The organism is Sinomicrobium endophyticum, from assembly GCF_052983315.1.
The window spans coordinates 172,460-230,130 of sequence record NZ_JBRKIS010000043.1 but is presented as its reverse complement, the minus strand read 5'-3'; the positions used below and the strand labels follow the sequence as shown (position 1 = coordinate 230,130).

53 protein-coding genes and 1 pseudogene (1 of these 54 cut by a window edge) are annotated in these 57,671 nt (G+C 42.1%); 26 read left to right on the top strand and 28 right to left on the bottom strand.

Annotated features, from left to right (window positions below; translation table 11 throughout):
- From ACVBDU_RS17680 to ACVBDU_RS17665, 4 genes are all read left to right on the top strand, one after another.
- Window positions 1-550, top strand: the 3' portion of a protein-coding gene (locus ACVBDU_RS17680) for a TlpA family protein disulfide reductase (RefSeq protein ID WP_447181053.1). The gene continues 398 nt to the left of window position 1, outside the view; only the last 550 of its 948 coding nucleotides appear in the window; its start codon lies off the left edge, out of view; its stop codon occupies window positions 548-550.
- An 89-nt stretch (window positions 551-639) separates the two neighbouring features.
- The gene (locus ACVBDU_RS17675) at window positions 640-2,028 is read left to right on the top strand and encodes a TlpA family protein disulfide reductase (RefSeq protein WP_447181052.1); all 1,389 of its coding nucleotides are present in this window, start codon (window positions 640-642) and stop codon (window positions 2,026-2,028) included.
- Between the two features lie 17 nt (window positions 2,029-2,045).
- Complete coding sequence (locus tag ACVBDU_RS17670; RefSeq protein ID WP_447181051.1) at window positions 2,046-2,555, top strand: nucleotidyltransferase family protein; 510 nt, start codon at window positions 2,046-2,048, stop codon at window positions 2,553-2,555.
- A 34-nt stretch (window positions 2,556-2,589) separates the two neighbouring features.
- Window positions 2,590-2,904 carry a hypothetical protein gene (locus tag ACVBDU_RS17665; protein ID WP_447181050.1) on the top strand — a complete coding sequence of 105 codons (315 nt, stop codon included), beginning with the start codon at window positions 2,590-2,592 and terminating at the stop codon, window positions 2,902-2,904.
- Between the two features lie 246 nt (window positions 2,905-3,150).
- On the opposite strand, the gene ACVBDU_RS17660 is transcribed toward ACVBDU_RS17665, so the two are convergent.
- Together ACVBDU_RS17660 and ACVBDU_RS17655 are read right to left on the bottom strand one after the other, a co-directional pair.
- On the bottom strand, window positions 3,151-4,008 hold the full coding sequence (locus ACVBDU_RS17660) for a hypothetical protein (RefSeq protein ID WP_447181049.1): 858 nt from the start codon (window positions 4,006-4,008) through the stop codon (window positions 3,151-3,153).
- Window positions 4,009-4,087: 79 nt separating this feature from the next.
- Window positions 4,088-4,915: a helix-turn-helix domain-containing protein gene (locus ACVBDU_RS17655; protein ID WP_447181048.1), complete on the bottom strand. Its 828-nt coding sequence runs from the start codon at window positions 4,913-4,915 to the stop codon at window positions 4,088-4,090.
- 597 nt (window positions 4,916-5,512) lie between these two features.
- On the opposite strand from ACVBDU_RS17655, the gene tssD reads away from it, so the two are divergent.
- From tssD to ACVBDU_RS17600, 11 genes are all read left to right on the top strand, one after another.
- Window positions 5,513-5,920 (top strand): type VI secretion system tube protein TssD, encoded by a 408-nt coding sequence (gene tssD, locus ACVBDU_RS17650; protein ID WP_447181047.1) that lies wholly within the window; start codon window positions 5,513-5,515, stop codon window positions 5,918-5,920.
- A 4-nt stretch (window positions 5,921-5,924) separates the two neighbouring features.
- Window positions 5,925-6,923, top strand: a complete 999-nt coding sequence (locus ACVBDU_RS17645; protein WP_447181046.1) for a hypothetical protein — start codon at window positions 5,925-5,927, stop codon at window positions 6,921-6,923.
- Window positions 6,924-6,933: 10 nt separating this feature from the next.
- Window positions 6,934-7,731 (top strand): hypothetical protein, encoded by a 798-nt coding sequence (locus tag ACVBDU_RS17640; RefSeq protein WP_447181045.1) that lies wholly within the window; start codon window positions 6,934-6,936, stop codon window positions 7,729-7,731.
- Complete coding sequence (locus ACVBDU_RS17635) at window positions 7,712-7,951, top strand: hypothetical protein (protein ID WP_447181044.1); 240 nt, start codon at window positions 7,712-7,714, stop codon at window positions 7,949-7,951. Before ACVBDU_RS17640 ends, ACVBDU_RS17635 begins: the two co-directional genes overlap by 20 nt.
- Entirely contained in the window at window positions 7,948-8,706 is a 759-nt protein-coding gene (locus tag ACVBDU_RS17630; RefSeq protein WP_447181043.1) for a hypothetical protein, read from the top strand. The genes ACVBDU_RS17635 and ACVBDU_RS17630 overlap by 4 nt, the downstream gene beginning before the upstream one ends.
- A 296-nt stretch (window positions 8,707-9,002) precedes the next feature.
- Window positions 9,003-9,272 carry a hypothetical protein gene (locus ACVBDU_RS17625; protein ID WP_447181042.1) on the top strand — a complete coding sequence of 90 codons (270 nt, stop codon included), beginning with the start codon at window positions 9,003-9,005 and terminating at the stop codon, window positions 9,270-9,272.
- Window positions 9,273-9,608: 336 nt separating this feature from the next.
- Entirely contained in the window at window positions 9,609-10,055 is a 447-nt protein-coding gene (locus tag ACVBDU_RS17620) for a hypothetical protein (RefSeq protein WP_447181041.1), read from the top strand.
- The gene (locus ACVBDU_RS17615; RefSeq protein ID WP_447181040.1) at window positions 10,039-10,818 is read left to right on the top strand and encodes a tetratricopeptide repeat protein; all 780 of its coding nucleotides are present in this window, start codon (window positions 10,039-10,041) and stop codon (window positions 10,816-10,818) included. Before ACVBDU_RS17620 ends, ACVBDU_RS17615 begins: the two co-directional genes overlap by 17 nt.
- Before the next feature lie 113 nt (window positions 10,819-10,931).
- Window positions 10,932-11,498, top strand: coding sequence for a GNAT family N-acetyltransferase (locus ACVBDU_RS17610; protein ID WP_447181039.1), 567 nt, complete (start codon window positions 10,932-10,934; stop codon window positions 11,496-11,498).
- Between the two features lie 257 nt (window positions 11,499-11,755).
- Entirely contained in the window at window positions 11,756-12,295 is a 540-nt protein-coding gene (locus ACVBDU_RS17605; RefSeq protein WP_447181038.1) for a DUF2867 domain-containing protein, read from the top strand.
- A 142-nt stretch (window positions 12,296-12,437) separates the two neighbouring features.
- Window positions 12,438-12,638 (top strand): hypothetical protein, encoded by a 201-nt coding sequence (locus tag ACVBDU_RS17600; RefSeq protein WP_447181037.1) that lies wholly within the window; start codon window positions 12,438-12,440, stop codon window positions 12,636-12,638.
- Between the two features lie 180 nt (window positions 12,639-12,818).
- On the opposite strand, the gene ACVBDU_RS17595 is transcribed toward ACVBDU_RS17600, so the two are convergent.
- Window positions 12,819-12,971, bottom strand: a complete 153-nt coding sequence (locus ACVBDU_RS17595; RefSeq protein WP_447181036.1) for a hypothetical protein — start codon at window positions 12,969-12,971, stop codon at window positions 12,819-12,821.
- A pseudogene (locus tag ACVBDU_RS17590) lies at window positions 12,964-13,541 on the bottom strand (ATPase). Before ACVBDU_RS17590 ends, ACVBDU_RS17595 begins: the two are co-directional and overlap by 8 nt.
- Window positions 13,542-14,077: 536 nt before the next feature.
- Here ACVBDU_RS17590 and ACVBDU_RS17585 point away from each other — a divergent pair.
- Window positions 14,078-14,812 carry a hypothetical protein gene (locus tag ACVBDU_RS17585; RefSeq protein WP_447181035.1) on the top strand — a complete coding sequence of 245 codons (735 nt, stop codon included), beginning with the start codon at window positions 14,078-14,080 and terminating at the stop codon, window positions 14,810-14,812.
- Between the two features lie 144 nt (window positions 14,813-14,956).
- Here the strand turns inward: ACVBDU_RS17585 and ACVBDU_RS17580 are convergent, their stop codons facing one another.
- The 4 genes from ACVBDU_RS17580 to ACVBDU_RS17565 all read right to left on the bottom strand — a co-directional run bounded on the left by ACVBDU_RS17580 (window position 14,957) and on the right by ACVBDU_RS17565 (window position 19,017).
- A complete protein-coding gene (locus tag ACVBDU_RS17580) occupies window positions 14,957-15,211 on the bottom strand; it encodes a hypothetical protein (RefSeq protein ID WP_447181034.1) in 255 nt (84 codons plus the stop codon).
- A 102-nt stretch (window positions 15,212-15,313) separates the two neighbouring features.
- Window positions 15,314-15,739: a GNAT family N-acetyltransferase gene (locus ACVBDU_RS17575; protein ID WP_447181033.1), complete on the bottom strand. Its 426-nt coding sequence runs from the start codon at window positions 15,737-15,739 to the stop codon at window positions 15,314-15,316.
- Window positions 15,740-15,902: 163 nt separating this feature from the next.
- Window positions 15,903-16,949, bottom strand: a complete 1,047-nt coding sequence (locus tag ACVBDU_RS17570; RefSeq protein ID WP_447181032.1) for a DUF3078 domain-containing protein — start codon at window positions 16,947-16,949, stop codon at window positions 15,903-15,905.
- Window positions 16,950-17,235: 286 nt separating this feature from the next.
- On the bottom strand, window positions 17,236-19,017 hold the full coding sequence (locus ACVBDU_RS17565; RefSeq protein WP_447181031.1) for a 1-deoxy-D-xylulose-5-phosphate synthase: 1,782 nt from the start codon (window positions 19,015-19,017) through the stop codon (window positions 17,236-17,238).
- Between the two features lie 41 nt (window positions 19,018-19,058).
- On the opposite strand from ACVBDU_RS17565, the gene ACVBDU_RS17560 reads away from it, so the two are divergent.
- Complete coding sequence (locus tag ACVBDU_RS17560; protein ID WP_447181030.1) at window positions 19,059-19,502, top strand: nucleoside deaminase; 444 nt, start codon at window positions 19,059-19,061, stop codon at window positions 19,500-19,502.
- A gap of 303 nt (window positions 19,503-19,805) precedes the next feature.
- Here ACVBDU_RS17560 and ACVBDU_RS17555 read toward each other — a convergent pair whose 3' ends face one another.
- From ACVBDU_RS17555 to aspS, 4 genes are all read right to left on the bottom strand, one after another.
- Window positions 19,806-20,000, bottom strand: a complete 195-nt coding sequence (locus tag ACVBDU_RS17555) for a cold-shock protein (protein ID WP_447181029.1) — start codon at window positions 19,998-20,000, stop codon at window positions 19,806-19,808.
- Window positions 20,001-20,086: 86 nt separating this feature from the next.
- Window positions 20,087-20,323: a hypothetical protein gene (locus ACVBDU_RS17550; RefSeq protein ID WP_447181028.1), complete on the bottom strand. Its 237-nt coding sequence runs from the start codon at window positions 20,321-20,323 to the stop codon at window positions 20,087-20,089.
- 180 nt (window positions 20,324-20,503) lie between these two features.
- Window positions 20,504-22,300 carry a chloride channel protein gene (locus ACVBDU_RS17545; RefSeq protein ID WP_447181027.1) on the bottom strand — a complete coding sequence of 599 codons (1,797 nt, stop codon included), beginning with the start codon at window positions 22,298-22,300 and terminating at the stop codon, window positions 20,504-20,506.
- Window positions 22,301-22,885: 585 nt separating this feature from the next.
- A complete protein-coding gene (gene aspS, locus ACVBDU_RS17540; protein ID WP_447181026.1) occupies window positions 22,886-24,640 on the bottom strand; it encodes an aspartate--tRNA ligase in 1,755 nt (584 codons plus the stop codon).
- Between the two features lie 282 nt (window positions 24,641-24,922).
- On the opposite strand from aspS, the gene ACVBDU_RS17535 reads away from it, so the two are divergent.
- From ACVBDU_RS17535 to ACVBDU_RS17525, 3 genes are all read left to right on the top strand, one after another.
- A complete protein-coding gene (locus ACVBDU_RS17535) occupies window positions 24,923-27,844 on the top strand; it encodes a SusC/RagA family TonB-linked outer membrane protein (RefSeq protein WP_447181025.1) in 2,922 nt (973 codons plus the stop codon).
- Window positions 27,845-27,855: 11 nt separating this feature from the next.
- Window positions 27,856-29,178 (top strand): RagB/SusD family nutrient uptake outer membrane protein, encoded by a 1,323-nt coding sequence (locus ACVBDU_RS17530; RefSeq protein ID WP_447181024.1) that lies wholly within the window; start codon window positions 27,856-27,858, stop codon window positions 29,176-29,178.
- Window positions 29,179-29,315: 137 nt separating this feature from the next.
- The gene (locus tag ACVBDU_RS17525; RefSeq protein WP_447181023.1) at window positions 29,316-29,672 is read left to right on the top strand and encodes a toxin-antitoxin system YwqK family antitoxin; all 357 of its coding nucleotides are present in this window, start codon (window positions 29,316-29,318) and stop codon (window positions 29,670-29,672) included.
- A 460-nt stretch (window positions 29,673-30,132) separates the two neighbouring features.
- On the opposite strand, the gene ACVBDU_RS17520 is transcribed toward ACVBDU_RS17525, so the two are convergent.
- From ACVBDU_RS17520 to ACVBDU_RS17505, 4 genes are all read right to left on the bottom strand, one after another.
- Window positions 30,133-33,651: an efflux RND transporter permease subunit gene (locus tag ACVBDU_RS17520; protein WP_447181022.1), complete on the bottom strand. Its 3,519-nt coding sequence runs from the start codon at window positions 33,649-33,651 to the stop codon at window positions 30,133-30,135.
- A gap of 129 nt (window positions 33,652-33,780) precedes the next feature.
- Window positions 33,781-34,953, bottom strand: coding sequence for an efflux RND transporter periplasmic adaptor subunit (locus ACVBDU_RS17515; protein ID WP_447181021.1), 1,173 nt, complete (start codon window positions 34,951-34,953; stop codon window positions 33,781-33,783).
- A 120-nt stretch (window positions 34,954-35,073) separates the two neighbouring features.
- A complete protein-coding gene (locus tag ACVBDU_RS17510) occupies window positions 35,074-36,411 on the bottom strand; it encodes a TolC family protein (RefSeq protein ID WP_447181020.1) in 1,338 nt (445 codons plus the stop codon).
- A 36-nt stretch (window positions 36,412-36,447) separates the two neighbouring features.
- Window positions 36,448-37,104, bottom strand: a complete 657-nt coding sequence (locus ACVBDU_RS17505; protein ID WP_447181019.1) for a TetR/AcrR family transcriptional regulator — start codon at window positions 37,102-37,104, stop codon at window positions 36,448-36,450.
- A 307-nt stretch (window positions 37,105-37,411) separates the two neighbouring features.
- Between ACVBDU_RS17505 and ACVBDU_RS17500 the strand changes: the two genes are divergently transcribed.
- The gene (locus ACVBDU_RS17500) at window positions 37,412-38,386 is read left to right on the top strand and encodes a polyprenyl synthetase family protein (RefSeq protein ID WP_447181018.1); all 975 of its coding nucleotides are present in this window, start codon (window positions 37,412-37,414) and stop codon (window positions 38,384-38,386) included.
- A 60-nt stretch (window positions 38,387-38,446) separates the two neighbouring features.
- Here ACVBDU_RS17500 and ACVBDU_RS17495 read toward each other — a convergent pair whose 3' ends face one another.
- From ACVBDU_RS17495 to ACVBDU_RS17485, 3 genes are all read right to left on the bottom strand, one after another.
- Window positions 38,447-39,517, bottom strand: coding sequence for a winged helix DNA-binding domain-containing protein (locus ACVBDU_RS17495; protein ID WP_447181017.1), 1,071 nt, complete (start codon window positions 39,515-39,517; stop codon window positions 38,447-38,449).
- A 47-nt stretch (window positions 39,518-39,564) separates the two neighbouring features.
- On the bottom strand, window positions 39,565-39,759 hold the full coding sequence (locus ACVBDU_RS17490; RefSeq protein ID WP_447181016.1) for a DUF805 domain-containing protein: 195 nt from the start codon (window positions 39,757-39,759) through the stop codon (window positions 39,565-39,567).
- Window positions 39,760-40,437: 678 nt separating this feature from the next.
- Window positions 40,438-42,774 (bottom strand): TonB-dependent receptor, encoded by a 2,337-nt coding sequence (locus ACVBDU_RS17485; RefSeq protein WP_447181015.1) that lies wholly within the window; start codon window positions 42,772-42,774, stop codon window positions 40,438-40,440.
- A gap of 174 nt (window positions 42,775-42,948) precedes the next feature.
- Here ACVBDU_RS17485 and ACVBDU_RS17480 point away from each other — a divergent pair, with 174 nt between their 5' ends.
- The gene (locus ACVBDU_RS17480; RefSeq protein WP_447181014.1) at window positions 42,949-43,602 is read left to right on the top strand and encodes a metal-dependent transcriptional regulator; all 654 of its coding nucleotides are present in this window, start codon (window positions 42,949-42,951) and stop codon (window positions 43,600-43,602) included.
- Between the two features lie 3 nt (window positions 43,603-43,605).
- Window positions 43,606-44,430 (top strand): ZIP family metal transporter, encoded by an 825-nt coding sequence (locus ACVBDU_RS17475; RefSeq protein WP_447181013.1) that lies wholly within the window; start codon window positions 43,606-43,608, stop codon window positions 44,428-44,430.
- A gap of 17 nt (window positions 44,431-44,447) precedes the next feature.
- Here ACVBDU_RS17475 and ACVBDU_RS24040 read toward each other — a convergent pair whose 3' ends face one another.
- The 4 genes from ACVBDU_RS24040 to ACVBDU_RS17460 form a co-directional block, all read right to left on the bottom strand.
- Window positions 44,448-44,579: a FeoB-associated Cys-rich membrane protein gene (locus ACVBDU_RS24040; RefSeq protein WP_514372386.1), complete on the bottom strand. Its 132-nt coding sequence runs from the start codon at window positions 44,577-44,579 to the stop codon at window positions 44,448-44,450.
- 26 nt (window positions 44,580-44,605) lie between these two features.
- On the bottom strand, window positions 44,606-46,714 hold the full coding sequence (gene feoB, locus ACVBDU_RS17470) for a ferrous iron transport protein B (RefSeq protein WP_447181012.1): 2,109 nt from the start codon (window positions 46,712-46,714) through the stop codon (window positions 44,606-44,608).
- Complete coding sequence (locus ACVBDU_RS17465) at window positions 46,711-46,956, bottom strand: FeoA family protein (protein WP_447181011.1); 246 nt, start codon at window positions 46,954-46,956, stop codon at window positions 46,711-46,713. The genes feoB and ACVBDU_RS17465 overlap by 4 nt, the downstream gene beginning before the upstream one ends.
- 302 nt (window positions 46,957-47,258) lie before the next feature.
- A complete protein-coding gene (locus ACVBDU_RS17460; protein ID WP_447181010.1) occupies window positions 47,259-47,609 on the bottom strand; it encodes a winged helix-turn-helix transcriptional regulator in 351 nt (116 codons plus the stop codon).
- Window positions 47,610-47,741: 132 nt separating this feature from the next.
- Between ACVBDU_RS17460 and ACVBDU_RS17455 the strand changes: the two genes are divergently transcribed.
- The gene (locus tag ACVBDU_RS17455) at window positions 47,742-48,734 is read left to right on the top strand and encodes an MBL fold metallo-hydrolase (protein WP_447181009.1); all 993 of its coding nucleotides are present in this window, start codon (window positions 47,742-47,744) and stop codon (window positions 48,732-48,734) included.
- A 15-nt stretch (window positions 48,735-48,749) separates the two neighbouring features.
- On the opposite strand, the gene ACVBDU_RS17450 is transcribed toward ACVBDU_RS17455, so the two are convergent.
- From ACVBDU_RS17450 to ACVBDU_RS17430, 5 genes are all read right to left on the bottom strand, one after another.
- Window positions 48,750-49,415 carry an SCO family protein gene (locus ACVBDU_RS17450; protein WP_447181008.1) on the bottom strand — a complete coding sequence of 222 codons (666 nt, stop codon included), beginning with the start codon at window positions 49,413-49,415 and terminating at the stop codon, window positions 48,750-48,752.
- 139 nt (window positions 49,416-49,554) lie between these two features.
- Window positions 49,555-50,910 (bottom strand): NupC/NupG family nucleoside CNT transporter, encoded by a 1,356-nt coding sequence (locus ACVBDU_RS17445; RefSeq protein ID WP_447181007.1) that lies wholly within the window; start codon window positions 50,908-50,910, stop codon window positions 49,555-49,557.
- A 9-nt stretch (window positions 50,911-50,919) separates the two neighbouring features.
- Window positions 50,920-51,540, bottom strand: a complete 621-nt coding sequence (locus tag ACVBDU_RS17440) for a bifunctional nuclease family protein (RefSeq protein WP_447181006.1) — start codon at window positions 51,538-51,540, stop codon at window positions 50,920-50,922.
- Between the two features lie 255 nt (window positions 51,541-51,795).
- On the bottom strand, window positions 51,796-52,764 hold the full coding sequence (locus tag ACVBDU_RS17435) for an electron transfer flavoprotein subunit alpha/FixB family protein (protein WP_447181005.1): 969 nt from the start codon (window positions 52,762-52,764) through the stop codon (window positions 51,796-51,798).
- Between the two features lie 53 nt (window positions 52,765-52,817).
- Window positions 52,818-53,564 carry an electron transfer flavoprotein subunit beta/FixA family protein gene (locus tag ACVBDU_RS17430; protein ID WP_447181004.1) on the bottom strand — a complete coding sequence of 249 codons (747 nt, stop codon included), beginning with the start codon at window positions 53,562-53,564 and terminating at the stop codon, window positions 52,818-52,820.
- A gap of 379 nt (window positions 53,565-53,943) precedes the next feature.
- Here ACVBDU_RS17430 and ACVBDU_RS17425 point away from each other — a divergent pair, with 379 nt between their 5' ends.
- On the top strand, window positions 53,944-54,921 hold the full coding sequence (locus ACVBDU_RS17425) for a pyruvate dehydrogenase complex E1 component subunit beta (protein WP_447181003.1): 978 nt from the start codon (window positions 53,944-53,946) through the stop codon (window positions 54,919-54,921).
- Window positions 54,922-55,078: 157 nt separating this feature from the next.
- The gene (locus ACVBDU_RS17420) at window positions 55,079-57,571 is read left to right on the top strand and encodes a DUF5686 and carboxypeptidase-like regulatory domain-containing protein (RefSeq protein WP_447181002.1); all 2,493 of its coding nucleotides are present in this window, start codon (window positions 55,079-55,081) and stop codon (window positions 57,569-57,571) included.
- The last annotated feature ends 100 nt before the right edge of the window (window positions 57,572-57,671 follow it).

Below are 57,671 nucleotides of genomic sequence, written 5' to 3'. Positions count from 1 at the left end.
ATTACACCAAAACCATCAAAAGTTTACCCATGAGGTTCGTAATGGGGTATTTAAATCGTTCATTGACCATGAAATTGCCCGTGTAGAATATTTGGACCAAAAACAAAAAAGAAAAGAACAAGGAGAAATTTCAGAAGGTAAAAGGGCACCGGACTTTACATTAAAAAACATAGAAGGCAACCAGTTTAATCTCTACCGATCCAATGCGGAATACGTAGTATTAGACTTTTGGGGCAGTTGGTGCCTACCCTGTATACAAGGTTTTCCCCGGATGAAAGAATATTATAAAAAGTATAAAAGCCGCGTAGAATTCGTAGGGATTGCATGTAAGGATAAAGAAGATAGATGGATACGGGCAGTTCAACAACATGGTGTTCATATATGGACACAACTATTAAATGGAGCTGCCCCGGCTTCAGATGCCTCATTAAAATATGCAGTTCTGAACTATCCTACTAAAGTTATTATAGACAAAGAGAAAAAAATTATTGGAGTTTTCGAAGGAGAATCAGACGATTTCTATACTACATTAGATAAATTGATGAAATAAACAGGAATGACCGATCTTGATCCTCCCCGGGCTCGTTTGCTATGAGTGCCCGCCGTTCCCCACTTGTACAATGTAAAAAAACCGACAAAATGAGAAGATTTACTATATTTTTTATCTCTATTATTTTTCTTTCCGGTTGTAAAAAAGCAGAAAAATCAGAATGTATAGAATTGGATTTCATAAAAGAATATCCTCAACAAGTGGTAATTACAAGATTTTCCGAGAATTTTGTGGATGATTACGACACTATTCTTATAAACAAACCAGATGAACGAAAAATAAATTTATCCATTAAAAGGCCCCAATATCTATATCTTCAATTACAAGGTAAAGTACTTCAACTATATGTCCAACCCTCGGAACATTTAAAAATATCAAAAGAAAATAACAATTACGTTTTTGAAGGAACATCAAAACAAGAAAACGGATTTATGGAGGAGGTCCTATCCAGTGCAGACCTGAAAAGTAAAGCATGGAACTACAATAATCCCTTTGACGATTTCAAAAATCAGGTAGACGATTATTTTAAGACCAAAGATAAATTGTTGGCCGACTACATCACAGAAAAAGAAAACAAGCACTTTTATAACCTGCAATTAACAGAGAACAGAGCCTTTAAGAATATAGTATATCTGGATTATATAAACCGGAAAGACAGTTCCCAAAAAGACAGTCTGTTTTTTCAGTATTTTAATAAAGATTTAATCGATTTTCAAGCAATGAAACCGTATTTAGAGTCCTCCTTTTTAAAATCATTTTACGGAAAAATGGGTGTTGAGTACTTCCTGAAGAAAAAATATCGTGAAAAATTGAATGCGGTAAGAGAAGAGCAGGAACTTTATATTTTGCGAGCAAATATTATTTCGGAGTATTTTCCACAGCCCATAAAATCTATGTTAATTTATAACGACCTGAAATATTACCCATTAGAGTTTGAATATTTTCCCGATTCATTGAATTTAACGCCGCCGAGGGAGATGTTCAATAAATACAAAGCAGCATTAAATGAAGAAGCATACAATACATTAATGTTGCAGTATGATTTATCCCAAAACAAAAAGAAAGCCTATGCACAAGGAGCGGTTGTACCCGAGTTCACATTTAAAGATCAATCATGGAATGATTTCAAATTTGACGTAAACAATTTTAACAAAATGATTCTTTTAGACATCTGGGCAAGCTGGTGTAAACCCTGTATTGTCAAATTTCCGGAAGTTAAGGCCCTGGAGAATAAATATAAAGACCAATTAACTGTTATTTCGGTTTCAGTGGATGAAGATACCACAGGTTTTAAAGAAAACATTAAAAAACTAGATGTTCCCGGAAGCTTAAAATTATATGTTACCAATGGATTTCAAAGCTCCTTTGCAGAGCATTTTCAAATTAAAGCCATACCCAGGTACATATGGATAGACCGAAACGGAAAAATATTGAACGCCAATGCAAACCTTTCAGATGTAAGTAAATATTTAGAATAGATCCGTAAATAAACACGGTGCACAATAAGTTAAACCAGGTAGAACCCCCTGGCGCTCGTTTGCAACGAGTACCCATTGTCTCCCCCGCATGTGCAATGCCCATAGCTCCCTACTACGCCAAGCCCTTAACTGTGGGTAGTAAGCTGATGACGAAACAATTCAAAAAAAAAATAAGTTATATTAGCAATATGAATTTGAGAGAGTCTATAAAATATAAAATGGCGGATTTCTTATCACTATGTAAGTCTCATAATGTGAAAAACTTATATGCTTTCGGTTCTTCAATAACTGACCAATTTAATGAAGATTCAAGCGATATAGACTTATTGATCGAAATTGATAATGATGACCCGATTGAACGGGGAGAAGACTTGATGAACATCTGGGATAAGTTTGAACAGTTCTTTCAGCGGAAAGTCGATTTATTAACAAACACTTCAATTAAAAACCCTATTCTTAGAGAAAGCATCGATTCAACAAAAATTTTAATCTATGACGGAAAAGAACAAAAAATATCTAGCACTTGATAGACAAATTAAAAGAAAACAAAAGAAAAATTAAATGATATCAGTAATAGTCACATACAAAATCAAAAAGGAATTTGTTGAGCGAAATAAAGCAAATATTGAGAAGTTCACAAAGGATTTTGAAAAACTGGACACATCCCAATTCCAATACAACGTGTTTACTAAACAAGATGGATTGACATTTGTCCACCACTCTTTATATAAAAATGAACAGATTCAAAAAGACTTGTTAAACGTCCCTTCTTTTCTGGAATTTCAAAAACAAAGAGACGAAATTGGACTGGACGGAAAACCCGGAATCGAATTTCTTGATCTAATTGCATCTTCAGACAAAAAATGGGAAAAATAAAAACGACACCATAACACGAGCTATAAGTAACTTCTTGATCACTTTGAAAATTCCGAAAGAATTTTCAAAGTGATGTGTATTTGCAGAAATTCTTAATCCGGATAAGTTATCAGATAATTTTACGATTTTCCATATGTAGCTAAAAAAGTATTATTTCCCTTCAGTTTTTTGGGTAAACGTATGGACCTTTCCGCATGTATGGCCTGATTTTAAGTACAATAAGGAACGAAAAAGATTAAGCGGGTTCTATTTTAATTTTAAACGCCATGTGGCCTGAACCTTTCCCGATTTTCCGAGTTTATCCAATTGTTCGGGAGATGCTACCTGTAATAATTTTTCAGAGGAGCTTAATTTGGAATAGTCCGGAATGTATTCCTTATCCAGTACAAAACCATTATTGAAGAAAAATTCCTCCGCCTCTTCAAAACTTTCGAACATCTGGTTGGTTACATTTTGTTTACTAAAAAACCGGTCCCATTTTTTACCCTTATCAGAACCAATCTGGCCAGGGTTATGATTAAGATAAATGTCTGCCGTTATCCAATATCCCTGTTGTTTTTCGAGGTGTGTACGAATAATTCTGCACAACTTGTTTTTCTCTTCTTTAGAGAGATAAACCAATAAGCCTTCATTAATAATGGTTAGCGGACGGTTATTAAAACGGTCGACAATAGCTTGAAATTGCTTTTTATCTAAGGCATTTAATGCCGCATAATCAAGTTTACCCTTTAAATATGTTTTTTCAAATGAAGAAGCAATTTGTTTTTTATAGGATATAATATCAGGTAAATCCGTATCTATATAATGTATCTCAGGTTTGGAGTTTGCAAACTCTAGTCCCCGGTAATTAAATCCCGATGAAAGCTCTAATATATTTGTACCCGAAATTTCTAAAGCCAATTCATTAACAGAATAATATCTGTTCTCAAAATGAACCACACTTGCCCAGAAACCAAAATCTTTATTTAAGGTTCCCGTATTTTCATCTTCATTCAACAGGACTTTGACAGCCTGTTTTGCAAACGGAATCTGAGTATGTGCCTTAAACTGCATTAAAGCTTTTGCCGATGGACTAATGGATTTAAAATTTCTTTCTTTGCCCATTTTTATTAATTTAATTAGTTTCTAAACTGCAAAACTAAGCAGCATATACCCTTTTAAATTGTAAAAACAGGACATTGGATTATTCAATGCGGTTAAAATAGTTCCCAAATTCATTTATTGATTTCAAAAACTGATTTGGTGTTTTTCCCGTCACTTTCTTAAAGGAATGAATAAAATGAGCCTGGTCATAAAATGTCAAATAGAAGGCTTTCAGGGCTTCTTTGTCTTCCTTACAGTCTTTCTCTAAAAGATTATGAATATATTTAAACCGTATTGTCTGAGACCAGGATTTAATGTTCTGACCGACGATCTCTGAAAATGTTCTGTTCAAATGTCTTTTTGACCAATTCGTTTGCTCACAAAGCTCAGCCAATGTTATTAATCCCCGGGAGTCAATAATTTTTTGCGTCACCTCTTCTACTATTGGTTCTTGGATTTTAGGAGTAGCTAGTTTTGAAATGAGAAACTTCTGAAGCACATATATCTTGTCCTCATTACTATAGGCGTCAAACATTAGCTCTTTTAATATCCTCGTTTCTCTGTAGAATATATGTTCCAGGTCCAATACCAGGCTCTTGGTGTCTATAAGGTGCCCTTCAAAAAAACGATACGCTCCTGTAGGATTAAAACTAACACCCAAAGAAGTCACAGGCTCCGATCCCTTTAATGTTAAAGCACACGATTGTTGTCCGATGAATGTAAAATTGTCCGAACAGGTTGAATGAATAAGACCATTTTGTGAAACCGTTTGGTAATCACCCTTTAAGGTATAGATCAAAGTGATGTTTCCCGATGGAACAACCATCCTCAAATCATCAGCATCCATATCGTATGAGCTTTCGAAAAGCCATATTCTATGAATGAAAGGCTGTAGTACCGGATGTATTTTGAATAATTTTAAATTCACTTTGCCCAATAATTTGACCGGAGATTCTTGAACCCCGATATGTGCCCCAACGGTTTTTTGCTATGTCAAGTGCGGGATTTTTAAAAAGGTTTAATTTTCCCGTTAACGATGTGTTTGTTTCGTGTCTGGTGCTCGTTTGCAACAAGTACCCCCTCGTCTCCCGCATTTGCTACACCCTTCCTGAGGCAATATAATATGTTCCATTCATTGTACCGTAGTATTGCGTGTTCTGCCTGTCAAAAATATCACTTTTATAAAGAAATCCCCTCCCTTAAAAACCAAAACCAAGGTGGCTGAGTGCTTCTGCCTTCAGGCAGAAACGTACCGAAGCCCCCTGGTGCTCGTTTGCAACGAGTACCCATTGTCCCGGGCGTTTGCAACGCCCTTAACCATTTAAGTAAAAGAAAAAGACCAATAAAAACTCCCCGCTTTCAGGTGAAGGCGCCGTACTCCTTTTTGGGTTTTTAATTCAAGTATATTGCCGGGGAGATAGCCGTCCCTTTTATCATGTCTTTATTTTATACAGGAAAAATCTTTATATTTATACACGCAACCTACTCCCGGTCTTATTGTATAACTACAAAACCCAAATGTAATATGGCAACTTTTCTTTCCAAACTTTTTATCGACGGATCAGAACTGACCGTTCTGGATTGTTCCTTTACCTTTGAAAAAGGAAGTGATAACAACGGCAAACCCTCCACAAGGGCTATGGGAGGGCAGATCAGCCTGCTTCTCGCCGTTAACAAAGACGATTCCTTATTCGGATGGATGCTGTCCGATACCATGACCAAAGACGGTAAAATCATCTTTTACAAGGACAATGCCATGGCAAAAATGCAGGAACTGACCTTTAAAAAAGTCTACTGCCTTAAATACGACCAGCGTTTTAATGCAGACAGTTCCAGTCCCATGCAGGTAGAGATTGTTATCTCTGCCCTGGAGGTCACCTATGGAGCATACACCTATAAAAGTAAATGGCCCGGAGTATCTTCCCTGAATTAATGTTATGAACAGGATTGTACATAAACTAAAATGCCGGCAGTTAGAAAGGTACGTAAAGCAAAAGCTCAAAGACGTTATCAAACAAACCGTAGACCATGCCGTTAGGAACGAGACCGTTTTTGATATAGAACGAAAGCTCAAAGGCAATATGATCATGGCCAAAAAACATATTGTCTTCAATGCTTCCACACATTTCAAAAGTTTAGGTTTACATAAAAAAGAGATCGCTGCTTTTGTAGACTATTATTTTGCCAAAAACTGGGAAAACGAGTTGTGGCTATACATAAATAAGTTAGAAGACGAAGCGCTGTTATGTTTAATAAATGTTATAGAGTTAGATGAAGTAGTCGTTTATGGTAAAAGGAAAACAAAACCTGTAAAAGCCGAAATTGCTATATCTCCCAAAACGCACAGTGGAAAGTTTGAACTCACTGCAGTCACCTATATTGGAGTTAATGGTCATTCCCTGGGAAAACTGGAAATAAAGGCTCCTATAAATGAAATAACAGGATTTTGGCCTTATCAATTCACTTCTCCTGTTTCCATATCCGGAGGGGTGTCAGCCAATAACCCCCTTAAAGCCAACAAGCCGGATATAGAAGTGATGGCAGCTACCGTCGGGAAAATTAATTTTCATGTAGAGCGAAAAGTAACAACGTTACAGGAATTATTTAATGGTTCATTAGAATCCACAAGTGCAGCAGCTTTGATTAAATTTGCCAGGTTTGAGGCCAGGGATTTGCACACACAGGAAAGAATATGGAGTGCTAATACTTTGGGAGGAGGCGTGGCTACTGTAGGATTATCGAATTCAGTTTCCACTGTCAATTTTACTATGGTACCTTTGGATGCTAATGATTCCATATTAAGAGCTGTAAATGATACCACCCTTAACGGAAGAGAAGAGCTTTTAAAAAAGTATAAAATAGATAGAGATTCTGCCAATTCCATTAAAGAGGATATTTTATGGCGTGTGAAACAAGAACTTAAGAACAAAAAATGAAACTGATGAAATGAAAAAATATTTAATTCTCATAATTTTTTGTTTCATAGGTTGTCATAATTCTACCAAGGAGTTAGTCGCTATAAGAGAAGGAATAGAAATTAAAATGAAGGAATGGGATGTTGAGAGCGAAATTTCCTTAGCGGAAGAAAAAAAAATGTCCGTAGATGATAATGCAAAACGATTAACCATTCTCATTAACCTCAAAATTGACAAGGATAATAATTATAATAGCGAATTCGTTACGGTACTTGCCGACATGATTAATGAATCTTTTTATCAAGAATTCGAGAGATACGAAGAAATAATATACAATTTCAGTTTTGAAGGGCTTGTAACCCTGCCCAATACAGAACCATTTTCTGTAGAGGACTATAAAATATCTATGAAAAGGGAATTTTTGAAGGAGAATCATCAAAAATTTATTGAAAGCCCGCTATATCATGATTTTGTTGAACACACTATTAAAAATATACGAGCACCAGGAGTTCAAAAAATAGATGCTTGGATCAGGTTTTTATCTAGCGAAGAAGTAGATTTAATAGATTTCAAAGGAGATTTTTGGGATTTGATTTATAAATACGCTGAGGTGTGTAGTGGTCATGGTACTTCGGGTTCTCCAGTCTATAATTTAATGGTCGTTGGTAATGCTGCTTGTGATCCGGAAAATGAAGATGCCATTTCTCCGGAAAAACTATACTATTATATAGAATCCTGTAGTTTAGATATAAACCCGCAATGGATAAAACTTCCTTTAGAGGAAATGTTAAATAAGCTTAATACTCATTTTGCACCAAACGAAGAATAAGCAAAATATCCCTTTAAAATTCCCCGCCTCAAATGAATCTTGCCCGACGCAGGATAAAGAAAATCCCCTAGACTCTTCGGGAAGGGTAATAAATGATATATTAATAAATGGTAGATTAGAGTTTTTAAATAAAAGAGGAATAGGTGAAGATTCATTAAAAGTTTTGGAAGGGAAAGGGAAATTATATTTGGATATGTTAGATATAGAAATTAAAAAATGAACAAAACAATTTTAATCTTAATCCTTCCCTTACTTTTTTTATCTTGTCAGAATACTGTTAAAACCGACACAGATATTTTAGCTAATGAGATGGAAAAAAAATTACATAGCTGGAAACTCATAAACCATATATCCATACAAGAGAAAGATCAAGAATTAAGGATTAATATTGACTTCAAAAAAGATAAAGAGAAATCTTTAGAGTCCTATTTTATAGATCAGATATCCAATGAAACAGTGATAGCAATGCTTGGATATACCTTCTTTAATACATTAAAATCGTATGATTCTGTAAGCTATACATTAAGCTTTGAAGGAGGAGACATGAATGATCTTAAAATAACAGGAAATAAAGAAGTCCTGAAGAAGAATTTTGACAGGATAAATTCCTCCCCAAAACTTTATGGATTTATTGAATATGCATTCAAAAACATCCGCAGTGTAGATGTTGCCCGTGCCAATGTGTGGTTAGAACTATTAAATAACAAATCGGAGATTTTTAATTTTAAAGGGAATTTTTGGGGTCTATTGGAAGACTACGCTTTAGCTTGTGAAAAACCGAAAGAAAATCTTCGGGCTATATATCTTTTTATTGGCTTTACAGGATTAATACGAGACCCCGACAATCCAAAACCCGATGACATTAACCAGGAGAATTTATTGTATTACCTGGAGTCTTGTGGGTATAGTCCCGGATTAACTAAACTGCCCCTCCCGGACTTAATGGATGCCTTAGCTAAAATGTATGAAAATTAACCCCTGGTGCTCGTTTGCAACGAGTACCCACTGTCTCCTGTATTTGCAATGCCCATAAAAAACACCAGTTATTTCTTGTAAATATCCACACCAAAAAACCTCCCAAACTCCCCATTATACTTGCCGTTACCACTAAAAATGCGTATATTTACTATTCCTTAAACTATAACACATATTACTATGAAAACGACTTTGCCCGTATGGTATGGTGACGGTATTCGAAAGAACTGTAACGCTGTTATAGGCGTAGGACACCTAACCTCTACGGGCTTTAATATTCCTAAACTATAACATATATGAAAACCTTAGATTTCGAAGCGTACAAAGACACGCTCAAAACCAATCCCAGTGGCGAAAAGTATGTAGAACTCATGGTAGACAGCTATGAGACCCTTGCACTCCTGCGCTACTATGTAACCCATGCCATTCAGCTTATCGCCGAAGTCCACGAACATCACAAACAAGACGATGAAATGGCCTTTTCCCTTTACTACCTGACCCATATTCTTAAAAGTACCACGCCCTTAGGAGAGTGTTTCGGTATGGATAGAACGTTAGACACATAATCATAAAAGGACAAAAGCAGACAAAGCCCCGGCACGGGGCTTTTGGTATTTTTAGAAAGTATATTCACTTAAAAAGACAAAACAAAAAAGGCCCTTCCCTTCATCCCGATGATTAACAGGAGAAGTGAGGTGCCCGAGCGAAGCAACGGAAAGGAAAAAGGCATTATAAAAACCCAAACCAAGACGGCAGAGTGCTTCTGCCCCCAAGGCAGAAGTGTACCGAAGCCCCCCTTTGAAACCCATCCGTACAAAGGAAAAACAAACGCTCCTGGTTGTTTGCAGCAAAGTACCCCTCCTGGTAATTTTCTGTTTGTAAATTCCTAAAATGGTATTACCTTGTTAGACAATAAGACCTTAACCGTGAAAAGACTTGCCACCATATTCCTCATATTCCTGTTATTCTCTTTCTCAAAAGATCAGCCCGACTGCCACGAACGCTCCGTGCCATACTGGGCCAATAGTATAAACAGCAGGATAGAAGGAGAAAATATAACACTGAGAAAAGCCTTTAAAGAAATTCAGGATACAAAAAGTAATATCCAACCCGCTAACGGATTTATAACCCTGAGACTTCATATCTCAAAGACCGGAAACCTATGTGACATAGAGACCTTTCAAATTGATGAAGATTATAAGGACACAAAATTCAATGATGGAAAATTGGCGGAGGAACTAAAAAAAATAACTAAAGGACTAAAGGACTGGAAAAGAGATAAGGACTTTAAGACTTATAATCTTATTCGGTTAAAGATAAAAGAAGGAAAAATTGAAGAGATTTTTTAAATACGGACTTATTACCATAGGCATACTTATACTATGTATTAGTATAGGAATAACCATGTGGTGGAATATCAAGAACAACAGAGAAAAGTCGAACTTTTTAACGGAGATAAACCATTTTGAGATGGCCCTGCAATACAACCAGGACAATAGCCAGGCATGGGTGGAACGTTCCATTCCCTATAATAAGGCTGGAGATTTCCAAAAAGGATTTGAATACCTTGATAAAGCCGTAGCCTTAGACCCCGTTGCCCATTTAGGCTATCGGGGCTGGATACGGCTCCGGAAAATGCGGGACTATGACAAAGCATTAATGGATTTTGAGAAACTTGATAGTTTAACACCAAATTTTGTAGATGCCCCGTGGGGTGAAGACATCGATTTTTTACGTGGAGAATGTTATTTCGGAAAGAAAGATTATACCAAAGCCATTAAAATGTTTAACAAGAGCATAAAAAACCAGGGAGAAGACTGGGCAGATATTCAAACCTTTGTGTATTTAGGGCTTTGTCAATACGAACTAGGTAATTATGAAGAATCAATATCCGGATTCCATAGCGCATTAAAACAATCCGATAAAGTTTGCGAAGCCTATTTCGGATTAGCCAAAGCCAATCTGAAAATCGGAAAAACAGAAAAAGCCAAAGAGTATATACAGAAAGCAGAAGACAATATCGCATACAAACGAGATGATGTATATAACGAATTCCTCAATGAAATCTATCTTTCGGAAATTTTGGAATTTAAAAAACAACTAAACAATTAAGATAAAGGCTGCCTCTAGCACTCGTTGTAAATAAGCGCTAGAGGAGATTTGAAAGAACTGTAACACTATTGCATAGGATAATTAACTCTCCATATGGGACTAAAATATCGCATATGAAACAAGTTACGACACATTTGAAAAAAGACTACATTTTTAAATCCGAAAGATTGGGGTTTCGTAATTGGACTATAAACGACTTGACGGAATTTGCCAAAATAAATGCCGACTCAGAGGTTATGGAACACTTCCCAAAACCATTGACCGAAAACGAATCATTGGAATTTATCAAAAGAATGCAAACACATTATGAGAAAAACAGATACAATTATTTCGCAACAGAAATTTTAGAAACAGGAGAATTTATCGGATTTATTGGTTTAGTTGATCAAGATTATAAAACGGATTTCACTCCTGCTACCGACATAGGGTGGCGTCTGAAAAAAAGTGTCTGGGGACAAGGATTTGCAACCGAAGGTGCAAAAAAATGCCTTGAGTTTGCATTTAATGAGTTAAAACTCGAAAAGGTGATTTCAATTTGTACAGTCAATAACCATAAGTCCGAAAATGTTATGAAGAAAATTGGGATGGTGGAAAAAGGCAGATTCAATCATCCGAAATTGAAAGCATATCCGGAATATGAAAAATGTATCTGTTATGAAATAAACAAAAACCTATGGTAGCAAAGTATCCCTCCTGGTCATTTTTATGAAAAAAACAAATTATAAAAACCCAAACCAAGGTGGCTGAGTGCTTCTGCCCCCAAGGCAGAAGTGTACCAGGGCAATCAAAAGGATGGCCCTCTTAAAAAAGCCCAAACCAAGGTGGCTGAGTGCTTCTGCCCCCAAGGCAGAAGTGTACCGAAGCCCCCCCTTTGAAACCCATCCGTACAAAGGAAAAACAAGTGCCCATTACATGAAACGACACAAACAAACTGAAAATGAAAATAATTAAAACGAAGCTTCCTCAAAATTCCATACTCAAGTATTCTTACAAAGAATACAACCACATAGACAGTTTTCAAGGCGTTCTTAATGACATTGAAAATAAAGTTACTTCGGCTGACGTAGGAAAAGCCTTTTTTTCAAGCGGGCCAAAATGGATGGCAAAACTATTCACAATCAGAAATAAAATAGTTTCCATTTTTGGGTTAAAAACTTCGGGCGATATTACAAGCAGGGAAAGAGAACTGGAAAACTTCAAATGTGAGCCAAACGAGCAACTCGGACTGTTCAAAGTGTTTGCCAGGACAGAAAATGAAGTCATTTTAGGAGAAGACGACAAACATTTGAATTTCCGGGTTTCCCTATATATAGAACAAAGACCAGACAGAACAAATGAGAAAAATCTAACCATTTCAACGGTAGTAGAATTTAATAACTGGTTTGGACGATTATATTTTTTACCCGTTCAGCCTTTCCATAAACTAATCGTTCCTGCAATGCTGAAAGGAACTATCAAGGAATTAGAAAAGCAATAAAAACACGAAACAAAATCAATCAGAAAATGCCCGTAACCGGCGCTCGTTTGCAACGAGTGCCCCTAAATCTTGTCCGACACAAGATGAAGGAAACCTTTATCCCCGTCCGGAGGACCTATGAAGAACAACTAAAAATAAACAGATGAATACGTATAGCAAAAAGGAGTTAGAAGAAGCTAATATAGCCATAGCTTCTTTAATCCGTAAATGCGAAAAAGCTAAAACAACATTAAAAGAGAACCCTTCCCAACAAACATTACTTGAAAGACGTATTGCAGCTTTGCGTATTTCAATGGGGCTTATTGAAAAAGAATTATCAGAAGTAACTAAAAATGCAAGATAAAAAAAGCATCCGGGGAGGTATTTACGGTTAGTTCTTTTTTGTGGAAGGGGATTATCAGAAAATTTGCGTACAGTCGTACAACTGCGTTAAGCATATTTCCTTTAAAAGCCAAAAGTAAGGAGGCTAAGTGCCAGCCACAGGCTGTTATAGGAAGCTATCGAAATAGAATAACTCCAAAGCTTACTCTGGTTTAATTCTCACTATTTTATTGCCCTTCATAACAACGAGTTCACTTTTTTTCTCCTTTTTGAACTCAATCAGTCTTTCGTAAACTTTTTCCAGGCCTTTTACAATTTTGTCCTGTAGCTCTATTTGCTTATCTCTTTTAGTCATAAATTTTTTTTAATCGGTTAAACTCTTTTTCATCAAAAACCAATATGTCTTCCTGCTCTATCTTACGGGCTATAAGCCTGTGTTTTCCAAACGAATTATCAAAAATAAAAGTGCTGTCTACAATATCCAGGTAAATATCAAAAAGGTTTTTAATCCCTTTCCGGTATCTTCGTTCTATTACTTTTTCCGGAATATTATGGCCGCCTTCCATTACCTTGTCCTTACACGTTCTTTGGCCAACTTAATATTATTAAGCCAAAAAAACAAAAGTGTCACGGTATATCCTTTCTCTTTAGCTTTTAAAATTTTATTCTTGTAACTCCGTGTTGATAGTGTCGTCTCAAAAGCAAAACTTTCATCATCTTCCAAAAGTTCATTAATTCTATTGACCATGATTCTCCCGGCTTCAAAAGAAACTTTTTCCGGTTGAAAAGGAGAAAGCCCCTTTGCAATCTCATCGGCATTGACAAATTCCTTACATTGAATAATTTCTGGTAAAATTGTATAAGAAGCCGTTGTTTTACCTGCTCCGTTACACCCCGCGATTATGTAAAGATTTTTATCTTTCATTTTATACAAAGTTAAACTTTTCTTCGGATGAAAATTTACTAATGTGTATGTGATAGTATTTATGGTACTGTAGCTTCATTAGGTTTTTCAGCGTTTTACCGGGTAAATGTTTATTTATTTGATTTTACAGATGAAGTTAGTAATAAGCCGCGGTTCAATACACTCCCGTCATCGTCGGCGTACTCCGCCCACTATAGATATCGTTTTTATAAAGAATGACCTTCTTAAAAAAAGCCCAAACCAAGGTGGCTGAGTGTCCCGAGCGTAGCTCGGGATGTGCCAAAGCCCAGGTTTCCCCAAAAACCCACTTTTAAGAAAATTTTAATATCGCAGCACGCGACTTTTTTATATATTGTAATCAGTTTTAACCATCTGCATGCAATAACTAAGTTAAAACCACCTGATCTCTACATGAAAGTTTTAATCTGGTAGCTAAAAGAAGCAACCGGATGAAAAACACATTCATGCGAATAACACCAAGTACCGTCCCAATTACTTCCGGACGTACATACATTTAACTTTAAATTTTTAATATTATGAAGTCAACTTATGAAACCGGCCATGCCAGGAACGTGGCCAATCTAAGCAAACTCATTGCGCAGATCGCAATCTACGACAAGTACAATCCGCCTGTAGAAGCACTTACCGTAGAAAATCTCACCAAACTCCATGACGAGGCCAAACAAAGTATAGACGAGGCCGAAACCAGGAGGGCGGAAAACAAAGTCGCCATTCACCACAGGCAGGATGTTTACCAGGAGCTAAACCCCTTCTGTACCAGGATAGTAAACCACCTGGACATCCTGGGACTGAGCAACGGGATCACAGACCGTGCCCGTTCCCTGAACAAGCGCATACAAGGTTCCGGAACCACCAGGAAAATAACCGCCGGAACCGATGAGAACGGAATGGAAGAAACCATTACCGGGATATCCACTTCCCGCCAGTCCTACACACAGCGGGCAGAGCATTTCTCGCAGTTACTTACCCTTATACAAACCGTAGACAACTATGGCCCTAACGAAGAAGAACTGCAAAAAAAGAACCTGGACAAGCTGTTGGCAGACATGCACAACGCCACCGCCGAAGTAGACCGGAGCGAAGCAGCGCTTAACAAAGCCCTTCGCCATCGTAACCAGTTGCTCTACGGCAAGAACACCGGGCTGTACGACCTGGCACAGAACGTCAAAAAGTACGTCAGGTCTGTCTACGGCAGCAGTTCCGACCAGCATGCCAGGGTATCCGGCATTACGTTCACTATGGTAGGCTGAAAAGTCCGTACCATTAAAACAGAGCTGCAAACATTGTAGCCTTGTTTTTCTCCCCCTATACAACCTCCAACCAGAATATTGTTTTGCACTCCCGGCCTTAGATAAGGAACAGGGTATAAGAATTTTTGTCTTCCTTAAGGCAAATCAATAGCTTATCCCTGCAAACAACATATCTATAGCCGGGAGTTTTGTTTGGATACCTGTGGACAATATTCCTGTAGCTACGGATATGGTTTTAGTACCTGTGAGTAATATTCTTGTGGCTGCGGACATGGTTTTAGTACCTGTGGATAATATTCTTATGGCTACGGATATGGTTTTAGTACCTGTGGATAATATTCTTGTGGCTGCGGATATGGTTTTAGTACCTGTGGACAATATTCTTGTGGCTGCGGACATAGTTTTAGCACCTGTGAGTAATATTCTTGCGGCTGTGAATATAGTTTTAGCACCTACGAACAATATTCTTGTGGTTGTAGATATGATTTTAGTACCGGTATTTTACAATTCCCGTTCCATAACCACAAAATCATGGCCGTCCTTAAAATAGGTTGTATCCGTTTCCCTGAAACCGTAGCGTTTATAAAAAGCAGCAGCACTCCTGCGTGCATTGCACCGGAGTCCCCGGGCATTTTTCGCCCGGCAGAAGTCAATAATATAAGAGAGCAGGGCAGAACCGTAGCCCTTTCCCTGTTCCGAAGTATCCGTGGCGAACTTACGGAACTGGTAATGGCCGTTTTCCCGCTCAAAAAGCGAGATCACCGAAACCAACCGATGGTCCGGAGAAAACAACCCGAAATGAATACCGTTCGCATCCTCTTCCAGGATAACACTTTCCGGGGACATCTCCGGGTACATCACCCGGTGGCGCATAGGCCACGTATGCGAGGCCGGTATCTCTTTAATATAAAAGTCCTTGTTTGCCATATAAATTCCGGCAAATATAATAAGGATATACCAATCAGGTCTCGTTATCGTAAAAAGGACAGAAAAAACACAGCATACACGTATACCCTTAGCGTAACTATTAATTCTTACCGGTATTCCATAAAAAAAGCTCCCGTTCAGGAGCTTTATACCGTACTATACACTAAAACATATAATTGAGTCCTACACCCAGTAGCTGTTTTAACTGCAACCGCGGGCCATAGGCAAAAGTCTCGTTCCCGCTTAATTGCAGTTCCCGTGTTTTTATATCATTGTCATAAATAAGGTGCGCCCCTATGTTCGCCTTTACATATTCATTAACCACCAGGTTGAGGTATAATTCGAAATTGATATCCACATTACCGAAATCGTTCAGATAATCCGTGTAAAGAGTCACCTTGTTAACAAGGTTCATATTTTTGTATATCTGGGTTTCGTATTCGTTTGTGACCAGGATACCCACTTCCGTCCGGGTCTGCTTTCCTTCCCGGATAATATTACCATCATCGTCATACAAGGCCTTCTGTACACCAAAAGCCCCTGAATTTGCCAGGTCCTGGTCCAGCACATAAGTAGCCTTTTGTGTCACCGGTGAAAAATAAAACTGGAGTTTTTTATCCGTTGGCGAATATCCCGCCCCGACACCGAAGGTAAGATAACCCGGCGCCATGAATTTAGATATGGGATTGTCCCGGTCCGGGTACTTATAACCATCCGTAAACTGCGTCTTAAAAGTAAATTTGGCAGAATAATACCAGTTCGATTTCGGACTCGTACGATAACCGTACGTACTGTTCAGTTCTATCACATCATCCGATTTTCTCAGTTTCTGGTCTTCCTGGGAGTTAAGCCCGTATCGCATGATAAGCTCGTTGTTCCAGCTTACATTCCCTCTTTTATACCATCGGACAAAGTTTGCCGACGAAATTCCCGTAACCGAGTTGTTACCCCCGGCGTTCCAGTTAGAAAAAGCCACCTGGCTGAGTACAACGCCCATTTCGTTTTTCTTGGTCCAGTAAGATATAGGCTCCGGTAGTGGTGGCACAATACTCTGTAAACGTTTGACCCTTCTGTAAGAAGTATCTTTCGGAATGTGTACCGGCAGCGAATGCACACCATACGACGAAGTATTTAAAGGCGTAAGGATTTCCTGCGCCCCGAGCGAATACATACAAAAAACGGCTGCAATTAAAGAGACGATCTTTCTCATTGTAAAAAACAAGGTTTTATATTTAGATTAGTGTTCCCCGGGGTTACACCGCGATAAAAAAACAGGGAAAACACACACGTACAGGTCTCAACGGCTTTCGACCCTGTGGTATTTCCTGTGCCGCTGCGAACGGATTCGGATTGGCTTTCTATCTCTGGTATCATACCGGGCTGGTTAGGATTATTTATTCCAATATATGGCAATTAAATGCTGTAGGTTGTTTTTTTAGTCTCAGGGCATTGATATTCATATATTTATAAATGGCTAATATATAAAAATGTAACTTTTATAGTAATTTAATTACCGCTTCCCGTATCAGCCCCGGGCTTATACCGGCGAACTCCTGCAGTTCACTTACCTTTCCCTGTTCCGTAAAACGGTCTGGTATCCCCAGGCAATGCACAGTCTTTTTATACCCGTTGGCAGCGGCAAATTCCAGGATTGCACTTCCGAACCCTCCCGAAATGCACCCGTCTTCCACGGTAATTAACGCCCTAAACCGCATGAATATTTTATGCAGCAAAGATTCATCCAGGGGTTTTACAAACTGCATGTCGTAATGCGCAACCCTATCTTTCTGATCTTCAGTGAGTCCTTCCAGGGCAGGGAATATGTTTCGGGCAATACTTCCAATAGTTAAAACAGCCACATCCGTCCCCTTTTTAACCATTTTTCCCTTACCGATCTCTATTTCAGCGAAAGGTTGCCGCCATTCCGGCGTAGTAGCCCTCCCTCTCGGATAACGGATGGCAATAGGGTGGGGAAGTCCCAGCTGGGCCGTGTACATCATATTCCTCAGGTCCGTTTCATTTGCAGGAGCATAAATAATGAGATTCGGAATACAACGCAGGTAAGCCATATCAAAAACCCCGTGGTGTGTAGCCCCGTCTTCACCTACCAGGCCCGCGCGGTCCAGGCAGAAGATCACCGGGAGGTCCTGTAAAGCAACATCGTGGATCACCTGGTCATAAGCCCGTTGCAGGAAGGTAGAATATACATTGCAAAAGGGGATAAGCCCCTGTGTGGCCATTCCCGCTGCAAGCGTCACCGCATGTTGTTCCGCAATACCAACATCAAAAGCCCTTTCCGGAATCGCTTCCATCATAAACTTTAAAGAACTTCCCGTTGGCATGGCAGGAGTAATCCCCACTATCCTTTCATTTCTCTCCGCCAGTTCCACAATAGTATGCCCGAAGACGTCCTGGTACTTCGGCGGATCTTTTTCCGAAACAGGTTTCGGAATGATCTCCCCCGTAGTTTTGTTAAACCTTCCCGGGGCATGATAGCGTACCTGGTCTTCCTCCGCCTTTCGGAGCCCCTTGCCTTTAGTAGTAATAACATGAAGGAATTTAGGCCCCCGTATATCCTTTAACCGGGAGAGTTCCCGCAATAAAGCAGGCAGGTCGTGCCCGTCTACAGGTCCCGTATAATCAAAGTTCAGTGCTTTGATAATATTGTTGCGTGCCAGTTTACGGTTTTTCTTTACCTGTGTCAGGTATTCCTTTACCGCCCCTACGCTGGGGTCTATACCAATAGCATTATCGTTGAGTATAATAAGAAGGTTCGCATCCGTAACCCCCGCATGGTTAAGCCCTTCAAAAGCCATTCCGCTCGCAATAGAAGCATCCCCTATAACCGCCACATGCTGTTTCTCCGTTTCCCCCTTTAGTTTCGAAGCAATGGCCATACCCAGTGCTGCCGATATGGAAGTAGAAGAATGTCCCGTGCCAAAAGTGTCGTAAACACTTTCCCCTCGTTTCGGAAAACCGCTGATACCGCCCAGTTGGCGATTGGTATGGAAAATCTCCTTTCTGTCCGTTAGTATTTTATGTCCGTACGCCTGGTGCCCCACATCCCATACCAGTTGATCGTCGGGTGTGTTGAACACATAGTGCAGGGCAATGGTGAGTTCCACTACACCCAGGCTCGCTCCCAGGTGGCCCTCCTTTACCGAAACAATATCAATGATAAAATCGCGCAGTTCCGCTGCCACTTGCGGCAGTTGTTCCGCATGCAGCCGGCGCAGGTCTTCCGGTATAGTGATATGATCTAACAGTTTTTTTGACATGACGACACAAAAGTACGAGATGCGTTTGTATTTTTGCAGGTATGACAGACACTTTTGACGATGTTTATTTTATGAAAAAGGCGCTTCAGGAAGCAGAAGCAGCTTACGAAAAAGGAGAGGTCCCGGTAGGAGCCGTTATTGTAATAGACAACAGGGTCATAGCCAAAGGACATAACCTTACCGAAACCCTTACCGATGTTACAGCTCATGCCGAGATGCAGGCCATTACCTCCGCTTCCAATTTCCTGGGCGGAAAATACCTGAAAGGCTGCACCCTCTACGTTACCCTCGAACCCTGCCAGATGTGTGCCGGGGCCCTGTACTGGAGCCAGATATCCCGCGTCGTCTTCGCCGCTGCCGATCCGCACCGGGGTTACCGCGCTATGGGAACATCCATGCACCCCAAAACACAGCTAAAAGAAGGTATCATGGAAGCAGAAGCATCCGCATTACTGAAAAAGTTCTTTAAGGAAAAGCGGACTTGATCCCTTGCCGGACCCAAAAGAACCAAAGGATAAAACTTAAACAGTTTCTTATATTAAGAAACCGGGAGATAAAGTTTAAAAAGTTTTGGAGTTAATAACTTACAGGGGAAATCCCGGAAGGAACAGGGAAGATAATACTATAGAAAGCAAATTTGTCCGGGCATAAAATACGACAATAGGAAAACAACCAAGAACTCCCAACTCACCAACTCCGAACTAAAAAACTCCCCGGCTTTTTCATCGCATAAAAAAGGCGTTTACTGTCTCGGTAAACGCCTTGAATCAATCAAAATAAAATATATATTATCCGATTACCTGCACTTGTGCGGCAACCATCCCATTTCGTCCTTCTTGTTCAACATATTCTACTTTGTCTCCGTCTTTGAGCTCAACACCTTTCAATCCTGTTACGTGTACAAAGATGTCTCTGCCTGTTTCGTCGTTGGTAATGAATCCATAACCTTTAGATTCATTAAAAAATTTAACTGTTCCTGTCATTGTAAATTGTAAATAAAATTAAAGTGACAAATGTAGGATTTATATGAATGCAAAAGGTTAAATAATTGTTTTTTCTTGAAAAAAAATTATTGATTTTCAGCATTTTTGTGGTTTTCGTCGTCCTTAAATATGCGGAATTTACTTATATCTCTGCCCTTGTAACGGTGAAAGAGAAACAGTGGCATAAGCACAAAAGCCATAGCAAGTACAGCAAAGCCAATAATGCGATTACCCAGGTGAGGTTCTTCTTTCCATATGAAGAAATAACCCGTGCCAATTGCGGCAACAAGTATAAAAAACAGTATTCGGATGAGGTTTTTCATAATAGTATAAAAGTTACGGTTTTATACGCATTTATGCAAAGATATGCTTTTAAAGGCAGGGCAAATACATCGAAACCCATTTAAACTTTTTTTCAGTCCCGGTACTTATCCGGAGAAAAAAAACAAACTCCGAACCCATCAACTCCAAAACTAAAATATATCCCGGTCCCGGTTTTTTCCTTAACGTGTGGTAAAGGAAATAAGCTTTCTCCGGTAAGCCGTGAGCAGTTTGGATTTGGATATGAAGCCCACATATACATTGTTTTTTAGTACCGGCAGGTTCCACGCGCCACTGTCCTGAAATTTTTGCATGACCTTCGTCATATTGTCTTTCTCCAGGTGAATGACCGCGGGAGGATCGTGCATGACATCCGAGGCGGAAACCTCGGTGTAGAGAGACTGGTCGAACATAATAGGACGAATATCGTCCAGCAGCAGAACACCTGCCAGGGAATTGTCCTTTTCATTGAGCACCGGGAAAATATTCCTGTTCGATTTAACCACGGCCTTGTGAACTATATCCCCCAGTTTCATGCCGGGGTAAACCGGGACAAAGCCCGTTTCGATAACTTTGTCTATATCCATAAGCGTGAGTATCGCCTGGTCTTTGTTATGCGTAATGAGTTCGCCTTTTCTGGCAAGTTCCATAGTGTACACGGAGTGGGAAATAAAATATTTGGTAATAGAAAACGAAATGGCCGAAGTTATCATTAGCGGAATAAAAAGTTCATACCCACCCGTGAGTTCCGCAATAAGGAAGATTGCCGTGAGCGGTGCATGGAGTACACCCGCCATGAGGCCCGCCATACCAACCAAGGTAAAATTACTTTCCGAAACCCCCGGGTTATTCAGTCCAAGGACATTAATTATTTTAGCCACACAATGTCCCATAATACTCCCCATAAACAAGGTAGGGGCAAAAATACCTCCCACACCACCGGCACCGAATGTGAGACAACTGGCAATAACCTTAAAAAATACCAGCCCGGCAAGGAGGACAATAACCACCCATACATTATCCAGGCTCAGGTTAAAAAAGTTGTTTGTAAGAGCCTTTTCCGGGTTTCCTTTTATCAGGTTGTTTATCACATCAAAGCCCTCACCGTAGAGCGGGGGAATAAAAAACACTAAAATACCTATGCCCAATCCACCGATCAACAGTTTACGGACAGGCGATTTGATTCCGTCAAAAAAACTATGAGTCCGGTGATAAACTTTTGCAAAATATATAGACACCACCCCGGAAACCGCACCGAGAATGATAAAAAAAGGAACATCTTTAATCGCAAACCCCTCTACGATCTGAAAGGGCAGTAAACTGTCCGAGCCGAAAAAGAAATACGAAGTAATTATGGCAGATAGAGATGCCAGCAACAACGGAAGGAGGGAGGCCAGCGTTAGGTCCAGGCTGAAAACCTCAATAGCAAATATAATTGCAGCAATAGGAGCTTTAAAAATAGAAGACAAGGCGCCGGCGGCCGCACATCCTATCAGAAGTGTACGGTTTGCCTGGTTCATATGGAACATACGGGCTATATTAGAACTTATAGCTGCTCCCGTAGCTACCGTAGGACCCTCCAGTCCCACAGACCCACCGAAACCCACAGTAATGGGTGCCGTAAGTATGGAACCGACCATCTGGAACTGTCGTATGATTCCCTTTCTTTTGGATATGGCATACAAAGTAGAAGGAATACCGTGACTTACCGGGTGCCGTATAACGTATTTTATAATAAGGTACGTTATACTGAGTCCTATAATAGGAAAAATAAAATAAAACGCCTGGTGGTAATATTGTACCAGGTTACCCTCCAGCATATGCTGAATAAAGTGCGTGAAGTTTTTAAGAACCACCGCACCCATACCCGAAGTAAAACCTACAAGTACACTCAATATAAAGATAAACTGACGTTGGGAGATATGTTTGGCACGCCATATCAAGAACCTGGTGAGTAATGATCTTTCCTGCTTTGGCATTTTACCTTGTTCCACCAAAAGAAAAAACTTAAGACATTAATATTCCGTTACTGTGCCGGAGACACAAAAGAAAGTGCAAAATTAAGTACATTAATACGGTTATTCCAAGTTTTTTACAGATCAAGTGTAAAAGTTACGGAGTTTATGAGTTGGTAGTTCGGAGTTATTCCCGCATAATCATCCTGTTCCGTACCCTGAAAATCCCGTTTTCCCATATTGCTGTGAAATAACCCACTAACCAACTCCGAACTCATCAACTCCCAAACTAATGCACTCCCAAACTAGCAAAAAAATCCCGTTCGGGCTGAACCTGAACGGGATTTGTTCCTTTTAAATTATAGTTTCGGACAACTTTTGCAATGCGTTTTGCCCTTCTTTTTGTATTTCTTGCAGCACTTCTTTTTCTTTTTACCACATTCCATATGGCAAAGCATGGCCAGCTGTGTGTTGCTAAAGTGCGTTCCTGCGGCATCTCCTTTGTAACTCTGCATCTGCTACTTTAAATTAATTCTAAATAAGTGCAAATATAGAATAAAATCCGGAATATTACATCCGGAATTTCGGGACTGCCTGTTTTCCGGGAGTTTAAGATCCGGATTTGATCACCAGGTTCAGTTCGTCCAGTTGTTCCTGGTCTATAGGTGCAGGCGCATTGATCATTACATCCCTTCCCGCGTTGTTTTTCGGGAATGCGATATAATCGCGTATGATCTCCTGTCCGCCGAGTATGGCTACCAACCGGTCAAATCCGAAAGCAATTCCCGCATGCGGAGGTGCTCCGTATTGGAAAGCGTTCATCAGGAAGCCGAACTGTGCCTCTGCCTGTTCTTTGGTAAAGCCAAGCAACTCGAACATCCTGCTTTGTAATCCCGCATCGTGGATACGTACCGAACCACCCCCAATTTCATTTCCGTTGAGAACAAGGTCATAAGCATTGGCCCTCGCTTTCCCCGGATCCGTGTCGAGCAGTGTTATATCTTCCGGTTTCGGAGAAGTGAACGGGTGGTGCATGGCATGGTACCGCCCGGTTTCCTCGTCCCATTCCAGCAACGGGAAATCCACAACCCACAATGGAGCGAACACATCCGGTTTACGAAGGCCGAGACGCTCGGCCATTTCCATACGAAGTGCACTTAACTGTGTCCTTGTCTTGTCCGTTTGTCCCGCCATAACCAGGATAAGGTCTCCCGGTTTCGCCCCCGTAGCCTCTGCCCATTGCAGCAGGTCCGCTTCACTATAGAACTTATCTACCGAAGATTTAAAAGAACCATCGGCATTATATTTTACCCAAACCAGGCCGTTAGCCCCGATCTGCGGACGTTTTACCCAGTCTATCAGGGCATCGATCTGCTTTCGCGTATATTCCGCAGCATCCGGAACGGCAATTCCCGCTACCAGTTCCTGGGCGTCAAAAACATTGAAGCCTTTTCCCTTGGCAAGCTCGTTGAGTTCCCCGAACTCCATTCCGAAACGGATATCCGGTTTGTCATTACCATACCTTCGCATGGCTTCGGCATAGGACATCCGCGGGAAAGTATCTACATCCACACCTTTTATTTCCTTCAAAAGGTACCTCGTCAGGTTTTCAAAGACCTGAAGGATATCTTCCTGCTCCACAAAGGTCATTTCACAGTCTATCTGCGTAAATTCAGGCTGTCGGTCTGCCCGTAAATCTTCATCCCGGAAACACTTTACAATCTGGAAATACCTGTCCATACCCCCAACCATAAGCAATTGCTTAAAAGTCTGTGGCGATTGCGGCAGGGCGTAGAACTGTCCTTCGTTCATACGGGACGGCACCACAAAATCGCGGGCACCTTCCGGAGTGGATTTGATGAGATATGGAGTTTCCACTTCTATAAAACCTTGTTGCGAAAGGTAATTCCGTACCTGCATAGCCACATTATGGCGGAAGATAAGTTTGTCCTTTACCGGGTTTCTCCGGATATCCAGGTAACGGTACTTCATGCGGATATCCTCGCCCCCGTCCGTGTTGTCCTCAATAGTAAAAGGCGGCAGGGTAGCTGTATTCAGAATGTTCAGGTCGCTGACCAGGATTTCAATATCTCCCGTAGGGATGTTCTTGTTTATAGATTCCCTTTCGATCACCGTACCCGTAACCTGTATAACGAATTCCCTGCCCAGGGTCTTTGCTTTGTCAAAAACATCTTTCGGGGTTCTCTCTTCATCAAAGATAAGCTGGGTTATGCCGTAACGATCGCGGATGTCTATCCATATCATAAATCCCTTATCGCGCGTTTTCTGGACCCATCCGGCAAGGGTAACTTCATGGTTTACATGAGAATTCCGCAGTTCTCCGCAAGTATGACTTCTGTACATTGTCTATGAGTTAATTAGTGTCTCTTCATCCCGTTCCGGAGGAGGTAGCTGACATACATGGAATAATCAACTTCCCTGTCCTTTTTTCATTATCCCGAAACCGGGTTGCAAATGTAAGAAGATATCTGCTTACGGAAAGGTCGGATGCATTGATTTTTATACGTAATACAAATGTGTCTTGAGTACGTTTATTTAATATTGTTAACTATAATATTTAACAGTCGTTATATTTAATGTTAATTTTTTATTAATTTGTTGCTATGTAATTTAAAAAACAACATTATGAAACCAACATTATGGAAACTATTTTTCTTGTGGACCATGGTTCTTACCCCAATAGGAGTCATGGCACAGGGCGAAATAAGCGGAACGGTCAGGGAGACCGGTTCGGGACTACCACTGCCCGGGGTAAATGTCGTTGTTAAAGGAACAACTACCGGAACGGTGACCGATTTTGACGGGAATTTTCAAATAAGTGTTAATACCTTTCCGGCCACACTTGTTTTTTCCAGTTTGGGGTATAAGGCCCGGGAACAGGAAGTTACCGGAGCTACCGAGATACATGTGGAGATGGAAGAAGATGTTATGGGACTGGAAGAAGTAGTGGTCACAGGACTCGGAACTTCCATAAAGCGAAGTAACCTTGCCAATGCCGTCTCTACCGTGTCTTCCGAAGAACTTGTCGGGACTACGGCGCAGACCACTCTCGATGGCGCTTTATACGGAAAACTTACCGGGGTTAACATAACCTCTTCTTCCGGTGCCCCCGGGGGAGGAATTGCACTCAGGTTACGGGGTATTTCATCTATTATCGGGAATAACCAGCCTCTTTATATCGTAGATGGAGTTTATATCAACAATGCCGAAATACCTTCCGGTTTGCGTTTCGCCTCAGGGGCCAACCAGGGCAACGAAGAGAACTCATCAAACAGGATTGCGGATCTCGACCCTAACGATATAGAAAATATAGAAGTGTTAAAAGGTGCTTCCGCCGCGGCGATTTACGGAACCCGTGCCAATGCCGGGGTGGTTATTATAACAACCAAGAGAGGAAAATCCGGTAAAACAAAGATCCAACTCAGCCAGGATACCGGTTTCAATACTATCATCAAAAAACTTGGCATGCGTAACTGGACAGCAGAGAGGGTAGAAGGAGATTTCGGAGCATCGGAAAGGTCCTTATATGAAAATGCAATAGCTACAACAGGCCTTTTTGATTATGAAGATGTTATTTACGGAGAACAGGGATTGATCAGTGATACCAGGCTTAGCGCCAGCGGAGGAAATGAAAAAACAAATTTCTACATAGGAACATCATACAGGGATGAAGACGGGATTATTAAACGAACCGGGTTCGAAAGGTTTTCCCTGAGAACAAATATCGATCACCAGATTTCAAAAACATTCAGTATTTCATCATCCTCCAACTATATAAGGAGTAGTTCCAGCCGTAGTTTTACCGGGAACGAGAATGACGGCGGATTGAGCTATGGCTATAATATGTCTTTTACCCGCCCCTGGATAAATCTTTTTCCGGACGAAGAAGGGAACTATCCCGATAACCCTAATGCTGCCGGAAACCCGGTATTTGTCAGGGACAAAGCGTCCAATGAAGATAAAAACAACAGGTTTATTCAGGCTTTGAAGGTTACGACAAATCTGTATAATGGAAATGCGGATAGAGTACGGGTGATTTTGAATGGCGGAGTTGATTTTCTGGCTAATGAAACTAACGTATATGTTCCGGAAACACACCAGGCACAACGAGGTGGCCAAAACGGATTTATTGGAGTGGGAAAAAATAATTTTACCAATTACAATTTTCAGGGAGTAGCTGTCTGGAATCACGATGCCATGAACGGAGACCTGGGGATCACCACCCAGGCAGGGATCACCTACCTGGAACAGCAAGCAGATATAGTATATAACCAGGCAACGCAGTTGACACCCGGCCAAACCGTGTTGACACACGGAACAGCCCAGGCCATAACCCAAACCAAATCCACAGTAAAAGAATTCGGTTATTTCTTTCAGACAGAAGGAAATTACAAAGACATGTTTATCGCAACATTCGGATATAGATTGGATAAATCGACACTTAACGGAGATGTCAACAAGTTTTATGGTTTTCCCAAAGCCTCCATGGCGGTCAACCTTCATAATTTTGATTTCTGGAGCTCTTCCGCACTGTTTAGCCAGTTAAAGCTCAGGGCAGCTTACGGAGAAACCGGGTCTTCAGCCGCTTTCGGGTCTACATTTATCAGTCTTAACCCGATATCCATAGGAGGAAACGGGGGACTTACCATAGCACCCTTAAAAGGAGACCCGAATATTAAGCCCGAAACGTCAGCAGAGTTTGAAGTTGGTTTCGATACCCAAATAGCAAACAAAGTAAATATTGAAGTAACTTACTATAACAGGAAGGTCCGGGATTTGTTGCTGACCAGGGCTTTGCCAACCTCCTCCGGATTCGGTACGGAAACTACCAATTTGGCCGATTTGGTAAACCAGGGAGTAGAAGTGGCTTTGCGGTCGGATATTTTCCGAACTACGGATTTTAGCTGGGACACAGGAGTTCAGTTTTGGTTAAACCGTTCGGAAGTTACCCGGCTGGGAGTTCCCGCATTTCCATTGTCCGGCGCCGGGTTTGGCCTGGGACTGGGATCTTTTTATATAGAAGAAGGAAAGCCGGTAACCCAGTTGGTAGGTAATGTAGACGGAGCTCCGACACAGGTAGGAAATGTGGAACCGGATTTTCAGATGTCGTTTACCAATCAGTTGGCATATAAACAATGGAATTTTTCCTTTCTCCTGCATTGGAAACAAGGAGGGGAAAACCTGAACCTTTCCAAATATCTTTCGGACCTGGGAAGAGTTACTCCGGATCTGAATTCGCCTTCGGGGCAGGAAAGAATAAGTATGGGGGCCATAGCACCCCGGTTTATAGAACCCGCAGGCTATCTGCGTCTGCGTGAAATAGCACTGTATTATACCATTCCCGGAGAAAAATTATCCCTGTTGGATAAAGCGATAAGCAGCATAAAATTAGGGGTCTCCGCCAGGAATTTATTTACCGTTACGGATTACAGCAGCTATGACCCGGAAACCTCTGTGAACGGTGGTGCCGGCCTGTCCAGTGGTTTGGAAGTGGCTCCTTTTCCGAGCTCTAAACAATTTTATTTTCATCTTAACGTGAATTTTTAATATAGAAAGAAATGATACCGATAAAAAACATAACAAATAAAAACTTCCTGGCCGCAATACTGGTCCTGGCGTTATTTACCGGCTCATGTTCTTTTGAAGAACAGACGGACCCGAATAATCCTATAGTGGATGAATTTTTAAGAGATGCTACTATCCGGCAGCTAAATATTTTAGTGGTAGGAGTAGAAGCAGGTTTAAGAAATTCCCTGCCGATTCAGACTACAGGTTCCGGAACCATGGCACGGGAATTGTATTTGTTTAATGCAGATCCCAGGAATACCGGGGACCTCTTAGGGAAGAATGGTGCTAACCTGGATAATAACTCTTTCTATACGACCGCTCCGTGGTCCGCCAGGTACAGGGCAATAAAAAATGCCAATATACTGGTGGAATCTGTAAATAATACGGAAACCGTAACCGAGGCAGAGCGACAGGGCTACATAGGCTTTGCAAAAACAATGATTGCTTATGAGCTCCTGGAAATCTTGAAATCATATGGTGTGGCAAGAATAGATGTAAGCGATCCGGATAATCCGGGACCCGTACTGGATTTTGATGCGGCGCTGACAGAAATCAGGAATATACTGGAAGAAGGCCTTGCCGACATCAATAATGCCGGAAGTAGCTTTGCTTTCGGATTAAGTGCAGGTTTTGAAGGATTTGATACCCCGGACACTTTTGCAGAGTTCAATCGTGCAGTAGCGGCGGTAGCAGCCCTTTATGCCGGTGATTTTAACGCAGCTATGGTTTCGTTGAATGATTCTTATTTCGATCTTGGCGGAAACCTGGATATGGGGCCTAAGCATGTATACAGTTTAAGTAGTGGAGACGCTACTAACGACCTGTTTAAAATAACCGATCAGAACGGCGATCAGATTATAGTGCACAATAGCTGGATAGAAGATGCCGAGCCGGGAGATTCCAGGGTGAGCAGTAAAACAAGTGAAAGAGAGAATCCCACTTCACAAGACGGGCTGAACGGAACACACCAGACAGAATTATACGAAACCAATATATCACCCATAGACATCATCCGGAATGAAGAGCTTATCCTGGTTTATGCAGAAGCGAATATTGGCCTGGAGAATTACGGTGAGGCCGAAACAGCATTGAATATTATACGCAACTCGGCAAATTTACCCGACTATTCCGGTGCTTTAACGGAGGGAGCCTTGACAGAAGAAATGCTAAAGCAAAGAAGATATTCCCTTTGGTGTGAAAACCACAGAATGTTTGATCTGAAACGATTCGGATTGTCCAATACTTTATCTATAGATAGAGAAGGCGATCGGATTTTTAATCAATTACCGGTTCCGTTAACAGAGAATGAGTAATTGTAAAATACTGAAAGAAAGGGTTTACCTGCTCTAATGTTAATTTAATGTTACGTGAATGTTTTTTTAATGTAAAATTTTTGCTATCTTTGTTATAGAGCGAAGAGAAAAAGCAAATCCATTTAAAAAATATAGATATGAAAAATATAACATTAATAGCAGCCTTATTATTGTCCGGGTTCCTGTTTGCCCAGGAGCCGACCGTAAAACCTGTACTGGAGAAGGAGGGAGACCTCGTGAAAGCTACATTTTTCCACGATAACGGGGAGATAGCCCAGGCAGGATTTTATAAGGACGGTAAACCACATGGCGACTGGAAAGCCTATAACACAGAAGGCAAAAAGATCGCTTCCGGGACTTATGAAAACGGAAAGAAGGTAGGCAAATGGTTTTTCTGGACGCCCGACGATCTGAATGAAGTGAATTTTGAAGACAGCCGGATCGTAAGTGTTACGAAATGGAGCGATGCAAGGCCTGTGGTATTGAACAGATAAATGTTCTTTTGGAAAAATAAAGGAGACCGTCTAAAAAGTTATTTTAGGCGGTTTTTTTATGGAGTTAAAAGTTAAAACCTACAATTCATTATAGTTGTGATTCAATCAGGAATCCATCTCCAAAAATTATGGATTAAGTAAATACCGGTTTTGCGTAGTTCCGGAGTTGGAGCCCTTTTAGTCCGTTTATTGTTCGTTTTTGTTCCGTCAATTATTTGGTTTGTTATTCCCTCCTTAAATCCGAAATATTTTACTCAATAAGTGAGGTTTAAAATGCTCATTAACTTATAACAATGCGAAAAAACGGACTTTCTCAGATGCAAATCACGTTTATTGCTTTGAACCGATCCGGAACTATCAACCAAAAGATACCATAACTTTTGTGCCGGCAGACAATAGAAACAGAAAAGGAGGTTGTCTTTTTCGACAACCTCCTTTTGTTTTCGGTTATACGGTCAGGCTATGATAGTGCCGGGTCCGTATCCGATATGGTATTGTTATTTCCATTATCACTTTCTTCTCCGTCAGGACCGGATTCGTTCCCCCTGTTACGTATCCACATTTTAAAACGGGTTACGAGATAGAAGGTTACCGGAACTATTACCAGGGTGAGGAAAGTTGCGAATGTAAGTCCGAAGATCACGGTCCATGCCAGAGGTCCCCAGAAAATAACATTGTCCCCGCCGATGTATATTTTCGGGTCCCAGTTCGAAAACAGGGAGAAGAAATCTATGTTGAGCCCGATGGCCAGGGGAATAAGCCCCAGTACCGTGGTTATAGCCGTTAGTATAACCGGCCTCAGACGGGATTTTCCTCCGGTAACAATAGATTCTATCAGGTCTTCCTTAGACAGCATCTCATCTTCTTCCATTTGAAGATTTTCTTTTTTCCTGTCGATAAGCAACTGTGTATAATCCAGTAGCACCACCCCGTTGTTCACCACGATACCCGCAAGAGAAATAATACCCATCATGGTCATGATAATAACAAAAGTCATGTTGAATATTACAAGGCCAAATAATACCCCGATAAAACTCAGGAAAATAGCCAGCATAATAATCGAAGGTTTGGATATGGAGCTGAACTGGAAGATCAGCAATAACATGATAAGCCCAAGTCCGGAAGCAAGTGCGCCTAAAAGGAATGTCATATTTTCTTCCTGTTCCTCCATTTCCCCGGTAAAGGCATACGTAGTGTTTTTATCTTCTATCTTGAAGTTTTTTAACTCCGATTTTAGTTGTGTAACAATTTCATTGGCGTTGTAACCCGGGAGTACGGCCGAGTAAACGGTAACCAGGCGTTTCAGGTTCCGGTGCTTGATGGCGCTAAAAGATGCCGTATTTCTCTGTGTTACCACAGCCGCTATAGGAATCTCCTTTAATTGTCCGGAAGCCGCATCCCTGAAGGTAACTTTTTGATTGAACAAGGCGCTGGTATTGTACCGGTTTTCTTCATTGAACCTTATATTGATGTCATAATCTTCTCCGGCCTTTTTGTATACCCCGGCCTTTTCGCCGAATAATGCCCTTCGGATCTGTGTACCTACCTGTCCTGCGGATACCCCCAGTTCTCCCGCTTTTTCCCTGTCTACCGTAACTTCCATTATCGGTTTGTTGCGGTTTACATCTATTTTCAATTCTTCAACACCGCTGATATTTATGTCGTTGATGAAATCGCGCATGTGTTCGGCGGTTTGAACGAGCTCGTCGTAATCTTCCCCTTTTATTTCTATATTGATCGGGTATCCGGCCGGTGGGCCGACAGCATCTTTTTCAACGGAAATAATAACCCCCGGGTATCTTCCGGCCAGTTCTTCCTGAACTTCCTTTCGCAGTTCTTCGCTGTCTTGTCCTCTCCGGTATTTGAATTCCCTCAGGGTAACGGTGATTTTACCTTTATGCGGCATCTCGGCAGAAGAGCCCCCGTCTGTTTCCGGGTTTCCTGCACCTTCACCTACCTGCGACACGGCAGATTCTACCATATAGTTATATCCGTCGTCGATGAACTTGGGATTGTTCAGAACGCCATAAACATCCTGCTCTATTTTTTTGGTAACCGCATTGGTCTTTTCTATATCTGTCCCTTCCGGATATTCTATATAAACAATGATCTGGTTGGGTTTGTTGTCCGGAAAAAATTCAACTTTAGGACCGGCTATACCCACCAGGACAAAGGAAAAGAACAACATAATAATAGTTCCTCCTACGAAAATATAAGGCCATGATCCTTTAAGGGCAAAAGACAAAAAAGACTTGTATTTGTCTTCCAGCCATACCAGGAAAGTACGTTGAAAACGATTGGCCAGTCTCTTAATAAGGTATTTGTATGTCCAAAACAAAATAGCGGTTACCACCATCAGGGTACCGATGCCCCTTGCACTTCCTCCCATAAACATCATGGGTATTCCCAGAATTCCCAGTACAATGGAGAGACGAATGAGTTCTTTTCTGGAAAGCACGCGGTTTGTGATCTCCATAAAGTTGGATACCAGCATGGAGTTCATAAATATGGCTACGAAAAGAGAAGATCCCAAAACTATAGACAATGTCATAGGGAAATAAATCATAAATTTTCCCATGACCCCGGGCCACATACCTAACGGAATAAACGCGGCAACCGTGGTAGCCGTAGACACAATAATAGGAAGTGCTATTTCACCGATACCTTTTTTTGCAGCTTCTATACGTTTCATGCCTTCTTCCTCCATAAGCCTGTAGACATTTTCCACCAGTACAATTCCGTTATCCACCAGCATTCCCAGTCCCATAACCAGGGCAAAGAGCACCATAGTGTTCATGGTAAAGCCCAGAATTTGTGCTACCATAAAAGACATGAGCATAGACATGGGAATGGCAAACCCTACAAAAAGAGCATTCCGGAATCCTAAGAAGAACATCAAAACCCCCACAACCAGTATCACCCCGAAAATAATATTGTTTACCAGGTCGTCTACCTGGTTAAGAGTTTGGGTAGACTGATCGTTGGTGATGGATAGTTTTACGTCCTTGGGAAGATAATCCTGCTGTGTTTCCTCTACGATCCTGTATATTCCGTCCGTAGCATCGATAAGGTTTTTACCGGCTCTTTTCTTAACGTCCAGCATAACCACATTTTCACCGAACTCTCTTGCATAGGAGGTCTTGTCCTCTTCTTTAAAGGAAACCCCGGCTATGTCTTTCAGGTAAACGGCGCCGTCTTCCGATTTTACTACAAAATTCAGTAATTCTTTCGGGTCTTCGATCTCACCGAGAACCCGTATGGTCCTGCGCTGTCCGCTGGAAATGAGATTTCCCCCGGAAATGGTGACATTCCCGTTGTTGATCGCACTTATAACATCGTCAAAACTCACTTTAGCTGCTGTCATTTTATAAATGTCTACCGCAACTTCCACTTCTTTGTCCTGCGCTCCCCGGATGTCTGCCTGTTTGATCTCCGGAAGTGTTTCTATCTCATCCTGCAGGTACTCGGCAAAGTCTTTTAATTTTTCTATCGGGTAGTCTCCCTTTATATTAACGTTTAATATGGGTACCTCTTCGGAAAAATTGAGGTCAAAGACATTGGGTTCTACCTTGGCTCCGTTAAATGTAGGCCAGTCCTCATCGGCCTTTTCCGAATCTACTTTGTCTTTTACCTTTTGTTTGGCAACATCAACAGATATATCTTCATCGAACTCCACGATGATTATAGAATAATCTTCCTGTGATGTAGAGGTGATCTCCACCACATTGCTCACGTTCCGCAATTCTTTTTCGAGCGGATCGGTGATTAGTTTTTCCACATCTTCGGCCGTGTTTCCCGGATATACCGAACTGATGTAGATTTTGGTTTCCTTTACCTCCGGAAAGCTTTCCCGTGGCATAGTGTAATATGCCGAAAGCCCTACGAAAAAGAATATGGCGATAACGACATATATGATTGTCCTGTTGTTGATCGCCCATGAGGACAAGGCAAATTCTTTGTTAATTTTTTTGTCATCCATTGGTCTGGGAGTTTATACCTGTTGTACAGGTAAGATTACTTTTTGGATATTTTATACTTAAAATCAAATCCCAAATCCCGCCATTGCGTCATGGGTTCCATGTGAAATGGCAGGACTTCCGGACGAATGTTAGTTCTCTTCGATGATCTTTACTACCTGTCCCTCTTCCACACTTCTCGCTCCTTCGTTGATTATGTGATCTCCTGAGGAAACGCCTTCCAGAACTTCTATAATATTGCCCTGGGTCTTGCCGGTTTTTATAATAATCCTTTTGGCAACTCCTTCTGCTTCTTTTCCGTTTTTCTCTGCCACATAAACGTATTGCTCTCCATCGGCATTTTCGGAAATGATACTTTGAGGAATAAGAATTGCTTTTTCACTGGTGTAATCATAAACCTTGAGCTTGGCAGTAAGGTTTGGTTTTATATCCCCGGAGGTGTTAGGTACATCCACTTCAATTTTGAAGGAACGGTTGTTGGGGTTGATATAATTCCCGGCTTGTCTCACCTTGGATTTGAGGGTTTTACCCAGTACCGGGAAATTTATTTCAACATCGGTTCCTTTTGAAATGTTTGGCAGATATTTTTCAGGTACTTCAGCCTCTATATACATGTCTTTGAGGCTAACGATACGCATAAGAGCAGTTCCGGCGGCAACTACAGACCCCTGATCGGTAATGATATCATCAATAGTACCGGAAAAGGGAGCAATGACCCTGGCTTTTGCTATCTGATCTTTTAGTTGTGCAATAGCCCTTTCCTGAGATTCATAAGAAGTCCTGGCATCGAGAAACTGTATTTCGGAACCAATATTCTGATCCCACAGGCGCTTTTGACGTTCAAATGTGGTTCTGGCCAGATTGGCCTGTATTTCTGCCTGGGCCAGTTGCTGGGAAAGACCGCCGTCGTCTATTTTGGCCAGAAGCTGTCCTTTTTTTACATCTTGTCCTTCACGAACATACACTTGGGTAAGTATACCGTTGTATTCGGCATTGATAACGATGTTCTGTTTCGTATTGACACTTCCCTGCAACTCTATATAGTGATGAAAAAGGGTGTCTTTTACCGTTGTGGTAGAAACCAGTGCAAGTTTGTGTAATGTGTCCAGTTCCGAAATAGCATCGTCCAGCCTGGTCAACTGGCCGGCGAGTTCATCTCTCTCCAGTACCAATTCGCTTCTTTTGGTTTTCATTTCACCCAAAGAGCCGCTTTCTATAATACTCTCTACCGATTTTTTTTCACCTCCGCCTCCGCAGGAAGTCAAAAATGCGATACCCAGAATTGCTATATATGATCCTTTCATCTTCTTATTTTTATTTGTTTTTCTTAAGCCGGATGGAATGTCCATCAAGAATGATCTTGTCGGTTGATGTAAATTATTTTCTAATGAACATTTCATAATTACTTTTTTGTGGTACGTTTTTTATTCGTTGGCGTTGTGCAATACCAATTCCAGTTCGGTTTTGGTATTAATAATATCTATCATAGATTGCAAATATTCCTGTTGGGCGGTGTACAATTGGGTTTGTGCCTGCCTGAGGTCAAAACTAGATGCCATCCCTTCGGAAAATTTAACCTGATTCTTTTTCTCTATGCGTTCTGCCAGTTCCAGGTTTCTTTTCCTGGTCTGGTATTGTTCGAGAGAAAACTGGTAATTGCTTTTTGCCTGTTGTATTTCCAATTGTAGTTGTTGCTCGGTTTCCTTGAGGTCGTTCTTGGCTTTTTCGAGTTCCACTTTCATTCGTTGTGTAGCTGCGCTTCTTCCCAGGGAACTGAAAACGGGAACACTAAGGGTGAGCCCTATCATGGAATTACCAAACCATTCCTGTTGTCTTTTGAAAAAATCAAAACTGTTTCCGAATCCGAGGTATCCGCCGTTTATATACCCTTCAAGGGTGGGCATGCCTTTGGTTTTTTCGTTTTTTAACAGGAGTTCCTGGGATTTGGTATTGATGTCGGCAATTTTATAGTCGATATTGTTTTCGATATTGAATGGTTCTTCCACCAAACCTGGCAAAGTGTTTTGTATAGCAAGGTCATCCAGGTTATCCGTAAGCGTAACCTCGGTTTCAATAGGTGAACCCAGGGTGATGTTTAGCATTTTGTACGCGATTTCCCGGAGCCGGATGCTGTTCTGCAGATCGCTCTCCACACCTGCAAGGGTTATCTGCAATTGCTCCACACTTTCTTCTTCCTCAAGTCCGTTTTCGTAAGTCTTCTGTGTTTCGTAAACGTTTTTTTCGAGAACTTCTTTGTTCCTTTCCAGTATACGGATGTTTTCTTCCGTAAGAAGAACATTACCATAGGCGTTGATGACAGATTTTTTTACTTCCAGGTCTGTCTTCTTTTTGGCATTTTTGGATATTTCCAGGTATACCTTGGCCGATTGTAACCCTACAATATAAGAACCGTCAAATATTTTTTGCCTTAGGGTAGCCAGGGCGTTTACATTGTGTTTGGTTCCGAAAATCACTTCTTCGAATGTTCCGGGCTCACCGCCAAAAATCTCTGCAGGGATAAGAGATACCTGTTGCTTCAGATTATTCTGGTAATCTGCGGTAATGCTTATCTGCGGAAGACCTGTGGCTGTGGCTTCCCACTTTTGCTTTTTGGCTATTTCTATATCGTTTTCCGCATTGATGGCGGTCCTGTTGTTTTCCAGGGCGAATGCTATTGCCTCTTCCAGGGAAAAACTCAGTTTCTCCTGTGCCGTAACACTGACCGAAAGCAGAAGGGCTAGCAGGGGGAGGATGTTTTTCATAAGAAATAATATCTTTTTTAGTGTTTGATTATATAATTAATGGCCATTTTCTTTTATGTCTATAGAAGATGGTGGCGCTATAGAACTTTTGTTCCGGTCTTTTACCAGTATCTCGTTCAGGATATCTACTCCTTTCGGTGTGGCAATGGCCCGGATATGGTATTCCAGGAAAATATTCATCAGATAAGGAACAGGGTATGCCTGCGAATCGAACAGATCTTTTTCTTTAAGGCCGGTTACTCCGTTGTGATAAATCCTGGAAATCACTTCCACATCCAGGCCTTGCCTGTAGTACCCTTGTTCTATGCCTTTTTTCAGGTTGTTGACCAGGCAACCATCCATCATATCAGATCTTTCTTTTCTGAGGGACAGGAATATTTTCGGATAGTACTTTTCCAACTGGTAAGCCGGTGATGTTTTTTCGTTCTTTAATCGTCTCAAAATAATTTTCCGCGCTTCATACATCTCCTCAATCGGATTCAGATTCCAGCTTTCCACTTCTTCAATATCTTTTGATATAATATTGAGAATGTGATTGCAACATTGCCCGACAAGATCCGATTTGTTCTTAAAGAATTGATACACGGTTTTCTTGGAAATTCCCATTTCGTTAGAAATATCATCCATGGTAACGCTCTTAAAGCCAATGTTTAAGAACATTTCTGTCGCCTTTTCTATGATTTTGTCCTTCATAATTAAGGGCAAATATAGCTAAAGAAACTTTAAAAACAATAAAAGTTTCCGAAGTTTACTTGAATTCAAAGATCTCCTGTTCTTCTGTCCGGACAAAGAAAATATCTCCGGGTGACAACCCTATGTCATGAGGAAGGATTTTTTTTAAGAAAACGAAGATCTTCGGGATAATAATTACATGGCAGGCATATTGTGAAATTCTAACAGTCTCTTAAACTTTCTGCATACGATGCGTTTGTCCTGTCAATAATAATAAATTACTTTGTTCTTTGTAAACGGTAGTGTATTTTAGCTCAAAATTGTATCCATGCTTACCATATCTCAATATCAGGAGGAATTTCTGGAATATTTAAAGACGTATCCTTTTAAGAAGGAGCCCGTGGGGTTATACGCCCCGATGCATTATATCCTGCAGGTAGGGGGGAAACGTTTGCGTCCGGTATTGACCCTGCTCGTAGCAGATATTTTCGGGGGAGATTATAAAAAAGCGATGGATGCAGCCCTTGCCGTGGAGGTATTCCACAATTTTACCCTGGTACATGACGATATTATGGATGATGCGCCCCTGCGAAGAGGGATGCCTTCCGTACATGAAAAGTGGGATTTAAATACGGGGATATTGTCGGGGGATGTTATGCTGGTAAAGAGTTACAGCCTTTTTGAAGGATATGAACCTGTATTACAGACCAAACTGATCCGTCTTTTTAGCAAAACCGCAGCAGAAGTTTGCGAGGGGCAGCAGTATGACGTGGATTTTGAAACGCGCAACGATGTTACTCTGTCGGAATACCTTCTGATGATACGGTATAAGACAGCAGTACTGGTAGGTGCGGCAATGAAGATGGGAGCCTGGATTGCAGGAGCGGAAGACAGTGAGGCAAAAGCCATTTATGATTTCGGGCTCCATCTGGGGACAGCTTTCCAGTTACAGGACGATTATCTGGATGCATTTGGAGATCCGGAAACTTTCGGAAAACAGGTAGGAGGGGACATTATGGAAAATAAAAAGACTTTTCTCTACCTGAAAGCCCTGGAAAACCTGGATGAAGAAGATGCCGTTTTGTTGCGAAACCTATATGATCTTACCCCTGCCGATACGGAGGAAAAAGTAAAAACCGTAAAAGACCTTTTTGTGTCCAGCGGAGCAACCGGACTTATCCGTGAGGAGATCCGCCAATATACGGAAAAAGCTTTTGAGAGTATCACTTCGTTATCCATTGCAGCGGAAAAAAAGCAGGTACTGTTGGAGTTCGGAAAAAAACTCATGAGCCGAGAGGTGTAAGATCTGTTGCTCAGGTATAGGATATGAGGTAGGCAGATGCTTTACCTGCCCGTATGGGGTTCAATATTCCACATCTTTGCCGAGGAATTTTCCGTATCGGGCAAATGCCTGTTCCGTTTGAATTTTAATCTCCTTATCGGGATTTATCAGGTAATTCAGTTCTATCTTTACTCTATCTTTTTTTATGGTTCTTTTCCAGGTGCCTATAACATTTCCTTTATGGGTAATTACCGGCCAAAAAATACCGTTGTTGGAGACCACCTTGTGCTGGTGTTTCGGCGGAAGGGAAGCACTCCTGTCTTTATAGCTGATAAGAAATTCGTCAAACGCCGGTAAAACGTGAATGGAGTGTGTATGGTTTGTTTTCCCGGAAAATGTAATTGGAAAGAGATATTCGGTATCTCCGATTTTTTGTGTCGAAAATCCGGATTTTATCATTTCTGTTGCCTTTCTGGCATCGGTAATCGATAGACCTGACCACCATATAAAATCTTTGATCGTAGCCGGGCCATGGCTCGTAAAATATACTTCGGCCAGTTTCGCCAGGGATTCGTCCCGGTCCGGTACGTCATATGCCGGGATCCGTTCGTCCAGCAAGGCATAGGTGTTCTGTTTGTCTTTTATTGTACCGCTGCACAATATGCCTTCCAGTTCGGCATGTAACAACAGGTGGGAAGAACGGTTGTCGTCCGTAGGTAAACCGGCATTTTGTAATTCCGTAACCAGTTCCCGGCGGGAAAGGTGTTTCCCGGTTTCGAGCGCCTTTTGCAAAATACGGTTGCTCTTGTGAAAAATGTCTTCCGTAAGTCCAAGTTGTTTGTTCCTGGACCGCATGGAGGTTTGGATATTGGGAGCGGTTAGCTTTAATATCCAGCGCAGGTCTTCCGCGGTTACCAGGTGCCAGGTAGGGCGGAGGAGATGGGTGCGTATGAGATCGCCCCGGTCTATGGCTTCTTCTACGATTTTTTCTGTGGTTCCGGGAAGTCGGATGCCGACGCCCCATTTTATCATATGGGGGTCCTGGGCCTGCATGGCGCCCATCCATTTTACGATATCTTTTACCGTATTGAATTTTTCTCCGGTGATGTGCTGGTTTGCCAGACGGCTTAATGCTATGTCAGGTTGAGGCATATTTCAGGTGTTATAATTTCTAAAGATAAGAATGTTCGGAGAAAAAATCATGGACTGGACAATATCTGTTTCCCGATTTCCTCCAATTCGTCATTATTACCTTCGCCTTTCGGGTTTGGACCGTATTGGTTCGGACCGTATTTACTTTCGGCAAACAGTAAATAGATATTGAAAAAGGGGATGAGTTGGTACCATCCGCCATATCCCCGGTCATGACATCTCTTGGCGGATTGGGCAATCATAAAATATATAATGGGAGAAAGGAGTACAAGGGATATGATTTCGACAGCTCCGGGGTTGGAATTACCTGTAATGATGGCCGTATGATGTTAATAACAAATATACTGACCATATAAATAATAAAGCTTAGTCCGTATTATGTACAGCGAATCCGGCCTTGGAGCGAAAAAGAATTTTTAAACATAAAACAAATTGTTTTAAAGCATTTATTGTTCCTTGACAAAGCGGTGTAATATAAAAACTTTTATGTGTAGTGAAATGCTGATTCCGGATTAATCAGGGCAAACGCATTATATAAAGGAAAATAGATGAAGGGGATAAGTCACCGAGAGACAAAGTGACAAGGAGACGAGGGGCGTTGGTGATTTATAGTGATTTGTTGTTATTGATGAAGATTGAAGCTATTGGGTGCTAAGTTTGGGAGTCTTGGAGTTTTGTAGGGAAGGTTTCCTGTTTCAACTCCCTAACTAACCAACTCCGAACGAATCAACAACCGGAAAACTGGCAAACCGATAACCGGCAACAAACCTTAAACATAGAATTACGCAATTATGATGCGTTTGCCCTGCCAGATTAATAACAGGAAGCCCGGAGGGAACACGCTTATTACATTTGAAAAGGCTTTTGAATATAATTTCTGCGTGTTCTCCCGAGCTCGGTAACCTGGTAGATTTGGGCTGTTATGGCAATAATCCGGTGCCTATTTTAACAGAGACAAAAAATGTCCGGGGCCTGGATGGGCCGTAAATATAATTGGCGTCGCGGTCCGGTCCGCGGTCAAAATCACTTTGATAGCTGTTGAAGAGGTTTTGTATGCCACCGCTCAGTTGAAGCTGGAAATTATTGTCCAGGGTAAACGTATATCCTGTTTTGAGGTTAAGTTCAAAAAAATCCGGGGTCTTTTGCAGCCTGTCATTTTCTATATATCCTGCAATGTGCGGTACATACATGGAACCGGTATACACACCGGAAAAATTGTTCTGCCATCTTTTCACCGGGGCATAGGTGATAACGAAATTACCGTACAGGTTCGGGGATTTAAAAAAACGGTTTGCTTTATCCGTAATGGCATTTTCGTCTTCGGACCAATGTACCGGATCGTCATACGCAGAGTATTGCACGGTTCCTCCGAGCTGCATGATCCACTTTTCGCCGGGGGCATATTTGGCTTCCAGGTTGAGACCGTATACATCGGCACCGGAACTGTTCTTTTTGATGTAGATAAACTGGCCGTCAGTGACATCAATATCCAGTTGGTCCAGTTCATCCGGTGTGGCTTGTTCCAGGATAAAGGGATCGTTGAGACGGGTGAAAAAACCTTCGAGGGTCAGCCCGATATCGCTATTCCGGGTAGACTTACTCCAATCTGCCGAAACAAGGAAGCTGTGCGATGTTTCCGGTTTCAGGTCGGGTGCGAAGCGGACAAAGGAAACTTCCCCCGCCGCGAGTGTGGAATGCAGGTCTTCCGTAAAATATTGCTGCGCGCGAAACCCCCTGGCATAACTGGCTCTCAGTTGTAAATTATCACTTGGGCTGTACAATATATTAGCCCGGGGGTTCAGATGTACCGTTTCCTCCGTGAGGTTGTGGAAATCGGCCCGTAACCCTCCCAGGAACTTTAATTTCGGATTTATCTGCCATTCCTGTTGTGCGTAGAAACCATATATCTTTACGGTTTGTTCGATAAAAGCATTGAACCCGGGTTTGGCATCTTCGGTTTCGTCATACTTGTATTCAAAACCACCGGTAAAAGTGCCTTCGCTGCCCAGAAAAGTGTCCATATGCCTGCTGTACTGGGAGCCGAAAACCCAGGTAACGTCCTTGGAATGTCCATAGCCTTTTACGCTTTCTTCCGTGGTATCTCCCTTTCCGCCGTAAAAGTTCCTGTTCTTTGACTGCTGGGTAGTGGCATAAACGGAGAATTTATCTTTGAGGTTAGCCCCATAAGCTTCATAAGTGAGTCCGCCGCTCACCACATCCGATTCTATCTGTTCTGTTATATCCGATTCGAATGGTTGCAGGGAAAGATTGTTACCGCCTCTCCGGAATTCGTTGATCGTATAGAAATCGAGTGAGAGTTTACTGCGCTCCGAAGTCTTGTAAAAACTGTTAAAACCAAAGGTGTGGTTTTGCATGGTGGTTATCTCCGTAAAACCGTCACCATCCACATCGTGCGGGTCCCTGTCCCTGTAAAGTCCGTAGAGTGTTATACCGGATTTATAGTTTTCCGAGAGTACGGTACCGTTGAGGGTTATTGCCCTGTCCGGGGTCTTGCCTTCGATGAAAGCGAGGTTGCTACCAACCTGGAAACTGTTTTCCATAGGTTCTTTGGTGATGATATTTATGGTGCCGGCAATGGCATTGGAACCGTACAGTGCGGAACCACCGCCGCGAACCACCTCAATGCGGTCTATGATATTGGCCGGTATCTGATCCAGTCCGTAAACCCCGTTAAGTGCGCTGAAAACGGGCTTGCTGTTTATGAGTATCTGTGAATAGGCCCCGCCGAGCCCGTTGATCCTTACCTGGGAATAACCGCAGTTCTGACAGTTGGTTTCCATGCGCAGTCCGGGCTGAAAGTTTAGGCCTTCGGAAAGGGAAACGGATTGGGTGGCCTGTAATACCCTGTCGTTGGTAACACTCACAATTACCGGAGCTTCTTTTCTGTTTTGCCGGTTCCTGGAAGCAGATACGACTACCTGGTCCAGTCCGAGTACATCTTCCTGTAATTCAAAGTCCAGGGTTAGCACCTGGTGTTCTTCCAGAACAATCTCTTTTTTTATGGTTTTATAACCAAGTGTCTGTACGACTATGGTATATTTTCCGGGCACAGCCCGAAGTTCATAGATCCCTTTATCATCTGTTTGGGTGCCTTTTCCTGTTCCGTCCAGAAACACGCTGACATAATTGAGGGGAGCCCCCTGGTAAGTTATCTTACCTTTAATGGTCTCCCCGTGATTTGTAGCCGAAGATATATGGATACTCAGTAACAAGGATAAGAAGTAAAGAAATTTCATAGCGTTTTTTTGATTTTAAATGCAACCTAGGTGCAAATATAGTATTTGAATCTAATAATGCAATAATGTTGCATTTTGTTATTCATCAGTTTTCACTTATTTAAATTAAAATTTAGGCAAATCTAAAAATTTATTTTTCAAAATAAAAATGTATTTTTGCACAAATAAAATTTCATGACGCTGTCCGAAGAAAACTATCTGAAAGCCATATACCACCTGGGTAAAGACGCCAAAGAAGCGGTTTCTACCAATGCTATTGCCGAGGTAATGGACACCAAAGCATCTTCCGTAACGGATATGATTAAGAGGTTATCGGAAAAAAAGCTTGTTAAATACAAACGTTATCAGGGTGCCAAACTTACGGACGAAGGCAGGATCTATGCCGTAAATGTTATCCGGAAACATCGTCTTTGGGAAGTTTTTCTGGTGGAAAAACTAAATTTTTCCTGGGATGAGGTGCACGAAGTTGCAGAGCAGCTGGAGCATATAAAATCGGATAAACTGATCGAAGAACTGGATGTTTTCCTGGATTATCCTTCGGTAGATCCGCACGGCGATCCCATACCGGATAAACACGGTAACATACAGCCTTCTCCAAAAGTGCTACTGGCTACCCTCAGAGTTGGCGAAAAAGGGGTTTGTGTAGGGGTCAAAAAATCTTCTAAAGAGTTTTTACAATACCTGGATAAACTGGAAATTTCGCTGGGAGATGAACTGACTATACTCTCCAAAGAGCCTTTTGACAATTCGGTGTCGATAGGGATAGGGGATACGAAAATTAATCTGTCTTCCCTGACGGCGAATAATCTTTACGTGAAAAAAATATAATATATGTTTGATAAGGTGATTGCCTATTTTGAGTCCGTAGACCCCGTGATGGGTGCGCTGCTGGCTACCACATTTACGTGGCTGCTTACTGCTGCCGGAGCAGCGCTGGTGTTTCTCTTTAAAGGGATGAAGCGTGTTGTACTGGACGGGATGCTTGGGTTTACCGGGGGTGTAATGGTGGCGGCGAGTTTCTGGAGTTTGCTGGCTCCGGCCATTGCCATGAGCGGGGGAGAAGGTTTTGCCAAAGTATTGCCCTCGGCCATAGGTTTTGCTCTTGGAGCGGCGTTTCTTTTTGGTCTGGACCGTTTGCTTCCGCATTTACATATCAATTTTAAGGAGAGCAAGGCAGAAGGTGTGCAGACAGGCTGGCACCGGACAACCTTACTGGTCCTGGCCATTACCTTGCACAATATTCCGGAAGGACTTGCCGTGGGGGTACTTTTTGGCGGAGTAGCTGCGGGAATACCGGAAGCCTCAATAGCCGGAGCTGTAATCCTGGCACTGGGAATAGGAATACAAAATTTTCCTGAAGGTATTGCAGTGGCAATGCCCTTGCGAAGACTGGGGATGAGTCGTAGAAAAAGTTTTTGGTATGGACAGCTTTCCGCTATTGTAGAGCCGGTAGCAGGAGTAATCGGAGCGCTTGCCGTTTCGTTTTTTACCCCCGTTCTGCCCTATGCGCTTTCTTTTGCGGCGGGCGCGATGATATATGTGGTAGTGGAGGAAGTAATCCCGGAAACGCAGCAGGACAAATATACCGATATTGCCACACTGGGCTTCATAGGAGGGTTTATTATTATGATGTCGCTGGATGTGGCCCTGGGCTAGAGAGTAACTTTGCAGGTTTAATGACACCCGCAATCTGTACTGCCACAGGTTTTTTTACTTTTCCTTTTCGGAAGCAAAAATTTGCGTACCAGGAAACCTATGGCTATGGCAACTGCTATATAAACTAGTATGGTTTGTATGTCGGGCATTATTGTACTGTTTTATATGCTAAAAATTATTTCAATACCTGATATGCTATCAAAGCCGTAATATAGGCAATAGCACTCATGAACACCAATTGTATTGTAGGCCATTTCCAACTGTTGGTTTCTCTTTTTACAATGGCCAGGGTGCTCATACATTGCATGGCAAAGGCGTAAAAGAGTAATAAAGATACTCCGGAAGCAAGGTTAAACAGTTTACCTCCTGTTTGCGGATTAGTTTCTTTGGCCATACGGTTTTTGATAGTATCCTCCTCTTCACTGCCTACACTGTATATAGTGGCCAGTGTACCTACGAATACTTCCCTTGCCGCAAAGGAACTTACCAGGGCAATGCCTATTTTCCAATCGTAACCCAGTGGCCGTATAGCCGGTTCTATGGCTTTGCCTACAATACCAATATACGAATTTTCCAGTTGGTAGGAAGCGATCTCTGTGTTGAGTTCTTCTTCACTGATGTTTTCCCCCTGGTGCCGCTCCGTAATAATTTGTTCGGCATTATCAAATCGTTCCGAAGGACCGTTGGAAGCCAGGAACCACAAAATAATAGATATTGCCAGGATGATCTTTCCGGCACCGAAAACAAAACTTTTAGTCTTTTCTACGACGGTAATAGCCACATTTTTAAAAAGCGGGACCTTGTAGTTAGGCATCTCTACCACAAAAAAAGATTTGGTTTTGGTTTTTAGTAATTTATGCAATACGTAAGCAGACCCGACAGCGGCGAGAAAACCGATAAGGTAGAGAGCCATGAGCATAAGTCCCTGGATATTGAGTCCCATGAAACGTTGATCCGGAATTACGAGAGCTATGATAATGAGATATACGGGCAATCTGGCAGAACAGGTCATAAAAGGCGTTACCAGTATGGTAATAAGCCGTTCTTTCCAGCTTTCGATGTTTCTTGTAGCCATAATCGCCGGGATGGCACAGGCGGCTCCGGAGATCAGGGGAACAACACTTTTACCGCTCAGCCCGAACCGGCGCATCCCCTTGTCCATTAAAAACACGACCCTGCTCATATAGCCGGATTCTTCCAGTATGGCAATAAAAAGAAAAAGGAATGCTATCTGCGGAATAAAAATAACTACCCCACCAATACCGGGAATGAGCCCTTCTGCAATGAGATTCGTAAATACCCCGGCCGGCAATGCGTTTTTAGCCCATTCACTTAAGGAAGCAAAAGACTCGTCGATAAAGTCCATAGGGTATTCACTCCATTTGAAGATTGCCTGGAACATAAGAAGGAGTATGGCAAAAAATATAACATATCCCCATACCTTGTGCGTCAGGACCCTGTCCAGACTAGCCCGGAGACCTTTGGCTGCATGAATATCGGTTTTGTATCCTTCTTTAAGCGTATCGTTTATAAACTGATAGCGATGAATAGCTTCCTTTTGTTGTAATCTTTTAAGTTCCGGACGGGATTTGGTATTGAAAGAAGAGGTGTCCGGAATGGTGTGGCGGTTGAGTTCCACAAAATTGGCGTCTTGCGTAATTACCAGCCACAACTTATACAGTTCGTGGTCGGGAAAAGTGTTCTGGAGTTTCTCGAAATAAGGAGAGTCTATAACAGAAGCATTAACGCAAGGCTCTGTGGATAGGCTGCGATAGTCCAGTATCAGTTCTTTGATCTTGTCCATACCAGTGCCTTTCCTGGAGCTTACCAATGCAATCCGGGTATTCAGTTTTTTTTCCAGGGATTCAATATCCAGGGAAATCCCTTTTCTGTCCATCCGGTCGGCCATGTTAATGACCAGGATGGCAGGAAGTTTCAGGTCCTTGATCTGGGTAAAGAGAAGAAGGTTCCGCTTCAGGTTTTCCACATCGGTAATTACCACGGCTACATCCGGATAATCTTTACCGTTTTTATTGAGCAACAGTTCTATAACGACATTTTCATCCAGTGAAGTGGCATTGAGGCTATAGGTGCCGGGAAGGTCCAGTATATGGGCCTTTACCCCTCTGGAGAGTTTACAGATACCCTCCTTTTTTTCCACGGTAATTCCGGGATAATTACCCACTTTCTGATTGAGCCCGGTAAGTTGGTTGAAAACCGAAGTTTTTCCGGTATTCGGATTTCCTATGAGCGCTACCTTTATCTGCTTATTCGTCAATATCATATTTCCGGGGTTTCATTTATTTTTTCCACTTCTATAAGCAGGGCGGTTTCCCGTCTTATGGAAAGAAAAGAACCGTTGATGTTCAGGTATAACGGGTCCTTGAAGGGAGCAACCTGTAACAGTTCTACCTCATTTCCGGGGAGGCATCCCATTTCAAATAATTTAACCGGAATGATATCTATCGGAATATCTTTGATAATAGCCTTTTCGCCGCGTTTCAGATGTGCTATGGTTGTTTTCAATTTTTATTTAGAATGAATTTAAGTAGTCAAAAATAATATAAAAAATCAGCTTAGAAAAATGAGTGTTAACGCATTAAAAGTACAGTAGTTGGCAAAAGTAAGGGATTAACAGGGAGATATGTGTGTTTTTGCAAAAAATATGCCCGGGAATTTTAACATCATTTTAGGGTTTGATGTCATTTTTCTGTTAGATCCGGGTTCATTTAACCCTTTTCTATCTGCTGATCCGGGCTTCGTCCTCTTTGCTTTTCCGCAAAATGATTTCTCCGGACGTGGAGAAAGATCGCTTGGTTTTTAAAATATCACAGGCAGTTTATCATGTCCATTCGTTCCTTTGTCATTTGTTTTTCTCCCCATTGCGATAAGTGCTCTATAAACGGAATGAGTTCTTTTCCAGTTTCGGTGAGGGAATATTCTACTTTGGGCGGTACTTCATGGTATACCTTGCGGTTGACCAGGCCATCATCTTCCAGTTCGCGTAATGTCTGGGTCAGCATTTTGGTGGTTATGTCCAGGATGGCTTTGCGGAGTTCTCCGTATCGTAGTACCTGATGACGGTGCAGGTACCACAGTATCCTGCCTTTGTATTTACCCCCGATACGCCGGAAGGCGTAATCGACCGGACAAACGACATCGCTGTTATTTTTTTTCATTTTTTTTATCTTTTAATATACTGATAATCAATTTTAGTTTCTTTTAAGTGTGTAAGGTACTAAAAAGTACATACTTGTGAGTGGAAAACTATTGAAATAATTTTGGAGTTTGTCCATCTAAAAACAACTATAATGAACAGAAGAAAATGGTTGCAGTTAAGTGCCCTGGCCGGCGGTGTTTATGCTATTCCGGGAGCAATGGCATTCGGGGATAACAAGAAAATAGATTATAAATTTAAAAACAAGGGGTGTGTGCGATTGGTGTTGGGAAAACTGGAAATCTTTTTGTTTTCCGATGGCCATATTACGCTGCCTGACCCACAACCCGTCTTTGCCCCGGGAATCGATCCGGACCTGGTTGTACGTGAATTGAAACGGATATACCTGAAGGAAGACCAGTTGGAAGCGGCTATCAATGTTATGGTAATAAAAGCCGGTGAACAGGTAATACTGGTAGATACCGGAAGTGGTCATCTCTTCGGGGAAACCGGCGGATGGTTACGGAAAAATATGGAGGACAATGGGATCCGGCCTTCGGATATTACGGATATATTGATTACCCATGCGCATATAGACCATATAGGAGGAATTGTCGATAAAGACGGAAAGCTGTTATATCCGGGTGCCCGGTATCATATAGCGGAAAGGGAATATGATTTCTGGACTTCCGATAACCCTGATTTTTCAGGAAGTAAGAACCCGGAAAACCCACAAGGCGGTGTTCTTTTGGCCCAGAGGGTGTTTGGGGCTATCGGGGACAGGCTGATAAAATTCGGTCATGGCGACACTTTATTTTCCTGTATCCGGACCGAACTGGCCGATGGCCATACACCGGGGCATACGGTTTTTACCGTTTTTTCAGAAGGAGCATCCATAAAGCATATTGTAGATATCGTACATACACCTTTATTAATAGCAAAGCCCGAATGGGGTACGCAATGGGATGTGGATTTCAACAAGGGCGTGGAAACGCGGAAAAGAATACTGGAAGATAGTTACTCTAACCGTACATTGGTTATGACCACGCATTTGCCCTGGCCGGGACTGGGATATATCGGGAAAAACGGAGAGGATTACCAATGGGTTCCTTTTTCTTATTTTACGCCCGATGAAATCGTCTTTTGAAAAACAGGCACAGGTTTATTCCCTTTTTAACACCTTGAGGTCGTGGAGCAGCTTTTCCATGTCGGTTTCATTGGTGCCGTCGTAGAAGCCGCGGATACGCTTTTTCTTGTCCACCAGGATAAAATTTTCGGTATGTATCATGTCATAAGGTCCGCCGTCACCGTCGTCCAGCACGGCCAGGTAAGATTTCCGTGCCAGTTCGTAAATCTGTTTCTTATCGCCGGTGACAAGGTTCCACTTGCTGTCGTCCACTCCTTTTTCCAGGGCATATTTTTTTAATTGCGGAACAGAGTCTATTTGCGGGGTAACGGAATGGGAGAGGAGCATTACATCATCGTAAGGCATAATCTCTTTTTGGATATCCGCCATGTTATCTGTCATAATAGGGCAGATGGAAGGACAGGTAGTAAAGAAAAAATCGGCAATGTATATTTTGTCTTGATAATCTTCCTGGGTAATGGTATCCCCGTTCTGGTTAATAAGTTTGAAGTCGGCTATGGTATGATATTTTTTAACGTACTGTATGGTGCTGTCTACCAATTCGGCCTTTACCATCGACGGCTGGTATACCGGGAGTGTTTCCTGGGGTTTCAGTGCGTTGTAAAAGAGGGTTATGATAATAACCGAAAGGATAAAAATCGTGATGGCCAGGTACTTGAACTTACTGAAAAACCGCAACATGGAACTTCATCTTTAGTATTAAAATCAAAAGACAAAATTAGTAAATTGTCGGGCGCCGTTAGTTATCTTAGGAAGGTAAATCCTGGTTTTAACATTATATTATAGGGTGTTTTCCGTTTTGTCTCTTTTTATCCTGGTGTTATCCTACGATCATTCCCGCGAGGGTAGCGGACAACAGGGAAGCCAGTGTACCTCCCAAAACGGCTTTCATCCCGAATTCGGATAAGGTTTTGCGTTGTCCCGGTGCAAGAGATCCTATACCACCTATCTGAATACCTATGGAAGCAAAATTGGCAAATCCGCAAAGCATATAAGTTGCCATGATAATAGATTTGTTGTAAGTGAAATGCAGGGATTGCGATACGTCTTTCAACTGGGAAAGCTGTATATATCCCACAAATTCACTGGCAGCCAGCTTTACGCCCAGGAGTTGCCCCATAAGTGCCATGTCTTCCTGTGCTACTCCTATGACCCACATCAGGGGGGCAAATACGTAGCCCAGGACGAGCTCCAGGGATAATTCGCTGTACGGAGTATTTTGAGCTACCCATTCGTTGATATTGCCTATTTCGCCAACTTTGAGCAATCCGTAATTGACCATGGCTATGAAAGCTACAAAAACGAGGAGCATGGCTGCTACGTTTGCTGCCAGTTTTAGCCCTTCCGTAGTTCCTGTGGCCATAGCATCGAGGAAATTGGAGCCTATATTTTGTTTGGAAACTTCCACAACCTCACTGACATTTTCCGTCTGGGGTACCAGTATTTTGGATACTACAATAGCTCCGGGTGCCGCCATTACGGATGCAGCCAGCAGGTGACGGGCGAATTCCAGCCGAAGCGCTTCATCCGAACCTCCGAGAAAACCGATATACGCAGCCAGGACACCGCCTGCTACCGTGGCCATACCGCCTATCATGACCAGTAACATTTCCGAACGGTTCATTTTTTCCAGATATGCCTTTATCATCAGGGGCGATTCGGTTTGGCCGAGAAAAATATTACCTGCAACAGAAAGACTTTCCGCACCGGATATTTTCAGTAATTTGGTAAGTAACCAGGCCATGCCTTTAACTACTTTTTGTATTATTCCCAGATAGAACAATACGGAAGTAAGCGCTGAAAAGAAAATGATAGTTGGCAGGATAGTGATGGCAAAATTGAGAAGCGGACTTTCTATTTCATTGGTAACAAAGGAGCTGAAGAGGAATTTGGTGCCGGCTTCGGTAAACGTAAGAATCTTGTTGAAAGCTTTGCCGAGTATAGTGAAAATTTCCCGTACGAAGGGGATTTTTAAGATACCGATAGCGAGAATGAGTTGTGCGAGAAGCCCGATTCCTACCGTACGCCAGTTTATGGCTTTCTTATTGCTGCTGAACAGGTAGGCAATGGCAATAAGCACTACCATGCCTAATATACCTCTTCCTAAGCCGTGTAAGGAAAAACCCTGACTGGGTTCTATGGCGGCATTTAGGGCAACAAGTAAAGATCTATGCATGTGATATGGTTATTTTTTTTCCCGTTTGGAAATTTCATCCCGGAGTTTCACGGCTTTTTCATAATCTTCGTTGGTAACCGCAGATTCGAGCATTTTGTGGAGTTCCTGGATGGTCAGGGCACTGTAATCTTCCGGAGTGGAAGCCACTTCTTCTTTGCCCGAAACAATGTCTTCCGAGATAACGTCTTCCTCTTTCTGATCTTTGTCTTTTGGAGAGAAGCTGAGATAAATGCCGGCTTTGTCGAGAATATTTTTATAGGTGAAGATAGGCGCGTTAAAACGCAGTGCCAGAGCAATGGCATCACTCGTGCGGGCATCGATAATTTCTTCGATCTTATCCCTTTCACAAATAATGCTGGAATAGAATACACCATCTACCAGTTTGTGAATAATCACTTGTTTGACCACAATATCAAACCGGTCTGCGAAATTTTTAAACAGATCATGAGTGAGGGGCCTGGGAGGCTTTATTTCCTTTTCCAGGGCTATGGCTATAGACTGGGCTTCAAAGGCGCCAATAACGATTGGGAGTTTCCGGTCGCCCTCCACCTCATTGAGAATAAGTGCGTAAGCGCCGTTCTGTGTTTGGCTGTACGATATTCCTTTTATATTTAACCTGACTAAACTCATATGTATATACAACTGGGCATAAAACTTATCATCTCAATTTTAGGCAAAGATGAAAAAATTTCGTGCGAATTCCTCACTGTCGGGCTCCGAATTTACATTTTAAGGCACCAGGCCTTTGCTCTCCTTCGGTTTTTCCGGCATAAACGGTGGCCGGAAAAGGCCTGAACTGTATGGGCAGGAGAAAATAAAAGGGCTGTCCGAACAGGGGCATATCCCGAATTCAGACAGCCCTTTAAGGGCACAATTTACCAAAAATTATGAGTTTTGCGCTTTAAATTCCTTTAATTTTTCAACGAGCGCAGGAACAACCTCAAAGGCATCCCCTACCACGCCATAATCCGCGGCTTTGAAGAAGGGTGCTTCGGAGTCTGTGTTGATAACTACTTTAACCTTAGAAGCATTAATACCTGCCAGGTGTTGAATGGCTCCGGAAATACCCACGGCAATATACAGGTTGGCTGCTACAGGTTTACCGGTCTGTCCCACGTGTTCGCCGTGTGGTCTCCATCCCATGTCCGATACCGGCTTAGAACAAGCTGTAGCTGCTCCGAGTACTCCGGCCAGTTCTTCGATCATTCCCCAGTTTTCCGGGCCTTTGAGCCCGCGTCCGCCGGATACTACGATCTCCGCATCTGCAATGGTTACTTTCCCGGTGGTCTTGTCTACCGATTCGGTTTTGATCGCAAAATCATTATCGTTAAGGGAAGGAGAGAAAGCTTCCTCTGTAGCAGAGCCTTCCGCTTCTTTCAGCCCGAATGAGTTTTTGGAAAGACCTATGAGTTTTACAGCTGTGCTGATTTCGGTAGTATTGAAAGCCTTATTGGTAAAGGCGGTGCGCTTTACACGGAAAGGATCGGTGCTGTCGGGAAGAGCTACTACATTGGAGACATATCCTGCCTGCAGGTTAACAGCCAGTACCGGTGCCAGGTATTTGTCATTAGCACTGGAACTCAGGACCACTACTTTGGCACCTTCTTTCTCTGCAGCCTGTTTAACTACATCGGCATAAGCGCGGGCGTTGAAACGGGATAACTTTTCATCCGATACTTTCAAGACCTTATCTACACCATACTGACCGAGCTCCGATGTGTTGTCCACATTAATGGCAACTGCTGTCACCGTGTCTCCGGTCTGTCCGGCGAGGGCCTTGGCGTAAGAAGCGATCTCAAATGCTGTTTTTTTGAACTTTCCTTCTTCGGATTCCGTATATATTAAAATAGACATATTTTTTCTGTTTTTTGAATGTTCACGATAGAAGTCTTACCGTAAAACACAGGTTATATTACTTTAGCTTCGTTGTGCAGTAACCGGATAAGTTCATCGAGGTTGTCCGGAGAAACCAGTTTTACCTCTCCTTTCGGTGCCGGTTTTTCGAATTTTACAGCAGATGTCTGGTTCTGTGACTCTTCCGGTTCCAGTACTGTCAATTTCTTTTGTCTCGCCATCATAATACCACGCATGTTGGGTATGCGGAGGTCGCTTTCTTCTACAAGGCCTTTTTGTCCGCCTATAATAAGGGGGAGAGAGCATTTTACGGTTTCTTTACCACCGTCTATTTCCCGGGTAGCTGTAGCTTGGTCGTTTTCTACTTCCAGGCCAATACACGTGTTGATAAAGTTAGCTCCCGTAAGGGAAGCCAGCATGCCGGGAACCATACCGCCATTGTAGTCGATAGATTCTCTTCCTGCCAATACGAGGTCATATCCGCCATCCTGAACCACCTTTGCAAGTTGTTTGGCAACAAAAAATCCATCGGCGGGCTGGGCATTGACCCTTATGGCTTCGTCCGCGCCTATGGCCAGGGCTTTTCTGAGAGTGGGTTCGGTTTCGGGACCGCCCACGTTTACTACGGTTACCGAGGCACCTTGTTTCTCTTTAAACCACATGGCCCTGGTAAGGCCGAATTCGTCGTTCGGGTTAATTACAAATTGCACGCCATTGGTGTCAAACTTTGTGTCGCCATCCGTGAAATTGATCTTGGAGGTTGTATCCGGAACGTGACTGATACATACTAATATCTTCATGTTTCTGTTTTTTGGATTTTAACCGAAGATAAAGGCAGAAAAAATACTTCGGACTTTGGTCTTCGGACTTCTGTCTTATTTTGATAAAAAAATCGTTACGAAGATAGAGATTATTTCCCAAATATGCTATGCGTGCATAATATTTTTTTGAAAGAAGTTTCTGTTTTTTACTTTGGGAAGCAGAGGTTTCGCGGGGTGTGAACAAAAGCGAGAAAAACGTGGCAGGTGTGTTATGAGGGTGTTCAGCCGATACAACAAAACAAGAAAGCCCGGGAGAGTTACAAAATTTATGAAAATGCAGGCTGTAAAATTTTTATTTATTACTATTTTTGCTTCGCTTACAAAGAAGATGCTGTTTTATTCAATATTAATATAGTACATGAGAACAATACAATTTAGACAAGCCATAGCCGAAGCCATGAGCGAGGAAATGCGAAAGGATGAAACTATTTACCTCATGGGTGAGGAAGTGGCCGAATACAACGGTGCATACAAGGCTTCCAAAGGAATGCTCGACGAATTCGGGCCTGACAGGGTTTTGGATACGCCTATTTCCGAACTCGGTTTTGCCGGGATTGGCGTAGGTTCTGCCATGGGCGGAAACAGGCCTATTATTGAATTTATGACTTTTAACTTCGCTTTGGTAGGTATTGATCAGATTATCAATAACGCTGCTAAAATGCGTCAGATGAGTGGCGGGCAGTTCAATATACCTATAGTTTTCCGCGGGCCTACCGCATCCGCAGGTCAGCTTGCCGCTACGCACTCGCAGGCTTTTGAGAGCTGGTTTGCCAATTGCCCGGGACTTAAAGTAGTAGTGCCTTCCAACCCCTACGACGCTAAAGGATTGTTAAAGTCTGCTATTCGCGACAATGATCCTGTTATCTTTATGGAATCGGAGCAGATGTACGGAGACAAAGGAGAGGTGCCGGAAGACGAATATACATTACCTTTGGGTGTTGCAGATATTAAGAGAGAAGGTACGGACGTAACCATCGTTTCTTTCGGAAAGATCATAAAAGAAGCTTATAAAGCGGCTGACGAACTGGAAAAGGAAGGAATAAGCTGCGAAGTCATCGATCTTCGGACCGTACGTCCGATGGACCGGGAGACCATTCTGAAATCTGTGAAGAAGACAAACCGCCTGGTAGTACTGGAAGAAGCATGGCCTTTTGGTAATGTTTCTACGGAGATTACTTATCTGGTACAGTCGGAAGCATTCGATTTTCTGGATGCCCCAGTAATTAAAATAAATACCGCCGATACTCCGGCTCCTTATTCTCCGGTATTGCTGGCAGAATGGTTGCCGAATCATGAAGATGTGATCAAAGCTGTTAAGAAGGTTTTATATCAATAAAATATATATTTTTGCGTTATATAAACTTCACCGATGCTTTGTTGGTGAAGTTTTTTTATTTTAAAGACATCGTCGGTCCGGACCGGAAATCAGGTTGAAAAAGGAGTGTTTCGGTCAAAAAAATGTCTTTTGTGTGTTTTAGGATTTAACTATATATATGAAGAAACTTTTAACGGGGATACTTTTGCTTTTATCGGTAGTAATACACGCCCAGACCAAGGTGAGCGGTATTGTAATAGACGAAGCCGGGGCTCCTGTCCCCTTTGCCAACGTACTTTTTAAAGATTCTTCGGAAGGGACAATCACCAACGATGACGGAAGGTTTTACCTGGAGTCCGATAACAATTTCTCTACCCTGGTGGTTTCTTTCGTGGGATATGCCACAAGAGAGATAACACTCGATAAAAGGGCAAATTATAACATGAGGGTGGAGCTTGAAGAAGGGGAACAGCTCAAAGAAGTTGTAGTATACGTAGGGAAACAGTCTAAGAAAAACAATCCGGCTATAGAGCTTTTGAAGAAAGTACTGGAAAGGAAACGCAAGAATGGTGTTCATGGTTTTGACCAATACAGGTATGACAAGTACGAGAAAGTAGAGTTTGACCTGAATACCATAGACAGCAGCCTGATGCATGGAAAGCTCTTCAAAGGGATGGAGTTTATTTTTGATCAGCTGGACACTTCCAGGATTACCGGGAAAACCTATCTTCCGATTTTTATCAATGAGGCCTTTTATGAAGTTCACGGAGATAATAAGCTGAACAAGAAGAAGGAAAAGCTGATCGGTAATAAAAACTCGGGTTTCAGCTCTAATCAGAATATTATTTCTTTCATTCAGGACCTCTATTCCGAATACGATATCTACAAGAGTTATCTCAAGTTTTTCGACAAGAGTTTTGTAAGTCCCATTTCAAGGGTGGGTATAGATACCTATAATTACGTATTGACCGACAGTACCTATGTAGATGATAAGTGGTGCTATAACATTATCTATTACCCGCGCCGGAAGAACGAATTGACCTTTAAAGGTGATTTTTGGGTGAGTGATACTACCTATGCCGTAAAGAAGATAAACTTACAGGTTACCAAAAGCGCCAATATAAACTGGGTAAAGGAGATTTATATAGAACAGGAGTTTGATGTGCTCAACGATTCCGTTTTTCTTTTGACCAGGGATTATATGATGAGTGACTTCAGTCTGAAAAAGAAAGAAGAATCCCGCGGAATTTACGGCAAGCGAACAACTATTTACGACAACTACATATTTGACGAAGAGAAACCGAAGTCATTCTACAATGAAGAAGTAGACCGCTTCGATGCCCGGGTTTTTGAGAGGGACGACACTTTCTGGGAACAAAACAGGCTGGAAGTCCTCAACAAAAACGAATCAGGGATATACAAAATGCTGGATACCCTGAAAACGGTTCCGAAATTCAAACGTCTATACAGTATCGGGGAAATACTGGCGTCCGGTTATGTAGAGATAGATAAATGGAATATGGATTACGGCCCTATTTTTTCTTCTTTCGGATATAACGATGCCGAAGGGATACGTCTGCGGGGAGGGGGGCGGACCTATTTCGGCCCCAATGATACGTGGCGTATAGAAGGTTTCGGAGCCTATGGATTTAAGGATAAAAAATTCAAATACGGAATATCTGCAAAATGGTTGCTCAACCGCGAGAACAGGCTTATAATTTCTGCCGGTAACCGTCGCGATGTAGAGCAGATAGGAGTGAGCCTTACGCCGAATAACGATGTGCTCGGGAGAAGCTATGCGTCTTCTTCCGTATTTACCGTGGGCTCCAACGATAAACTGACCAATATAAACCTTACCACCGCCAATATGGAGATGGAACCGGCCAAAAACTTCCGGGTAAAGATCGGGGGATCATTCCGTACCCTGCGTTCCGCTCTTCCCGAAGCTTTTAGTCTGGACTATGTAAACCCGGATTCTCCGACAGGGGTGTCCTCGCAAGTGAAACAACTGGAACTGACTACTTCGGTAGAATATACGCCCGGGCGCAAAACCGTGGGGTATGGAGTAGAAAGAAGAGATGTGAATGACGAATACGCCAGGTTGTTTGTCAATTATGCCAAAGGGGTCAGCGGTTTTCTGGAAAGTGATTTCGATTACGAGAAAATACAGTTCTATTTCCGTAAACCCTGGAGTGTAGGAGGTTTGGGAAGGTTGTACACCACCATAGAAGCCGGAAAGACCTTTGGGGAAGTTCCGCTTGGATTGCTGAGTGTTGTGCCCGGTAATCAAACCTATTTTTCGATATTTAATACGTTCCCGAATCTGGATTTTTACGAATTTGTTACCGATACTTACGTTTCCATGCACCTCGAGCACAACTTTAACGGGCGGATTTTTGCAAGAGTACCCCTGTTGCGGAAACTCAACCTTCGCGAGATCGTTGGTCTTCGCGGGGTGTGGGGAGAACTTTCGGACGAAAATATAGCCCTTAGCCAGCCGACGAATATAATGCTGACAGCTCCTTCCGAAAAGGTGTATTGGGAGTATTCGTTCGGAATAGGTAATATCTTCCGGGTCTTCCGGATAGATTTTAACTTTCGGGGGAATTATCTCGATATGCCCGATGCGAGAAGGTTTAGTATTACCGGTACCTTCGGATTTTACTTTTAAATATTGTTAGAATTACAGGGGTAAAATTTTACTTTTCTGAAAAAATAACGGCATCAGATAAACCTTACATTAAATAAAAAAATTAAATTGTGTTTTACAG

What these genes read in the sequence shown, in the direction of transcription:
- ACVBDU_RS17480 (WP_447181014.1), top strand. Translation starts at nt 42,949, where the DNA reads ATGACGCTGTCCGAAGAAAACTATCTGAAAGCCATATACCACCTGGGT.
- aspS (WP_447181026.1), bottom strand. Translation starts at nt 24,640, where the DNA reads ATGTACAGAAGTCATACTTGCGGAGAACTGCGGAATTCTCATGTAAAC.
- ACVBDU_RS17510 (WP_447181020.1), bottom strand. Translation starts at nt 36,411, where the DNA reads ATGAAAAACATCCTCCCCCTGCTAGCCCTTCTGCTTTCGGTCAGTGTT.
- feoB (WP_447181012.1), bottom strand. Translation starts at nt 46,714, where the DNA reads ATGATATTGACGAATAAGCAGATAAAGGTAGCGCTCATAGGAAATCCG.
- ACVBDU_RS17440 (WP_447181006.1), bottom strand. Translation starts at nt 51,540, where the DNA reads ATGAGTTTAGTCAGGTTAAATATAAAAGGAATATCGTACAGCCAAACA.
- ACVBDU_RS17580 (WP_447181034.1), bottom strand. Translation starts at nt 15,211, where the DNA reads ATGTCCGCAGCCACAAGAATATTGTCCACAGGTACTAAAACCATATCC.
- ACVBDU_RS17585 (WP_447181035.1), top strand. Translation starts at nt 14,078, where the DNA reads ATGAAGTCAACTTATGAAACCGGCCATGCCAGGAACGTGGCCAATCTA.
- ACVBDU_RS17545 (WP_447181027.1), bottom strand. Translation starts at nt 22,300, where the DNA reads ATGCCAAAGCAGGAAAGATCATTACTCACCAGGTTCTTGATATGGCGT.
- ACVBDU_RS17565 (WP_447181031.1), bottom strand. Translation starts at nt 19,017, where the DNA reads ATGTCAAAAAAACTGTTAGATCATATCACTATACCGGAAGACCTGCGC.
- ACVBDU_RS17645 (WP_447181046.1), top strand. Translation starts at nt 5,925, where the DNA reads ATGAACAGGATTGTACATAAACTAAAATGCCGGCAGTTAGAAAGGTAC.
- ACVBDU_RS17605 (WP_447181038.1), top strand. Translation starts at nt 11,756, where the DNA reads ATGAAAATAATTAAAACGAAGCTTCCTCAAAATTCCATACTCAAGTAT.
- ACVBDU_RS17630 (WP_447181043.1), top strand. Translation starts at nt 7,948, where the DNA reads ATGAACAAAACAATTTTAATCTTAATCCTTCCCTTACTTTTTTTATCT.
- ACVBDU_RS17675 (WP_447181052.1), top strand. Translation starts at nt 640, where the DNA reads ATGAGAAGATTTACTATATTTTTTATCTCTATTATTTTTCTTTCCGGT.
- ACVBDU_RS17625 (WP_447181042.1), top strand. Translation starts at nt 9,003, where the DNA reads ATGAAAACCTTAGATTTCGAAGCGTACAAAGACACGCTCAAAACCAAT.
- ACVBDU_RS17525 (WP_447181023.1), top strand. Translation starts at nt 29,316, where the DNA reads ATGAAAAATATAACATTAATAGCAGCCTTATTATTGTCCGGGTTCCTG.
- ACVBDU_RS17640 (WP_447181045.1), top strand. Translation starts at nt 6,934, where the DNA reads ATGAAAAAATATTTAATTCTCATAATTTTTTGTTTCATAGGTTGTCAT.
- ACVBDU_RS17425 (WP_447181003.1), top strand. Translation starts at nt 53,944, where the DNA reads ATGAGAACAATACAATTTAGACAAGCCATAGCCGAAGCCATGAGCGAG.
- ACVBDU_RS17595 (WP_447181036.1), bottom strand. Translation starts at nt 12,971, where the DNA reads ATGACTAAAAGAGATAAGCAAATAGAGCTACAGGACAAAATTGTAAAA.
- ACVBDU_RS17515 (WP_447181021.1), bottom strand. Translation starts at nt 34,953, where the DNA reads ATGAAAGGATCATATATAGCAATTCTGGGTATCGCATTTTTGACTTCC.
- ACVBDU_RS17445 (WP_447181007.1), bottom strand. Translation starts at nt 50,910, where the DNA reads ATGCATAGATCTTTACTTGTTGCCCTAAATGCCGCCATAGAACCCAGT.
- ACVBDU_RS17460 (WP_447181010.1), bottom strand. Translation starts at nt 47,609, where the DNA reads ATGAAAAAAAATAACAGCGATGTCGTTTGTCCGGTCGATTACGCCTTC.
- ACVBDU_RS17550 (WP_447181028.1), bottom strand. Translation starts at nt 20,323, where the DNA reads ATGAAAAACCTCATCCGAATACTGTTTTTTATACTTGTTGCCGCAATT.
- ACVBDU_RS17535 (WP_447181025.1), top strand. Translation starts at nt 24,923, where the DNA reads ATGAAACCAACATTATGGAAACTATTTTTCTTGTGGACCATGGTTCTT.
- ACVBDU_RS17610 (WP_447181039.1), top strand. Translation starts at nt 10,932, where the DNA reads ATGAAACAAGTTACGACACATTTGAAAAAAGACTACATTTTTAAATCC.
- ACVBDU_RS17420 (WP_447181002.1), top strand. Translation starts at nt 55,079, where the DNA reads ATGAAGAAACTTTTAACGGGGATACTTTTGCTTTTATCGGTAGTAATA.
- ACVBDU_RS17505 (WP_447181019.1), bottom strand. Translation starts at nt 37,104, where the DNA reads ATGAAGGACAAAATCATAGAAAAGGCGACAGAAATGTTCTTAAACATT.
- ACVBDU_RS17520 (WP_447181022.1), bottom strand. Translation starts at nt 33,651, where the DNA reads ATGGATGACAAAAAAATTAACAAAGAATTTGCCTTGTCCTCATGGGCG.
- ACVBDU_RS17430 (WP_447181004.1), bottom strand. Translation starts at nt 53,564, where the DNA reads ATGAAGATATTAGTATGTATCAGTCACGTTCCGGATACAACCTCCAAG.
- ACVBDU_RS17555 (WP_447181029.1), bottom strand. Translation starts at nt 20,000, where the DNA reads ATGACAGGAACAGTTAAATTTTTTAATGAATCTAAAGGTTATGGATTC.
- ACVBDU_RS17660 (WP_447181049.1), bottom strand. Translation starts at nt 4,008, where the DNA reads ATGGGCAAAGAAAGAAATTTTAAATCCATTAGTCCATCGGCAAAAGCT.
- ACVBDU_RS17600 (WP_447181037.1), top strand. Translation starts at nt 12,438, where the DNA reads ATGAATACGTATAGCAAAAAGGAGTTAGAAGAAGCTAATATAGCCATA.
- ACVBDU_RS17435 (WP_447181005.1), bottom strand. Translation starts at nt 52,764, where the DNA reads ATGTCTATTTTAATATATACGGAATCCGAAGAAGGAAAGTTCAAAAAA.
- ACVBDU_RS17495 (WP_447181017.1), bottom strand. Translation starts at nt 39,517, where the DNA reads ATGCCTCAACCTGACATAGCATTAAGCCGTCTGGCAAACCAGCACATC.
- ACVBDU_RS17570 (WP_447181032.1), bottom strand. Translation starts at nt 16,949, where the DNA reads ATGAGAAAGATCGTCTCTTTAATTGCAGCCGTTTTTTGTATGTATTCG.
- ACVBDU_RS17455 (WP_447181009.1), top strand. Translation starts at nt 47,742, where the DNA reads ATGAACAGAAGAAAATGGTTGCAGTTAAGTGCCCTGGCCGGCGGTGTT.
- ACVBDU_RS17490 (WP_447181016.1), bottom strand. Translation starts at nt 39,759, where the DNA reads ATGATTGCCCAATCCGCCAAGAGATGTCATGACCGGGGATATGGCGGA.
- ACVBDU_RS17450 (WP_447181008.1), bottom strand. Translation starts at nt 49,415, where the DNA reads ATGTTGCGGTTTTTCAGTAAGTTCAAGTACCTGGCCATCACGATTTTT.
- ACVBDU_RS17475 (WP_447181013.1), top strand. Translation starts at nt 43,606, where the DNA reads ATGTTTGATAAGGTGATTGCCTATTTTGAGTCCGTAGACCCCGTGATG.
- ACVBDU_RS17485 (WP_447181015.1), bottom strand. Translation starts at nt 42,774, where the DNA reads ATGAAATTTCTTTACTTCTTATCCTTGTTACTGAGTATCCATATATCT.
- ACVBDU_RS17575 (WP_447181033.1), bottom strand. Translation starts at nt 15,739, where the DNA reads ATGGCAAACAAGGACTTTTATATTAAAGAGATACCGGCCTCGCATACG.
- tssD (WP_447181047.1), top strand. Translation starts at nt 5,513, where the DNA reads ATGGCAACTTTTCTTTCCAAACTTTTTATCGACGGATCAGAACTGACC.
- ACVBDU_RS17530 (WP_447181024.1), top strand. Translation starts at nt 27,856, where the DNA reads ATGATACCGATAAAAAACATAACAAATAAAAACTTCCTGGCCGCAATA.
- ACVBDU_RS17665 (WP_447181050.1), top strand. Translation starts at nt 2,590, where the DNA reads ATGATATCAGTAATAGTCACATACAAAATCAAAAAGGAATTTGTTGAG.
- ACVBDU_RS17500 (WP_447181018.1), top strand. Translation starts at nt 37,412, where the DNA reads ATGCTTACCATATCTCAATATCAGGAGGAATTTCTGGAATATTTAAAG.
- ACVBDU_RS17560 (WP_447181030.1), top strand. Translation starts at nt 19,059, where the DNA reads ATGACAGACACTTTTGACGATGTTTATTTTATGAAAAAGGCGCTTCAG.
- ACVBDU_RS24040 (WP_514372386.1), bottom strand. Translation starts at nt 44,579, where the DNA reads ATGCCCGACATACAAACCATACTAGTTTATATAGCAGTTGCCATAGCC.